The following is a 56,610-nucleotide window of genomic DNA, read 5'->3' on the forward strand; positions in this document are numbered from 1 at the left end:
CTTGAAGTAATTACTGACATTATTGGCGGTGTAACTGGTGGCGTTGACGGTAACCCACTTGAAGTAATTACTGACATTATTGGCGGTGTAACTGGTGGTATCGGTGATGGAACCTCTCCAATCTCTCCAGTGATTGATGTTGTTCAAGGCGGTATTGATATCCTTCAGGGCGTAGAAAGCTTAAAAACTGAAATTATCAACACTGGCATTGATACAGTTGCAGATACAATTATCAGCATTCTTCCACAAGCAGAACATCCTGTTTCTGAACTTGCAGACCTCGGCACATTAACTTTCGAAACTTCTCGTGACACAGTAAATGGCACGCTTGAAGTCATTTCTGATCTAGTGGGTGGAGACATTCAAGGTGCTACTGAATCTGCTACCGGTATTCTCGATACGCTGATTACAAATGGCACAACTGCTACTGGCTTAGTAACAGAAATCATTGGTGGATTGACAGGAACTATTGGTGGGGTTACTGGTGGAGATAGCTCACTAGGCTTAGTCACTGATTTACTTGGCGGTTTAACTGGTAGCGTAGATGGTGATAGTCCTCTTGGCTTAGTGACCGACCTTCTAGGCGGCTTAACTGGTGGCGTTACTGGCGGTACAGACAACCCTATCGGCATCGTAACAGATATCGTGGGTAGCTTAACGGGCGGTGTGACTGGTGAAGGCGGATTAGATGTTATTTCTAATTTACTAGGTGGATTAACTGGTGGTAGCTTACTCGGTGGAGTAACGTCGACAGTATCAAGCGTAACTAATACAACGCATACTATCGTACCTACATCATTACTTACCGATAACTTCTTAGAAAACTCTTTCAATACTGTTTAATATAAGTCATTAAAATAAAGCCACTTATTACAAGTGGCTTTATTTATTAATATATCTTTAAATATTAATTCACTTCTTCCCATCTATAATATTTCTTATGCGCTAGCTCTAACATTGCATAATCATTAGGTGTATCACCATAAGCATAAATTGTAGAATACTGAGTTAAATCATATTTGTTTTTTATTCTATTTACTTTTTCTAAATAACCACAATCACCATTAATAAAATCACCTGTCAAAATACCATCACGTATTTCAAGTTGATTACATATAACTTCTAAATCTAAAGATTGGCACCAGCTTTCTAAATAAATACCTAATGATGCAGATACAACAACAATCCGATCACCTTGTTTTTTATGCCAAAGAATACGTTCCAAAGCATTTTGACGCACACAGGTAGGAAGGATATTTTTAGCAAACTCTTCCCCCATATATTTTAGGGAAGCCGCATCATAGCCCACGTATCCCACCTGACAGAGTTTAGTTCGAATAGTTTTATCGGTTACCCATCCAAGCTTATAACCCGCTATATAAGGTGCAAGTCGAATACCACCTAGTATTTGAGTTTTTTTATTTAAAGAAAATTTAAGGAATAGACTGAATGTATCGTTATGAGTGATCGTGCCATCAAAGTCAAATAAAGCTAAGTTCATTTATGATTATCTCTAATATAATTAAAAAGTTATAAATTTAGATTTTTTTAAAGTACTAAAAAACAGGCACAAAAAAACCGCTATAAAAGCGGTTAATTCTTCAAGTTGGTGCGCTCAGAGAGATTCGAACTCCCGACCCCTTAGTTCGTAGCCAAGTGCTCTATCCAGCTGAGCTATGAGCGCGTAACTTGTGTGCCTTTCAGCGATTCGTTCTATTTTACTTGGTGCGCTCAGAGAGATTCGAACTCCCGACCCCTTAGTTCGTAGCCAAGTGCTCTATCCAGCTGAGCTATGAGCGCGTAACTTGTGTGCCTTTCAGCGATTCGTTCTATTTTACTTGGTGCGCTCAGAGAGATTCGAACTCCCGACCCCTTAGTTCGTAGCCAAGTGCTCTATCCAGCTGAGCTATGAGCGCATTAAGTAAATGGCGGTGAGAGAGGGATTCGAACCCTCGATACCAGTAATAGGTATGCTTCCTTAGCAGGGAAGTGATTTCAGCCACTCACCCCCCTCACCGGAACGAGCCGCCATAATACAAACTAAAACCCTATTGTTCAAGTCATCATAGTGAAATTTTCTTATTTTTTAGTTCAATGAATTATTTTTTAAGCAATTTTCTCATTATTTTCGTCTTTTTCGATCAAACGCTTGTTAAGATAGATATTATTTCTTCATCAAAATACTGTAGTGCATAACACATTATTGCAAACCTAAACGTGCAGTTCGGGTCTGCATGACTTATGCTAAACTTATCTGCCAAGCGTGAAACCAAACGACATGACAAAAAACTGGGCTGACCCCGAAGCGAAAGCTGAAGCTGAACGTTATGACAATCCTATTCCAAGCCGTACTCTTATTTTAGATACATTGGAACAATTGCAGACACCGCAATCTCATGCAGAACTTGTCGATCATTTTAATATTCATGACCAAAAAAGTATTGAAGCACTCAGTCATCGCTTAAGTGCTATGGTTCGTGATGGTCAAATCATGAAAGACGGGTTTAAATTTCAGTTGGTGGCAGATCAACCGACCTATGAAGCAACTGTTTATATCAATAGTAAAGGTTTAGGCACAGCGCATATTGATGGTCAAAGTGACCTTTTACTTCCTGAACGTGAATTACGTTTAGTCTTTAACGGTGACCGAGTTAGAGTGCGACAGACTTCAGTTGATCGTAAAGGCAAACCTTGGGGATTTATCACAGAAGTTTTACAACATCGTGTTAAACAATTAATTGGTAAATTGTCGGTTCACGATGGTGAATATTTTATTCAGCCCAACAATCCAAATCAGCACCAACCTATTCCTTTAGAAAAAGAACTGGTAACGCATGCTGAAGCAAATGTTGGCGATATGCTACGTGTCGCAATAGATAGTTATCCGACTCGTGAAGAATTTGCGACGGCGCATATTATTCAGTCTATGGCCGACAAAGCTGATACAGAAATTATTATTCCGCAGACTATTCTTGAGTTTGGCTTACCTTACGAATTTCCAGATGAAGTTATAAAAGAAGCTGAAAGCTTTAAAGAACCATCTGCTCAAGACCGTGAAGGCCGCATTGATTTACGAGATTTAGCATTAGTTACGATCGATGGTGAAGATGCTCGAGATTTTGATGATGCGGTTTATGCAGAAAAACGTCCAGGTGGCGGTTATCGTGTAGTGGTCGCAATTGCTGATGTTAGCCATTATGTACGCTTAGACTCAGCCCTCAATGAAGAAGCTGAGGAACGTGGTACTTCGGTATACTTCCCGCATTTCGTATTACCGATGCTACCAGAGGCATTGTCAAATGGCTTATGCTCTCTAAACCCTCATGTAGACCGTTTATGTATGGTCTGTGACTTGAAACTCTCTCGTACAGGCCGTGTAACTGGTTACGATTTTTATCCATCAGTGATGCATTCAAAAGCGCGTTTGACCTATACACAGGTAGCACAATATTTTGACGGCGCAACAGATGCAATTCCAAAAGACCGTGATGTTCATAAATCGTTAAATACGCTTTTCCAGCTTTATCAGATTTTGAAAAATTTACGTGCTGATCGTCATGCAATGGAATTTGAAACCATTGAAACTTACATGACTTTTGATGAGCTAGGCGGGATTAAAGAAATTTTGCCACGTACACGTAATGAAGCACATAAACTTATTGAAGAGTGCATGTTACTTGCTAACGTTGCTGCGGCTGAATATGCATTAGAACATGATGTTCCAATGTTGTATCGCGTGCATGAAGCTCCAGAGTTTTCACGTATTCAGAAAGTAAAAGACTTTGTGAAATTACTGGGTCTACCCTTCCCTGACCAACCAACTCAAGCAGACTATCAAAGAGTAATTGAAGCAACTAAAGATCGTATTGATGCTCCTAGTATTCATGCCGTCTTATTACGCTCAATGATGCAAGCTTATTATGGCGCAAAAAATGCAGGGCACTATGGTTTGGCTTATGAAGCTTATACGCATTTCACTTCGCCAATTCGTCGTTACCCAGATTTATTATTACACCGTGCCATTAAAGCACATCTCAAACAAAAGCCTTATCCACTCTCTGGTGCTGCACTAGATGATGCAGGTGAACATTTCTCTCAAACAGAGCGCCGTGCTGATGAAGCTTCTCGTAGCGTAACAACTTGGTTGAAATGTCACTACATGCAGCAGCATCTAGGTGATGAATTCATTGGTATTGTAAGTGCGGTGACCGAATTCGGTTTATTCGTGACACTGAAAGATCTATATGTCGATGGCATGATTCATATTAGCCAACTCGGCGATGACTTCTTTATTTATGACCAAGCGAGCCAAAATCTAGTAGGTCAAAATCGTGGACAAGTCTTTGGTTTGGGCGATGAAGTTAAAATTCAGGTCGCTGGTGTCAATCTGGAAGAACGTAAAATTGACTTCAAGCTCATTAAGCAAGTTACCCATGCAGGCCGAGTAGTTCGTAGCCGTGCGCCGCGTACGACTAAAACTACTACGCAGGCGACTGAAGAAGTTTTCAGTAAACCAACTGTCAGTAGTGATGGTGAGCGACCTGTTCACAAAAAGAAAGAAAAAAGTAAGCCAAGTTCTTACACCAAAAAATCTGGTAAAAAAACCTCAGCAAAAGCCGAGACTAAATCAGAAAAGGTGAAGAAAAAATCTAAGCCTAAAAAGAAAAAGTCGAATGCAAAATCAAAGGCTGAATAGTGAGTAAATAATTATCACGTTTCAAAAATAAGTCTCCAATAGGAGGCTTATTTGTTTTTAAAAGGGGTTATTTTACACATTAAGCTTGATTTCCGACTTGAGAGGACCTACATCTAATACCATGTTTAAAAAATAATGTGGCTATTAGCAATGACTTTACAGCAAGCGACTTTACCAACTCCGCGTTTTGACCAAATTGAATTAGAAAATTTAAAACAAGACATTCAACAAGCGATCCAAGCAGGTCAGGAATTTTTAAATACTCTTACGGCTGCACCTACAGATGCAGCTCAGCAACTTGCCGTACTTGAGCAAGTCGATACGCTTGAAAATAATCTAAGTGAATCATGGGGCGTTTTATCGCATTTAAACGCTGTAATGAGCAATGCAGAAACGAGAGAAGTCTATCAATCTTTATTACCAGCATTAAGTGAATATTACACTCAGCTTGGTCAACACACGGCGCTTTATCAAACCTATCAACACATCCATGATGGTCAAGGTTATAGCTCTCTTAGCCCTGCACAGCAAAGTGCTATCCGTCTAGCTTTACGTGACTTTAAACTTTCAGGTGTAGCCTTAGAGGGTGAAGAGAAAAAACGTTATGCAGAGATTTCTGCGCGTCTTTCACAGCTTTCTTCTGATTTTTCAAACCACGTACTTGATGCAACACAAGCTTACTTTAAACCACTTACCGAAGATCAGCTAAAAGGTCTTCCAGAAAGTAATATTGAGTTATTAAAACAGTACGGCAAACAACGTGAACTTGACCAAGCTGTAGCAACCCTAGATTTCCCAGCATATTTTGCAATCATGACTTATGCAGATGACCGTGCATTGCGTGAAGAGCTTTATAGAGCTTATGTGACTCGCGCATCTGATCAGTCTGAACCAACTGAATTTGATAACAGCAAAATTATGGAAGAAATTTTGAGTCTTCGTCAGGAAATGGCGAAACTACTTGGTTTCAATAACTATGCTGAATATTCTCTTGCAAGCAAAATGGCACCGGACGTAAAAACAGTACATGAGTTTTTGGTTGACCTAGCAGAGCATGCGCGTGCTCCTGCGCTTCAAGAAGTTGCCGAACTTCAAGAAATTGCTAAACAAGATGGTGTTGATGAGCTTAAACCTTGGGATACAACTTACTATTCTGAAAAACTTAAACAACAACAATTCAACTTATCTCAAGAAGCATTAAAACCTTATTTCCCTGCACCTAAAGTTATTCAGGGATTATTCCAGATTGTGCAGCGTCTATACGGCATTAACATTATTGAAAGACAAGCACCTGTCTGGCATCCAGATGCACGTTATTTTGAATTAGAAGACCAAGGTCAAGTGATTGGTGGCTTCTTCTTTGACATCTATGCACGTACAGGCAAACGTGGTGGCGCATGGATGAATGGCTTCCGCTCGCGCATGCAAACACTTCATGGCTTACAAAAACCAATTTGCTATATGGTGTGTAACTTTACTCCTCCAGTAGGTGACCAACCTGCTTTATTGACTCATGACGAAGTGATTACTTTGTTCCATGAGTTCGGACATGGTTTACATCATATGTTGACCGAAGTAGATAATATCTCGGTTGCAGGAACTCATGGTGTTGCTTGGGATGCAGTAGAATTACCAAGCCAGTTTATGGAATTCTGGTCATGGGATAAAGAAAGCCTAGATGTATTAAGTGAACACATCGATAGTAAACAGACTTTGCCACAAGAATTACTAGATGCTTTATTAAATGCTCGATTCTTCCAATCTGGTATGCAAACTTTACGTCAGCTTGAATTTGCATTATTTGACTTGACCATTCACACCAAAACGCCAGCCCTTAACAGTGAGCAAATTCAGCAAACCTTAGACGATATTCGTAAGCAATATGCGGTCGTTCCTACTGTCGACTACAACCGTTTCCAACATAGTTTTAGTCATATTTTTGCTGGCGGTTATGCCGCAGGTTATTACTCTTACAAATGGGCAGAAGTCTTAGCGAGCGATGCATTTGATCGTTTTGAAAATGAAGGCATTTTTAACACTCAAACGGGTAAAGAATTCCGTCAGGCAATTCTAGCTGTGGGTGGAAAAGACACTGCGCTTGAGGCATTTGTGAATTTCCGTGGACGCGAGCCTAAAATTGACGCATTGTTACGTCATCAAGGTTGGACGAATGACAACAAAACCGCTTAAACTATGGGCCTAAATTGATCGTGTGGTTAGGGTGATAAAGATGAAAAAACGTTTCATTGCTGGGGCAAAATGTCCAAAATGTGAAGCCATAGATCGGATTATCATGCTAACCACCGCAGAAGACGAATGGATTGAATGTATCGAATGCGGTTATAGCGAAAATCGTCCGACTCATGTTGATGAGCCTGAAACACCTGCTGAACCGGATGAAATTGGGGTAATACAGTTCAAGCCACGTCGTCCCGACTAAAGGTCTTAAACATGCCACTACAAAGAAAACAAAACTCAAAATTATTATGGATTTTAATTGGGGGCTTAAGCATTCTCGTAGTGCTTTTTTTTGCAGCGCAATGGTTTTTTAAAAAAACCGAGTCGTCAGCACCACTGGTTGATCCACAACCTGTCTCGACTCCTGCTCCTGCTAAACCGAAACCAGCTGAGCCATTACCAAGTTCTGAACCCTTAGCTGAAAATGCAAGCTCTCAGCAACTTGTCAGTGAAAATGTGCTTAAAGAGCCTGTCCCAGCACAAGAGTCTTTAGCAAAAGAAGAAGTATCTAAACTTGAAGATATTCATCGGCAGCTAAAAGATCAGGAAGCCACCTTAAAAGCTCAGCATGCAGATGCGGATCAACTAACTAAACTCAAAGAAGAACAAGTTAAATTGCTTGAAGCTCAGCTTAAACAGCAATAGTTTTTCAATGAACTCTTAAAAAAAGCTAAAGCTGTACATCTTTAGCTTTTTTAGCCGGATTTAAATAATTCTAATCATCTTGTTCTAAATTTACTCAATCTACTTATTAAAAAAGCCCTCCATTTAGGAAGGCTTTTTTGTATAACCAATACTTTGATTTAAGTTATTTATACCAATCGAATAACTTAAATACATATGGCACATAAGTCACTAATACCAATGATGAGAACAAGACAATAATTGGTAGCAACCAGCGCTCATAACGGAAGTAGAAGCTTGTATATTTCTCTTTCGCTTCAGCATCAGCAGCATTCACTTCATCATCTCCGACGGACAACCGCGTAAGTAGATGGTTCAAGGCAACTGGTGGTGTTACGTAACCAAATTCGAATGCAACCAACACAATCATCCAGAAATGAATTGGATGGATACCATTTTCGTATGCTACAGGTGCAATAGTTGCAGCAACTAAAATTACAGCACCAAATGGATCTGTACACATACCAATAATGGCAAGTAATAGCGCAATACATGCAAGTGAAATGTAAATACTGCCCAAATGAGTCGGTAATAATTCGACCACTTCAGAGCGTTCAATTAAACCACCTACACTTGCAGACAATGCCATCAAGATAATTAAAGCACCGATATGACCTACAGTTTCTGAGGTCGCAAATCGAAGTGCTCCACCAAAACCAAGACGGTATTGAGAGCTATGCGGATCATGTGCACGCAAGAATGGTGATTTTTGTTCGTGTTCACGAACAATCGCTTCATGAATATTGATTGCAGGCGCTTCTTTGGTCGCAACCAATTTGTCGTACAAGATCATTGCGATCAGAACTAATGGCAAAATTACTGGTGCAGTAAACTCGTTCATTCCTGTATCTAATGCATATTTATAGATCGCAAGAACAACAGCAGTGATCAGAATGTATGGAATTACAGGTACAAAGGCACGCATCATGCCCGGAATCGCAACTTTTGGTGAATTCACACGGAATTTTTCTTCAGCTAAAAGTAGTGAAACACCCAAGAAAATAAATGCAGTTAACCAAAATACATAAATACCATGCCCAAATAGCTCATCCGACGTAACATGACGGCTATCAAGCATTGCAATTAAAACGACCAGTAGACATGGACGTACAACTACCCCTAAAGAACCTGACATTGCAGACACAGCCAAAGCATATTGACGGCGAGCACCCGCATTCCAGACTTCTTTATAAATAATTGCACCTGCTGCGATAACGAAAATACCTGATGCACCTGTATAAGCTGTTGGTACAGCAGCAGCAATTAGAATTAACCAAGTTAAGGTTTCTGGTGCCAAGTTCCATGGACGAAGCACATTAAGGAACAAGTCCATAACGCGTGTTTGAGTTAAAAGCATACCTGCCCAAATAAACAAGGCAAGGTTTAAGAAGATACCCGAGAACTCAACCAATAAACCAAGGTAAATACCTTGCCCCATTGGGTAATCCATAAAGAACGTAAATACGATGCCTGTAATTAACGCCATGTAAGCATATAGAGGCACCGATAGTAAGGCTAAACCTATATTACCGCCTTCACGTTTTGGTGGAGGTGAAACAAATAATTGATACAAACTAATTAAAGTCAGAACAACAAATAGAATCATCCACATCCAGTAAATCGTTACTGTTTCATAGGTAGGTGTTACCCCAGAATTTATGACGGAACGATACTGACTAATGACAGAGGTACTAAGTAGTGCATTACCAATCAACATAAACAGGGAATATACTTTGTAATCTATTTTTGTTGCCGGATTACGCAAACCAATATGGTGATATTTCAACGATGCAGTAATCGCAGAAATCAAAACCATAAAGACCAGTAAAATGGCACGGTTCTCTGTACCAAATTTAAAAATACCGAAGAAACCTGTCTCGATAGCACGGTAAGTACGTACCCCTGGGTTAGCTTCGATATATTTAATAGTTTTATCATACGCCTGATATTTTTCATCACATTGTTGCTTTGCTGCGAGTAGTGATGCACGGACATCACTTTCCGATGCTGCACCAAAGAAACTCGCGAAATCATCAGACGCGTTCGCTTTCATTTGTTCTTTTACTTGAGCCTCGATATTTGGATGTCGATCACAAGTTGGCTTTTCAGGCTCAGCACGCAAAAAAGAATATTGCATACCTGTAGCAGGGTCGCCATAAAGACGTTCCCCGATACGTAATAATTGTCCGTGGATCATTTCCCCGGTACCAATAATTAGCGTCATTAATAGCAGAATGAGGATGACGAATGTTGAGATCCATTCGTTCCAGATATAACCCAGCAGACCTAATCCAGATCTTTTTTCTTGATGTTCTTGCATAAATATTCCAATTTTGTTCTCTCAAATCCCTAAAAAATAAGGACTTGAGTCATGCAATTTTTCTTGGTCAGGGGTTAAATCCATCCCCCTTCTACCAATCCCTTTATTCAACGATCAAATTTGCATCAAACTTTGTTAATAAAGAATGACTAAAATCTCTTTTTTAACAGTTTGTATTGTCAATGTTTCTTTTTTAATCTCTGGAAAATCCAATAACATCCTCCAAAGATTGCTCCACCAATTGCCCCATATAGATGAGCTTCAGTTAAAACTGGACTCCCTATTAGTTGAGCAGTTCCTGTTTGTCCAAAAGTGTTTTCCCATATGAGTTTGGCAATAATTAACCCTAAAACCAGCAAAGCAAAATTTCGCTCTTTACGATATTGCAGATAGACCAAAGCAACCGCTGTATATAGTCCATGTAAGACACCAGACAGACCTGCGTAAGCTTCGATATAAGGTAAATAAAAGTAGAACACCAAACTAATAAAGGGTGGCAACAGCAAAAGTAGACTTAGAAGATGCCATGCTTTTGTATGTGGAAAAATAAAGGGTAAACAAGCGAATGCCATCATATTTAAAAGGAAATGAACCCATCCAACATGTACCCAATGTGCAGTCCACAAACGCCAGAATTCGCCAAGTAAACTTTCGCGCCAATAAATAAAAGTATCAGGAAACACCTGTAGACATGCAGATATGGAAATGCACACTGCGACCAAAAGCACTTTACTATTCAGTACATGATCCTTCATGGCACACTCCTTGAAATTAAACTTCTTACAATTATTGTAGAACTTAACAATAGACTCGCAAGAAGTTAGTCTTTCAAATATTCTTACTGCGCTGCTGGTGGAGCAGATGAATCCGCAGGAACCTCTGAAGCGGCGCCCCCATCAAACAACTCATCTAGCTCTGCTGCACCTTCATTTTTATCATCCCAGAAATGAGACATACCATCATCTCCGGTACGTACACCAGTATGCTCAGTCCAGTAACGGTCAGAGATACCACGTACAATAAGACCAGCCATACTATCGATTAACTTAAAGTTCGGATTGACAGGTTTGTCATCAGCTTGTGATGCTGCATAGGTTCTTAATGCATCACGGATTTTTGCATCATCGCCGCTTGCTTGAGCAGCTACAGCATATAAGGCATGAGATAGGCGAACACCTTTTTTCTCACCAATCTGAATTGACTGTTTTAAAGTTTGGTACGGATCAGGTTTCCCTTCATCAGCACCTGGCAATAAAGTCCAGATAACAGCACGCGTTGCGTTAGGTGCGCCCCAGAATTTTTCATTATCTAGACAAACCATGCCACGCTCTACAATAGCAGCGATATCTTTAGGAACATTGACTGCACCGCCTGAGTTAATATCGTTGGTCACAGCCTGAAGACCACTGATCATGCCAAGTAAATAAACAGTTTGATCAGTATCATTACGCATCGTTGGGCAAGAGTCACCTAAGTGATATTTATATTTAGATTCCCAACGATCAGCAAATAACTTATAGCCTGTATACTGACGTTCAGCTGCAATTGCTGCCCAACGCTTCTGTGCAATACGTGCATCTTGGGCTTCTGTCACTTGACCTGCTTTTGAAGCACGTAAATAACGCAGTTCTTGTTCTAAAGCTTGATTTTCCGCACATACACCTGATGCTGCATACATTAATACTGCAACACGTGTCGGATCTGCACCCATCCCTTTGGTAGACATGATTGCAGGCGTTAACGCACTACCGGTATTACATACCATTTCAGCATCTTGCATTGCCAAAATAGGTGGAACGACGTGCTTTTCCGTAAAACCTAGAGCAACATTTGCTCCGGTTTTCACGACGTATGAACAACCTGATAAAACTGAAGCTGCAAGAAAACTCACCGCCAAACCTTGGCTTATTTTTTGGACTTTAGACATCTTCCTGTCCTCTATGTAATTTGTTTTTTCCTTTTCAGATGTACATTAGCAGATGCATATCTTGAATAAAAGAGTAATTACTCTAATTGTAGCGCTTATACTTTGACACACTTCACAGCAGATAAAATTGACAGTTTTTCGAGGAAACAGAAATTTTAGGCAAAAAAAAGTAGCATTGCGACGGTTCAGCACATGCTACTTATTAACTGGGATAAGCTTTTAACGGCTTATATTATTTTTGTTCTATATAATCCTTAAGTAAAGTTCCTGCTCTTCCTACTACTACAGCCATAACAACTGCAATTAACAGAAACATCCACATTGAAATCTCCATGAGAGACCTCCTTACTACAATCGCACCCAGTTATAAACTGGACACTTGATGAAATTAATCGATTAACCAACTTTAATAATTGACTGATCGACGACCTTGCATCCTCTGTCTCTTAACCTTGTTAAAACTAACTTTGTTAAGATGTTCCCTGAGTAAAGTTCCTGCTCTTCCTATCACCACTGCCAGAATTATGGCAATGACCAAGAACGACCATGTTGGCATCTCCATTTTGAGACCTCCGACACACTTTACGTTGGTGTTTGTACTTTAACCGATCAAATAGCTACCCATAGGTGAAATTGTCAGACAATTGTCTTTCCTTGGCTTTTTTCTATATTTTAATTAGACAATCCAAAGTTTAATGAAGAAAAAAATTATTAAGTTTTTGTTTTTTATAATTTTTAAATAAATATACAATTGTAGAATTGTCTAACAATTAATAGAGTTTTTCTAAAACTTTTAATCTTTTCCACTGCTGAATAGGAAGCTGATCGAACCAAACAATAGCTATGTTCGTAGGAGTTTCTTCAAGATAAATAACCACAAATAACTGATAATCAATTATTTTAGTAATTTCCCCACGGTAAATTTCTTTTTTCGAAAAATATGCAACCGACCATAATTTTTGATCTAAATATTCAATTTGAGATATTTGAGCTTGCTTTAGAAAGAAAATAAAACCAATAAATAGAAGAATGACAGCACATAGCCACCATATCGGCGTTAATAACTGATAAAGCAAAATTGCTAAACCCAAACCAACAAAAAGCTGAAATATTACCGAGACACGGCTATATTTCAGCTCAAAATTTAATTCTTTTATCAAAACAGTTTAGCCATGCACATACTGTTTTAGTTTATAAATAAATTCACGTAACTCAGTACGTGGAGGTTCAGAAACTTCCATGAACCAATCTAATAAATCTGGATCTTCTTGATCAACCAACTCTGCAAATAATGCTTTTTCAGCCGGATCAGCTTTTAAATAATAATTTTTTACATACGGGTCAAAATAGACGTCAATTTCTTTTAAGCCGCGGCGTGCTCGATAAATTACTTTACGTTCTTCCAAGGTCATTTCGTCAGACATTTACGTCCCCATCTGCGTTGATAGTGCGCCTAGTTTACCTGATCACATCCTAAAGATCGCTAAAAATATCAAATTGACCAAATTTATCATCTCATCTGCATAATTGAGCATTCATCACATTGTTAGGGATGAAATGCTTACGTATGTTTAGGGCATAACATCACACCTGAACCAAGGAAGAAATACAAATGCAATCTGGTGCCATCCGTCCTATTCCAAATATGTTACCAAGACAATTATTCAATGAAGAACACGAAGCCTTCCGTGAGACAGTGCGTAAATTCTATGAAAAGGAAGTCATTCCCAATATAGAGAAATATGAAAAACAGCAACATGTTGACCGAGATCTTTGGAATAAAGCTGGAGAACTAGGTCTTCTTTGCACCACAATGCCAGAGCAATATGGAGGCTCTGGGGTAGATCGCCTATACAGTATGATTCTTATAGAAGAACAAGCGTATGCGATGGACTCAAGTACTGGTTTTTCTCTACATTCCGATATTGTTGCTAATTACATTAATAATTTTGGTAATGAAGAGCAAAAACAAAAATGGTTACCCACAATGGCAACTGGAGAAGTTGTTACTGCTATTGCAATGACGGAACCAGGCACTGGTTCAGATTTACAAGCGGTAAGAACAACCGCCGTACTTGATGGTGATGAATATGTCATTAATGGTTCCAAAATTTTTATTACGAATGGCTACTTATGCGACATGGCCGTAGTCGTTTGTAAGACTGGCAATAGTGATAAAGGTTCGGCGAACTTATCCTTAATTATTGTAGAAGCAAATCGTGCTGGTTTTAGTAAAGGTAAACCTCTAAACAAAATTGGTATGAAAGGCCAAGATACCTGCGAATTATTCTTTGATAACGTTCGTGTTCCTAAAGAAAATCTTTTAGGCATGGAAGGTATGGGCTTTATCATGCTCATGAAAGAATTAGCATGGGAACGAATGTTAGTTGCTATCATTTGTCAGGCCGGTGCTGAAGCAGCATTTGCACATACCGTTCAATATACAAAAGATCGAAAAGCATTTGGTAAACCTATTGGCGCATTTCAGAATACACGCTTTAAACTTGCCGAACTCAGAACAGAAATAGATTTCTGCCGGACATATTTAGATCGTTGTATGGAATTACAACTTGAAGAAAAGTTAAGTGTAGAAGCTGCAGCAGCTGCTAAATATAAAATTTCTGATATGTTCTCAAAGATTGTAGATGAATGTCTTCAATTACATGGTGGTTATGGCTATATGCTTGAATATCCAATTGCACGCGCATACATTGATCATCGAGCAAATCGAATTTATGCAGGTACAAATGAAATCATGAAAGAATTAATTTCAAGAACACTTTAATACCTTCACAAGAAAAGGGGCATTACGCCCCTTTTTTTATTTAACAGGACTTAAGATACTAATTTTGGTTTACGCTCATTCGCTTCAGAACGCTTATGAAAATGAAGAATGCCATCTTCAAATTTTGCATTTTTCAAAGACTTTCTATCTTCTAAATAGTTATTAGTCACCTGCCATGGAGCACGCTTACCTTGTTTAGGAAGTTCATGTGCTGCACGATTAATATAACCTGAAGATAGTTTACCCATTACAGTGTCTTCTTCCATCACAGTCTTATCGCCCGATGGAATCACTTCATCATAACTATTTTTGTCCATATAGTTTAATAAGCGACAAATATATTCGGCAGCGATATCTACTTTGAGTGTCCATGAGGCATTTACATAGCCAATAATCATAGCCATATTCGGTACATCACTTAGCATTATGCCGTTATAAAGCATATGTTCAGATGAGTTGATTGGTTTCCCATCAAGAGTCGCCTGAACTCCGCCCATAATCTGAACTTGTAGTCCTGTTGCAGAAACAACGATATCAGCATCAAGATGTTTGCCAGATTTAAGTAAAATACCTTTTTCAGTAAATTTCTCGATTTGATCAGTTTCTACGCTCGCTTTGCCTTCACGTAAAATCTTAAACAAGTCCCCATCTGGCACTACACATAAACGCTGATCCCAAGGATTGTATGAAGGTGTAAAATGCTTCATATCAACCTTACCTTTAAGCTGCACTTCAATTGCTTTTAAAAGTAAACGACGTACAGTTTTAGGATGTTTCTGAGACAGCGCATAAATAGCGCGCTGCATACCAATGTTGCGAGCTCGAGTAAATTTATAAGCTGCCTCTTCAGACATAAATTTACGCGTTTTTTCATAGATAAAATCGATAGAAGGAACGCTAGCAATATAAGTTGGTGAACGCTGCAACATGGTCACATGACCTGCCCCACCTTTAGCCATTGCTGGTACTAAAGTAATCGCTGTTGCACCACTACCAATAATAACCACCTTTTTACCTGTGTAATCTAAGTTTTCAGGCCAATGCTGTGGGTGAATGAGTTGCCCTTTAAATGCTTCTTGATTTGGGAAAGAAGGCGCATAACCCTGATCATAATTATAGTAACCTGTACAACCGACAACAAAGTTAGCAATCCAAGTCTGCTGTTTTTTATTGCTATCTTCGACTACAACCTGCCATTTTTTTGAAGCCGAATCATAATTAGCAGAAAGTACGCGATGACCAAAATGAATTTTTTCTTTTAATTTAAATTCACTAATTACTTCACCTAAATATCCTTTAATAGAAGCACCATCAGCTAATACATTCGCTTTACACCATGGTTTAAAGTTGAAACCAAAAGTAGACATATCTGAATCTGAACGGATACCAGGATAACGGAAAAGATCCCACGTTCCACCAAAAGACTCACGACGTTCTAAAATCTCGAATTGTCGTTGTGGTGAATTTTTTGACAAATGGGCAGCGATTCCGATTCCTGAAATACCTGCGCCAATGATTAAAATATCAACTTGCTTTTCCATTTTATTTTTATACCCATTGTTGAGAATCTAAGTTTATTAAAACACAATTTTGACAATACACAATGTCAAGTTTGACCGTTTATCTGCTTTTTTATGTCACTTGAGGACATTTTTATAATTTATTTTGTGACTAGAAATAAAAAAGACCGGTATAAAACCGGTCTTTTTTGAATAAAATCAATTATTCAGCTGAAGTGTTTACTTCACGATCTACAAGCTCAACGTAAGCCATCGGTGCTGCATCACCAGCACGGAAGCCCGCTTTAAGAACACGTAGATAACCGCCGTTACGTTCTTTGTAACGAGGGCCGAGTACGGTAAATAATTTACCAACAGTTGCAGCATTACGAGTACGAGCAAATGCTAAACGACGATTTGCTACAGTATCGTTTTTTGCTAGAGTGATTAAAGGCTCAGCAACACGACGTAATTCTTTAGCTTTAGGCACAGTTGTTTTGATCAACTCGTGTTCAAATAAAGAATTAGCCAAGTTTTGGAACATCGCTTTACGATGGCTGCTTGTACGGCCTAATTTCACACCACTATTACGATGACGCATGGTGATAGTCCTACTTAATTAACGGCTACGATAGGCAAAACGGTCGTCCATACGAAGACTAGCTGGTGGCCAGTTTTCAAGACGCATACCGAGTTGTAAGCCTTTCGATGCCAAAACATCTTTGATCTCTGTTAACGATTTTTTACCAAGGTTAGGAGTTTTTAATAACTCAACTTCAGTACGTTGAACAAGATCACCAATGTAGTAAATATTTTCTGCTTTCAAACAGTTAGCAGAACGAACAGTAAGCTCTAGATCATCTACTGGGCGAAGCAAGATTGGGTCAACTTCTTCACGAGGCTCTTGAGCAACTGGAGTTTGGTCTTTCTGAAGATCAACAAAAATTGCAATTTGTTGTTGCAAGATTGTTGCCGCTTTACGGATAGCTTCTTCAGGATCAACCGTTCCATTTGTTTCAAGGTCGATTACCAGTTTATCTAAATCAGTACGTTGTTCTACACGCGCATTTTCAACGGTGTAAGAAACACGTTTAATTGGGCTATAAGAAGCATCTAATTGCAAACGACCAACAGGACGTGTTTCACCTTCGGGGAAACGAGAATCAGATGTTTCATAACCACGACCTTGAGCAACTTTCAAGCGCATTTTTAATGAGCCTGAAGCACTTAAAGTACCGATTAAATGTTCTGGGTTAACCACTTCAACATTATGAGGTAAACGAAGGTCAGCAGCAGTAATATCGCCAGGACCTTGTTTTTCTAATGTTAAATATGCTTCATTTTGATCGAACAGCTTAATAGACAATCCTTTTAGGTTCAGCAAGAGCTCGACGATGTCCTGCTGCAAGCCTTCTAAAGTACTGTACTCGTGCTCGACACCTTCTATTTCTACTTCAACCACAGCAGCGCCAGGTAAAGAAGACAATAGAATGCGACGTAAAGCATTACCTAGAGTGTGGCCAAAACCACGCTCTAAAGGTTCTAGAATCACTTTTGCCGAGGTCCCGCTTACCGCTTCGACCTTGATCGCTTGCGGAGTTAGAAACTCGTTTGCAGTACGCGTCATTATTGCTACCTCAAGGATTATTTAGAATACAATTCTACAATCAAGCTTTCGTTGATTTCAGCAGGTAAATCAGAACGATCTGGTGCAGCTTTAAACGTACCTTCAAGCTTAGAATGATCAACTTCGATCCAAGCTGGAATACCACGTTGTGCAGCTAACTCAATCGCGTTTTTAATACGCAATTGTTGTTTAGCACCTTCGTGAACCGCAATTACATCACCAGCTTTAACTTGAATAGATGCGATGTTTACACGACGACCATTCAAAGTAATGCTACGGTGACTTACTAACTGACGAGCTTCTGCACGTGTAGAACCAAAACCCATGCGATAAACAACGTTATCAAGACGGCTTTCAAGCAATTTCAACAAGTTCTCACCTGTTGCGCCTTTAACACGAGCTGCTTCTTTATAGTAGTTACTAAATTGACGTTCTAACACACCGTAAATACGACGGACTTTTTGTTTTTCACGTAATTGTAGTGAATACTCAGATTGCTTACCACCGCGTGCCTGACCATGTTGACCAGGTGCTTTGTTAGCTTTTTTAGTTTTGACGTCAAATGGTTTAACGCCAGATTTAAGTTGCAGGTCTGTCCCTTCGCGGCGAGAGAGTTTGCATTTTGGACCAATATAACGAGCCATGAATGTTTCTCCTTACACGCGACGTTTTTTAGGTGGACGGCAACCGTTGTGAGGAATTGGAGTCACATCGGTAATGCTGTTAATCTTATAACCCACTGCGCCTAATGCACGAACCGCAGACTCACGACCTGGACCAGGACCTTTTACAAGGACGTCCAGATTTTTCAAACCGTAATCTAAAGCTGCTTTACCAGCAACTTCAGCAGCTACCTGAGCAGCAAACGGAGTTGATTTACGTGAACCACGGAAGCCTTGTCCCCCTGAGGTGGCCCAAGCCAATGCATTACCTTGACGATCAGTAATCGTAACAATGGTGTTATTAAAAGACGCGTGAATGTGTGCAACACCTTCAGAGACGGTACGAGTGACCTTCTTGCGTGTGCGAGTATCTTTAGCCATCTTTTAGCTTCCAGAAATCTTACTTTTTAATCGGTTTGCGCGGACCTTTACGGGTACGTGCGTTAGTTTTGGTGCGTTGACCACGGACAGGCAAGCTGCGACGATGGCGAAGGCCGCGGTAGCAACCCAAATCCATTAAACGTTTAATGTTCATGGAAATTTCGCGACGTAAGTCACCTTCGGTAGGAACCTTAGCAACTTCTGCACGAATCGCATCAAGCTGAGCATCGTCCAACTCACGGATCTTAGTAGTTTCAGTAATACCAACTGTAGCTAAGATATTCTTAGCAGTGTGGCGACCGATACCAAAGATGTAAGTGAGGGAGATAACAGCATGCTTGTTATCCGGAATGTTTACACCGGCAATACGAGCCATTCACTTTCTCCAAAAAGGCAGTAGAGATAATCAACCGCCCCACAAAAATCTTGAGGGGCGGATATTAACCCAATTCGCCTACTGAAATCAACAGGTCTTGATTAGATTAACCTTGACGCTGCTTATGACGAGGTTCTGCGCTACAAATTACGCGAATAACCCCATTACGACGGATAACTTTACAGCTACCACAAATTTTCTTTACAGAAGCTTGTACTTTCATGATGAAACCTCTAAGTGCGCTTATCCCTTAGGATGAGCAGTCGTTTTTCTCATTAATGTTTGATTGTCATATTGATGAGATGTTAAATGCGCTTGTAGCTGAGCCATAAAGTCCATAACCACGACAACTACGATCAATAATGAGGTACCACCCAAATAGAATGGAATCCCAAAAGAGCTTTGTAGAATCATTGGCATTAAACAAATGACCGTAATATAAATCGCACCAATAAACGTCAAACGATTAAGAATATGATCTAAGTAACGAGCAGTTTGCTCACCTGGGCGAATACCAGGCACATAAGCTCCGCTGCGTTTTAGATTTTCTGATACTTCCTTAGGGCTAAATACTAAAGCCGTATAAAAGTAACAGAAAAAGATAATTAACGCACCAAAGAGCACCAAATACAAAGGCTGTCCAGGCGACAATACTAAAGCTAAATCTTGTAAGCTGCTTTTAATAAAACCAGCATTTGGATCTGCACTTCCCACCCATTGACCAAGACTTGCCGGGAACAAAAGTAAAGAACTTGCAAAAATCGCAGGAATAACACCCGCCATATTAATTTTTAATGGCAAATGCGTCTGCTGTGCTGTAAATATACGACGCCCTTGTTGCTTTTGCGCATAGTTTACTGGAATGCGACGTTGTGCTTTTTCAATAAACACAATAGCTGCCAATACACCTAAAGACAAAAGACCAAAGATTACAAGACCAATTAAACTTGTCTGACCATTATCTACAGAAGAAACTGATTGCATAATTAGTTTAGGCAAACCAGCGACAATACCTGCAAAAATAATCATTGAGATACCGTTACCAATACCTCTTTCAGTGATTTGCTCACCTAGCCACATTAAGAACATAGTTCCAGCGACAAGTGAAGTTACTGCTGGGATGTAAAACGCAAGACCAACTGACAGAGTAATACCCTGACCAATCAAACCTGCGCACATACCAACTGCTTGAACCACTGCAAGCAACAATGTGCCCTGACGTGTATACTGATTAATTTTACGCTTACCTTGCTCACCTTCCTTTTTCAAGGCTTCAAGTGATGGAATTACAGTAGACATTAACTGCACAATAATTGACGCAGAAATGTACGGCATAATCCCTAAAGCAAGAATAGACATTCGCTCTAAAGCACCGCCAGAAAACATATTGAATAGCCCAAGAATAGTTCCTTGGTTCGCATGAAATAAATTTTCTAACGCAGCATTATTAATGCCTGGTACTGGAATATGCGCTCCTAGTCGAAAGACCAGCAATGCACCGATTAGAAAACTCATCCGGCGAATAATTTCACGGTATTTCACATGAAATGGCTGACCTTTCATCATGTTGACATGACCTGAAGAACTAGGAGACATAGACACTCGAGATTACTCCTCGACTTTACCGCCAGCTGCTTCAATCGCAGCTTTAGCGCCTTTAGTCAATGCAACACCTTGAACAGTGAATGCACGAGTGATTTCACCAGAAAGTACGATACGAGCACGAATTTGGTCACGACGAACAACATTCGCAGCTTTCAAAGTTTCTAGGCTAACGATGTCGCCTTCAACTTTGCTTAACTCAGATAAACGTACTTCAGCAGTTTTTAAAGCGATTTGGCTAGTGAAACCGAATTTAGGTAAACGACGATAAATCGCAGTTTGACCGCCTTCAAAGCCTGGACGAACGCCACCACTTTTACGTGATTTTTGACCTTTGACACCACGGCCACCAGTCTTACCAACGCCAGAACCGATACCACGGCCTAAACGACGGTGTTCACGTTTTGCACCTTCTGCAGGCGCAAGTTCATTTAAACGCAGAGTCATGGCTTATTCCTCTACACTAACCATATAGTAGACTTTGTTGATCATACCGCGGTTAGAAGGCGTATCTTGCACTTCTACAGTATGACCAATACGACGCAGACCTAAACCTTGTAAGCAAAGCTTGTGATTTTTCAAGCGATGTGAAGAAGATTTAGTCTGGGTAACTTTAATCGTTTTCATGATTGATTACCCTTGAATTTCTTCTACTGATTTACCACGTTTCGCAGCGACTTTCTCAGGAGAAGTCATATCACGCAAACCTTTGAAAGTTGCGTTTACTACGTTTGCAGCATTAGTAGAACCATAACATTTAGCAAGTACGTTATGTACACCTGCAGCTTCTAGAACGGCACGCATAGCGCCACCAGCGATTACGCCAGTACCTTCAGAAGCAGGTTGCATATATACACGGCTTGCACCATGACGAGCATTCACAGGGTGTTGTAAAGTAGTACCTGCAAGGTCTACAGTAATCATGTTGCGACGTGCAGCTTCAAGTGCTTTAGAAATAGCAGCTGGAACTTCACGAGCTTTACCACGACCAAAACCAACACGACCATTACCATCACCCACCACAGTTAATGCTGTGAAAGAGAAGATACGACCACCCTTAACAACTTTGGCTACACGATCAACGGCAACCAGCTTTTCAACAAGACCTTCGTTTTGTTCAACTTTAGCCATGATTAGAACTCCAAGCCGTTTTCACGAGCAGCATCAGCCAAGGCTTTGATACGACCATGATATTTAAAACCAGAACGGTCAAATGCAACTTTAGTTACACCAGCTGCTTTCGCACGCTCTGCGATTAAAGCGCCTACTTTAGTAGCCGCGTCTACATTACCTGTAGTACCGCTACGTAAAGATGCATCCAAAGTTGAAGCTTGTGCTAAAACTTTGCCACCATCTGCTGAAATAACTTGAGCATAGATGTGACGCGGAGTGCGGTTTACACACAAACGAGTCGCACCCAATGCACGAATGTGCAAGCGTGTGCTTTTCGCACGACGCAAACGGGATTGTTTCTTTTCGTTCATAAGAACCTCGCGCCTTATTTCTTCTTAGCTTCTTTACGAAGAATGACTTCATCCGAATAACGAACACCTTTACCTTTATATGGTTCAGGAGAACGATATGCACGGATTTCTGCCGCTACTTGACCTAACAACTGCTTGTTTGCTGATTTCAAAATGATTTCAGTAGCAGTTGGAGTTTCCGCTGTTACACCTTCAGGTAAAGCGTAGTCAATTGGGTGTGAAAAACCAAGGTTAAGGTTTACAACAGTACCTTTAACCGCAGCTTTATAACCAACACCAACTAGCTGCAACTTACGTTCGAAGCCTTCACTAACCCCTTTTACAAGGTTATTCAATACAGCGCGAGCAGTACCAGCTTGCATCCAAGCATCTTTCGATTCTTTAACTGGAGCAAGTTGAAGTTTACCTTCTTCCTGTTTTAGCTCGACCAGCGCATGCAGGTTGAAAGACAATGTACCTTTGCTGCCTTTCACTTCGACCTGCCGGCCGTTCTGAGTAACTGCTACACCATTAGGTACAGTTACTGGGGCTTTAGCCACACGAGACATGAGGAATCACCTATTAAGAAACAAAAGCAATAACTTCACCACCAACGCCCGCAGCACGTGCAGCGCGATCAGTCATGATGCCTTTGCTTGTAGAAACAATTGCAATACCTAAACCTTGCTTAACGCTTGGAAGTTTATCTTTACCACGGTATTGGCGAAGACCTGGACGGCTTACGCGTTTAACCATTTCGATAACTGGTTTGCCTTCGAAATATTTTAAAGTAATTGTCAAAGTAGATTTTGTCTCTTCTTGAGCAACTTCTACATTTGAAATATAACCTTCTTGTTGAAGTACGTTTGCAATTGCAACTTTCAACTTAGAAGAAGGCATAGAAACAGTTTGTTTCTTAGCCATTTGTGCGTTACGAACACGTGTTAGCATGTCGGCAACGGTATCTTGCATACTCATTTAGTCGCTCCTTACCAGCTTGCCTTAACAACGCCTGGTACATCACCCTGCATTACTGTGTCACGTAATTTGTTACGGCTTAAACCGAACTTACGGAAGTAACCATGAGGACGACCAGTTAAACCACAACGGTTACGAAGACGTACCGGAGATGCATTACGTGGCAATGCTTGTAACTTTAACATCGCTTCGAAACGCTCTTCTTCACTTGCATTTACGTTTGCAATCGTAGCTTTTAATTCAGCACGTTTTGCAGCGTATTTAGCAACTGTTTTTTCGCGTTTCAATTCGCGATTAATCATACCTTTCTTAGCCATATCGACCTCTTATTTGAACGGGAAGCCGAATGCACGCATAAGCGCACGGCCTTCGTCATCGGTGCGAGCAGTCGTAGTAATAGTAATATCCATACCACGAATACGATCAATCTTATCGAAATCGATTTCAGGGAAAACGATTTGCTCTTTCAAACCCATTGAGTAGTTACCACGACCATCAAATGATTTCGAAGAGAAACCACGGAAGTCACGGATACGAGGGATTGCGATTGAGATCAAACGGTCCAAGAATTCGTACATTTGGTCGCCACGTAAAGTAACTTTACAACCAATCGGCCAACCATCACGGATTTTGAAACCAGCGATAGATTTACGAGCAAGTGTAATTACTGGTTTTTGACCAGCAATTAATTGCATGTCGACTACAGCGCCATCTAATAATTTCTTATCAGTTGCAGCTGCGCCTACACCCATGTTTAGGGTAATTTTTGTGATGCGTGGAATTTCCATCACGTTCTTAATGCTAAGTTCTTCTTGTAACTTCGCTTTAAGTTCTTCGTTGTAACGTGCTTTAAGTCTGGCCATTGCCTTTTCAACCTATTACTTCGCTACCGCCACTGATTCACCATTTGATTTATAAACGCGAGTTTTCACGCCATCAATCACTTGGTAACCAACACGGTCAGCCTTCTGGGTTGTAGCATTTAAAATTGCCACGTTTGAAATATGAAGCGAAGCTTCTTGAGTAACGATACCGCCTTCAGCGCCAGTTACACGATTCGGCTTTTGATGCTTCTTCACTAAGTTAAGGCCTTCAACCTTAACGCGGTCTTCAGAAACAGACAATACAGTACCCTGTTTGCCTTTTTCTTTACCTGCGATCACGATAACTTGATCGCCTTTTTTAATCTTAGCCATGATTGCCTCTTATAGAACTTCAGGAGCCAATGAAATGATTTTCATGAACTGTTCAGTACGAAGTTCACGAGTCACTGGTCCGAAGATACGAGTAGCAATCGGAGCTTTGTTGTTGTTCAGGATAACTGCAGCATTATCATCAAAACGGATCACAGAACCATCTGGACGACGAATGCCGAATTTAGTACGAACTACAACCGCATTCATCACGTCACCTTTTTTAACACGTGCGCGTGGGATTGCTTCTTTTACAGTAACTTTAATAATGTCGCCAACAGAAGCATAACGACGATGTGAACCACCAAGTACTTTAATACATTGTACGCGGCGAGCACCACTGTTGTCTGCTACGTCGAGCATAGTTTCGGTTTGAATCATTGCCCTACTCCAAAACCGAGCATCACCGGTCACAATTTCGAAAGGCTCAAAGAGTACTCGAAATTGACCGATGATGCAACAAGAACGTCGAATTACTCAGCAGCTGCTTCAACTACTTCCACTAAAGTCCAAGCTTTAGTTTTAGAAATTGGGCGGCTTTCTTTAATGGTCACAACATCGCCAAGTTTAGCAACATTGTTCTCATCATGAGCGTGTAACTTAGTTGAACGGCGAATTGATTTGCCATACAACGGGTGTTGAACGCGGCGTTCGATAAGAACAACAATAGACTTGTCCATTTTGTCGCTTACTACTTTGCCGGTTAACGTGCGGACTGTTTTTTCACTCATTGTCCGTTCCCCTGTTTTTCGGTAAGGAGTGTCTTAATACGAGCAATTGTCTTACGAGCAACTTGCACTTCATGCGATTTACCCAACTGACCAGTTGCTTTCGCCATACGAAGACGGAATTGATTAAGCTGTTGCTCATCAAGCAAAGCTTTCAACTCTTCTACCGATTTTTCACGTAGATCTTTAGTTTTCATTACATTACCGTCCGAGTCACGATAGTGGTTTTAAACGGAAGTTTAGCAGCAGCTAAAGCAAATGCTTCACGCGCCAATTCTTCGTTCACACCTTCAATTTCGTACAGGATCTTACCTGGTTGGATCTGGCAAACCCAGTACTCCACGCTACCCTTACCTTTACCCATACGCACTTCAAGAGGCTTTTGAGTAATTGGTTTATCCGGGAATACGCGAATAAAGATTTTACCACCACGCTTAATACGGCGGCTAATAGTACGACGTGCAGCTTCAATCTGACGAGCAGTCATACGACCACGTTCAGTTGCTTTGATTGCAATCGAACCAAATGATACTGTACTACCACGATGCGCTAGACCAGTATTACGGCCTTTGTGCACCTTACGGAATTTGGTACGTTTAGGTTGCAACATGGATTATTCTCCCTTGTCAGCAGCACGGTCACCGCGACGACCACGACGCTCTTGACCTTCACCACGACCACGACCACGTTTAGCTGGACGATCTTCAGCAGGAGCAGGGTTCATGACTTGTTTCATGCCACCTAAAATCTCGCCGCGGAAAATCCAAACTTTAACACCAATCGTACCGTAAGTTGTTTCTGCACGCATAGTTGCATAGTCAATGTCTGCACGTAGCGTATGTAAAGGTACACGACCTTCACGATACCATTCTGTACGAGCAATCTCTGCACCACCTAAACGGCCAGACACTTCAACTTTGATACCTTTAGCACCAGCACGCATAGTGTTTTGAACCGCACGCTTCATAGCACGACGGAACATTACACGCTTTTCTAATTGAGAAGCGATTGCTTCAGCAACTAAACGCGCATCTAAGTCTGGGCGATCAATTTCGTTGATACTTACTTGCGCTGGAACACCCATAATGCTGGTAAGTTCGCGCTGTAATTTCTCAATATCTTCGCCTTTTTTACCGATTACGATACCAGGACGAGCTGTGCTAATAGTTACTTTAGCAGCGCCTGATGGACGTTCGATAAGAATGTTGCTTACCATCGCATTCTTAAGTTTTTTAGTTAAAAACTCACGAACTTGAAGATCTTTAAGCAAGTATTCAGCGTATTGTTTCGGATTCGCATACCAGTTAGCGTTATGACGTTTCACAACACCTAGGCGGATACCGATTGGATGAACCTTCTGACCCATATCAAACCCCTACCTTAACGGTGATGTGACAAGTACGCTTAGTAATACGATCTGCACGGCCTTTAGCACGTGGCATAATACGTTTAAGGCTCATGCCTTCGTCAACGTAAATCGTAGATACTTTAAGATCGTCAACATCTAAACTGTTATTGTGTTCAGCGTTTGCAATCGCAGATTCCAATGCTTTTTTTACTAAAACAGCAGCTTTTTTATTGCTGAAGTTTAAGATATTTAAAGCATGCGCAACAGATTTGCCGCGAATAAGATCTGCAACCAAACGTGCTTTCTGTGCCGAGATAGCGGCACCGCGTAATTTAGCAGTTACTTCCATCATGACACCTATTAACGTTTAGATTTCTTGTCAACACCGTGACCACGATAGGTACGAGTTGGCGCGAATTCACCGAGTTTATGACCAACCATATGCTCAGTAACAATTACTGGAACGTGGTTACGACCATTATGAACAGAAATTGTTAAACCAACAAAATCTGGAAGGATCATCGAACGACGAGACCAAGTTTTAATCGGCTTGCGAGAGTTACTAGCAACAGCCGCTTCAACCTTAGCGAACAAGTGCGCATCGACGAATGGGCCTTTTTTCAGAGAACGAGGCATTAGTCAGATTCCTTTACTTGACGCGACGGTCGCGAATAATCATCTTAGTCGTACGCTTATTGGTACGTGTCTTGTACCCTTTAGCTTTTTGACCCCATGGGCTTACAGGTTGAATACCTTTGTTACGCCCTTCACCACCACCGTGCGGGTGATCAATCGGGTTCATCGCCATACCACGTACGGTAGGACGAACACCACGCCAGCGCGAAGCACCAGCTTTACCCAATGAACGAAGGTTGTTTTCTTGGTTAGAAACTTCACCAATTACAGCGCGGCATTCAACATGTACTTTACGCATTTCGCCTGAACGAAGACGAATAATTGCGTAAGAACCATCACGACCCAACAACTGAACAGAAGCACCAGCAGAACGCGCTAATTGCGCACCCTTACCAATTTTAAGTTCAACGTTATGAAGTGTAGAACCGATCGGCATATTACGAAGTGGCAAGCAGTTACCTGGACGAATTGGAGCATCGTTACCAGATTGTACTTTATCGCCAGCACGTAAGCCTTTAGGTGCGATGATATAACGACGCTCACCATCAGCATATTTCAACAAAGCAATATGTGCTGTACGGTTTGGATCGTATTCAATACGCTCTACAACAGCTGGGATGCTGTCTTTGTTACGTTTGAAGTCAACGATACGGTAGTGTTGTTTATGACCACCACCAACGTGACGAGTAGTAATGTGACCGTTGTTATTACGACCACCAGTACGTTTTTTAGCTTCAACCAACGGTGCGTAAGGAGCGCCTTTGTGAAGATGGTCATGAACCACTTTCTCTACAAAGCGACGTCCTGGAGACGTTGGCTTACATTTTTGAATCGGCATAATTTTCGTCCTTATTCCGCTGCGCTTTCAGCGGTATCGCCCAAGTCAGCCATTTCAACATCTTGGCCAGCTTTCAGGGTGACGTATGCTTTTTTAACATCAGAACGGCGTCCCAATGTACGACCAAAGCGCTTAGTCTTACCTTTAGTAATAGTTGTGTTAACTTTAACAACTTCTACACCAAAAAGTTTTTCAACTGCTTTTTTGATTTCAAGTTTAGTAGCATTGATGTCTACTTTAAATACTTGAACACCAACAGTATCACCTAATACTTGTGCCTTTTCTGAGAAGACTGGTCCTTTTAGGACTTGATAGATACGTTCGTTGTTCATCCGAGTTCTACCTCAATTTTCTTAGCAGCAGCTACAGACATCACAACTTTATCAAACGCGATCAAGCTTACAGGATCGATTGCAGTTGCATCTACCACATCTACATGCGGAAGGTTGCGTGCTGCAAGATATAAGTTCTCATCTACAGCGTCAGTAACGATTAATGCACGAGCAGCATTTAAGTCGTTAAGCTTTGCAAGCAATTCTTTAGTTTTTGGAGCTGCAACTGCAAACTCTTCAACTAATACAAGACGATCTTGGCGAACAAGTTCAGCTAAGATACATTGCATTGCACCGCGGTACATCTTACGGTTTACTTTTTGAGACCAATCTTGTGGACGAGCAGCAAAAGTTTTACCACCGCCAACCCAGATAGGGCTACGAATAGAACCCGCACGAGCACGACCAGTACCTTTTTGACGGAATGGCTTTTTACCACCGCCAGAAACGTCTGCACGTGATTTTTGAGCACGAGTACCTTGACGACCACCTGCTAAGTAAGCAGTAACAACTTGGTGTACAAGAGCTTCGTTAAATTCACGTCCGAAAGCAACTTCAGACAATTCAACAGCAGAGCCGGAAACAGTTTTCAAATTCACGGTATTTCCCCTCAGGCCTTGATGGTAGGACGTACAATCACGTCACCGCCAGTTGCACCAGGAATTGCACCTTTAACAACTAAAACAGAACGTTCAGCGTCAATAGATACGATTTCAAGACCTTGTACTGTTACGCGTTCATCACCTAAGTGACCAGCCATTTTCTTGCCTTTGAACACGCGCCCAGGAGTCTGGTTTTGACCTGTAGAACCTAATACACGGTGAGAAACTGAGTTACCGTGAGTAGCGTCTTGGGTACGGAAGTTCCAACGTTTAACACCACCTTGGAAACCTTTACCTTTTGATTGACCAGTTACGTCAACTACTTGACCAACTGTGAACAAATCAACGCCAATAGTACCGCCAACTTCACGGCCTTCAAGCTCAGCTTCAGTAACACGGAACTCTTTAACTAAACGACCAGCAGCAACACCAGCTTTCGCGAAGTGACCTTTCTGAGCGTTAGTTACGCGAGATTCGCGACGTTCACCAGTAGTTACTTGAACAGCTTGATAACCATCAGTTTCAAGTGTTTTGATTTGCGTAATGCGGTTTGGATCGACTTCGATGACTGTAACAGGTACAGAAACACCTGCATCTGTAAAGATGCGAGTCATACCACATTTGCGACCGACTAAACCAATAGCCATGTGCATAAACCTCTAAAAAAGCGGCCTAATTAACTTAGAAGTTAATCAACCGAAAGCCTTAACCCAAAGCGATCTGAACATCAACCCCAGCCGCAAGATCTAATTTCATCAATGCATCAACAGTTTTATCTGTAGGTTGAACGATATCGATCAAACGTTTGTAGGTGCGGATTTCGTACTGGTCACGCGCATCTTTGTTAACGTGCGGTGAAGTAAGAACGTTGAAGCGTTCGATGCGAGTAGGCATCGGAATTGGACCACAAACTTGTGCGCCAGTACGCTTAGCGGTTTCTACGATCTCTTGAGCAGATTGATCAATCAGACGATGATCAAAAGACTTCAAACGGATACGAATTCTCTGGTTAGACATACCAGTAAACTCCAAGCCAAACATATAAAGAATCACCCTTGACGCATCTCACCTATTGGTAAGTGTCAAAGGCAGTGAAAATCACTAAGGTCATGATCGATGCCACGACTGTAATGCACATTTACTACTTTCTTCGCAGTAAATGCCCCTCCTTTTGAGGGTCGCCCATTATAACGATTGTTTAAGTCTTATGCAATTCTCTTTTTCTATTTTTTGTTCAAAACGCACTTTAACCTAGTATTCTCAACTCACTCTAGGCATTTATGACAAATTCAATCGCTTTATTTAAGAGTTGATTACCTTGTTCAAATTTTTGTGCTTCTGAATATTGCAGTTCACTCACAGGCTGAACATATTCCCCATTAAAAATAGATAGCTCTTCTTCATTTTCAAGCAAGAGTTCTAACGTTGCTGGCGTCATTTCTGGATGAAATTGAAAACCAAGCACATTTTTTCCAATTTGATACATCTGATTACGACAAGCTATATTCTCGGCTAAGTGTATAGCACCTTTGGGTATTTCAAATGTCTCGCTATGCCACTGCATCACCTTTATCTTTTCAGGCAATGGAAAGCTGTCTTGAGGTAAATTTGCTACCCTTTGAACTGTCGACCAGCCAAGTTCCTGATAGCGGTTTCGACTGACTGCAGCGCCTAGTGCATTAGCAATTAGCTGCCCACCCAAACAGAGACCTATAGCAGGCTTTCCTGCTGCTAAATAACGACGCAACCATCTTTTCTCTATCTTAAGCCATGGATAATTCGCCTCATCATTTACACTCATGGTGCCACCCATGACTAATAATAAGTCAACCTCATCAATTTGTGGTAAAGCTTCTATTTCAAGTGACCGATCAACCGGAAGTGCAAAAAACTCCGTAGAACTAATAGTCGCGTGGTGAGCTTTTAAAAATGAATAACAACTCCCAAAACCCTCACCCGCGATATGTTGAAAATAATGAACTCTTAAATGCGACTTCATGCGCTTAAACCTATTGTTGTTAGAATGTTGTAGTGGTCTTTGCAAAAATAAAGCCAAGTTTTTGTTTTATAGGTCTACTGTAACGAAACGTCTTACAAAACTTTATAAATCTAGCGAAGAATTTAAATTTCTCTTAATCTAACTTTATCATTTAAAACATAACGCACTATGAAAAAGCATAACGATTTCCAGACTCGTCTCATTCATGCCCCAAGAAAGGCTCCGCAATTCATTGAAACAGTGCAACCTCCCTTATTTCGCGCATCAACTATTATTTTCAAATCAACTTCGCACCTTTTTGATCGTCACTGGACGGATAAGTATGACTATAGCTATGGAACACATGGCACCCCTACTACATTCACCTTAGGCGACAATATTGCGCAAATTGAAGGTGGTTTGCATTGTTTGCTTGCACCAAGTGGCCTATCCGCAATTAATATTGTGAACTCAGCATTTTTAAGCACTAATGATGAAGTATGGGTTCCAGACAATATTTACGGGCCAAATCTAGAACATTTAACTTATCTACAAAGTCAATATGGCATTATTGTTAAAGTATATAACCCCATTGACGCTGCAAGTTTTCAACCCACCGAAAAAAGTAAACTATTATGGTTAGAAGCTGCAGGTTCGGTTACTTTAGAATTCCCTGATCTTAAAAATTTAGTCAAGAAAGCTAAAAAGCATGGTGTATTGACAGCTCTAGATAATACTTGGGGAGCTGGGCTTGCGTTTAATGCTTTCAATTTTTCTGATGAACATCTATCTGTCGATTTAACCGTTCACGCACTAACAAAATATCCAAGTGGTGGTGGTGACATCTTAATGGGTAGCATTGTAACTCGTGATGAGAAACTTCATCACCGCTTATTCCGTACGCATGCTATTTTGGGCATCGCAATCTCTGGAGATGATGCAGCTCAAGTTCAACGCAGCCTTGCTCATATGTCTTTACGCTATGAACAACAGTCAGCTAATGCTCACAATCTACTTAAATGGCTAAAGAACCAGCCTCAATTTGCACAAGTTCTACACCCAAGTGATGAATCCTCACCAGGCCATCAATATTGGCAAGAAATCTGCATAGACGGTCAAAGTGCTGGCTTAGTGAGTGTTATTTTTAAACCTGAATATGACATTACAGCAGTACGTCGTTTCTGCGATGCATTAGAGTTATTTAAGCTCGGTTTTAGCTGGGGTGGACCCGTTAGCCTGATTATGCTTTATGATTTAAAAATGATGAGAAAACTTGAGAATACACATTTACAACAAGGATTATTGGTTCGATTCTGTATAGGACTAGAAGATCCGCAAGATTTGATACAAGATATCGAAAATGCACTGAAACAACTGTAAAACGACAAGATTATAGTGACTCAAACCATAGGATAAAAATATATGGGTACACCGATTGTTATTGCTAAAAATATTAAGGACACATCAAAAGAAATTGTTTTACTTCCCCAGTTTGCTAACCGTCATGGACTTATTGCAGGCGCCACAGGTACAGGTAAAACAGTTACGTTAAAAGTTCTAGCAGAGAGTTTCTCTCGAATCGGTGTGCCAGTATTTCTTGCCGATGCTAAAGGCGATGTTTCGAGTCTTGCAAAAGCTGGTGAAGCTTCCGATAAATTTAATGAACGCTTAAAACTTTTACAAATTGATAGTGTTCCATTCGCAGCGAACCCAGTTGTTTTTTGGGATTTATTTGGTCAGCAAGGCCATCCTATCCGAACCACTATTTCTGAAATTGGGCCAATTTTATTGGCTCGCCTGCTCAATTTAAATGATACCCAAGAAGGGGTGTTATCTGCTGTATTCCGCATTGCAGATGACCAAGGTCTACTATTAGTCGATTTTAAAGATTTAAAAGCCATGATCACTTTTGTGAGTGAACATGCAGCTGAGTTTAAAGCCGAGTATGGTAATTTATCTCCAGCCAGCCTAGGTGCCATTCAGCGCAACTTACTCGCTCTTGCCGACCAAGGTGGAGAACAGTTCTTTGGGGAACCAGCTTTAAATATTCTGGATTTTATCCAAACCGATGCAAACGGACACGGTTATATCAATATTCTTGCTGCTGACAAGCTCATGAATACACCTAAGTTATATGCCACTTTCCTCTTATGGATGCTTTCAGAGTTATTTGAACAGCTACCAGAAGTGGGTGATATGGATAAGCCTAAACTCGTGTTTTTCTTTGATGAAGCTCACTTGTTATTTGATAATGCCAGCCAAGCTCTACAAGACAAAATTGAACAAGTGGTACGTTTAATCCGCTCCAAAGGGGTGGGTATCTACTTTATTACTCAAAACCCCCTCGATTTACCCGAAAGCGTTCTTGGTCAACTTGGTAATCGCGTTCAACATGCATTACGTGCATTCACCCCTAAAGATCAAAAAGCTGTAAAAACCGCAGCAGACACTTTCCGTGCTAATCCCGAGTTTAAAGTTGATGAAGCTATTACCCAACTTGGTGTTGGTGAGGCACTCATTAGCTGTCTAGATGAGCAAGGTACACCACAGATTGTAGAACGTGGTTGGGTTATGCCTCCGTACTCTGCATTTACACCGATCACTCCAGAAGAGCGTCAGACTTTAATCTCGCAAAGTATTATTGCTGGGGTTTATGAACAAGCTGTAGATCGTGATAGTGCCTATGAAATGCTACAGAATAAAGTTGCTGAACGCGAACAACAGCAGCAAGACGCCGAACTTGCAAAACAACAAGCTAAAGAACAAGAAACTTTAGCAAAACAGCAAGCTAAAGAGCAGGAACGTTTGGCACGTGAGCAATTAAAAGAGGAAGAAAGAGCAGCCCGTGAACGAGCTAAACTCACACAAGACATTGTGGGAACTTTTGCCAAAAGTGCTGCACGCAGTTTAGGAGGAAGTACCGGCCAAAAACTCGTAAGGGGCTTGCTCGGCTCTTTATTTGGTAAATAAAAATATTAAAAAAATTGCGTTAATTTTAGGGGATTTTATATCCCCTAATTTTTTTATGGTTTTTTATAAAAAAGTTATTGCCATTAATTTTTTAAAGATGTATTTTAAATACATCTTATATAGCCAGATAAATAAGGTCTAGCCATGACTCCACAACAAATTGAACTTGTTAAATCTACTGTACCGGTTTTACGTGAACACGGCGTTACGCTGACTACATACTTTTATAAGCGCATGCTTAATAACAATCCCGAATTAAAAAATGTTTTTAATTTAGATGACCAAACCAGCTTACGTCAGCCACGTGCTCTTGCAGCTGCTGTACTTGCTTATGCAGAAAATATTGAGAACCCTACCGTGCTCGCTAAAGCGGTAGAACGCATGACTACTAAACACGTGAGCTTAGATATTCAACCAGACCAATATGCAATTGTTGGGGACAACTTGCTTCATTCAATTAGTGAAGTACTCAACGTGCCATTCGAATCAGAGCTTATTGAAGCGTGGAAACAAGCATACTTACAGTTGGCTGATATCTTGATTGGTGTTGAAAAACAAAAATATGAACAACTTGAAAGCTTAAAAGGTGGATGGGCTGGCTGGCGTTCATTTGAAATTACTCAAATTGATCCTTTGGAATCTGGCAAACGCTTCACTTTAAAAGCAACTGACCATGAAGACGTACTGACTAGCCCAGCAAATGCCTTTATTTCAGTTAAAGTACAAGTTCCCGAGCAACAACTTGAACAACCGAAAGCTTTTAAATTTACTGAAGCTCAAGAAGATAACTCGTATCACTTTGAAGTGCAGCCTGAAGAAAATCATACTGAGTTTTCAGTTGCTAATATTCTACTTGAGCATTATAGAGTTGGTGATCAAGTACAGGTTTCAGCCCCTTTAACGCTGTAATGTAAAAACCTCTTGCCTGAAAGTTTTCTTATTTAGACTTTCAGGCTAAGATGATCATCCTTTTAATCTCTTCCATTTTTGGTGATCATGCAGCTTAATAAATTTACCGATTATGCATTACGACTCTTAATGTATGTTGCACGCCCAAGTGATGCACCCTACACGATTGCAGAAATCGCGAAAGATTTGCATGTTTCACAAAACCATCTAGTTAAAGTTGTTCACTTCATGGGCAAGCAGGAATGGATTATTACCATTCGTGGAAAAGGCGGAGGAATTCGCTTAAATCCAGATGCACTTAACTCAAATTTAGGTTCAATCGTTCGAATATTACAGGGCGACAATCAAATCGTTGAATGTAATACACCACCTTGTGTATTACGCAGTCACTGTGGTTTAAAAGGTATTTTAGATCAGGCTTTAGAAAGCTTTTATCAAAGTCTAGACCAATACACACTCGGAGAAGTTTTGCAGCAATCAAAATCTGCTCCTGCCAACTCCCCTATTGCATTTTTACAAATCTAAGCTCTACTGATTTTGATAAGTCGACTTATTGAAAATTAGCAAGAATACCCAAGCTCCTTTATACTAGGCGCGAGCCCTCTCATTTAAAAAGTTATTTTTTATGCGTCGTAGTGAAAAATCGAAAGACACCAAAGCCAGACTCGCACCCAAGCAAAAGATCAGCTATGAAAAGAAACCAGATCCAGCGATCACGGCATATGCTGTGCAATCACTCAACTGGTTACGCCAAGCTGAGTTTCTAATGAGTGCACCTAAATTGGCACTTTGTGTTGAAGATAGTGGCTACGAGATCGCTTTTGCAGGACGCTCAAATGCCGGTAAGTCCAGTGCTATCAATGCACTAACCAACAAAAAACAGCTAGCACGCGCCTCTAAAAAACCTGGCCGTACTCAGATGATTAACTTCTTTAGTCTAGGCAACCCCGATCAACGTTTAGTCGATCTTCCTGGCTATGGCTATGCAGCCGTACCTGAAGATATGAAACGAGTATGGCAAAAAGAATTAGAGAACTATTTAATCCATCGTAAAAGCTTACAAGGCTTAGTATTACTTATGGATATTCGCCATCCTCTACAGCATTTCGACATGATGATGCTAGAGTGGGCTTATTCACGTCATCTCTTTGTTCATATTCTCTTAACGAAAGCAGACAAACTTAATCGTGGCCCTGCAAACAAAGTGCTATTAGAAGTTAAGCAACAACTGAAAAAAATGAAGCTTGATTTCTCGATTCAACTTTTCTCCTCACTTAATAAGTTAGGTTTAGAAGAGCTAGCAAGTGTTATGGCTGGACGCCTGCATTTTACGCTTGATCAAGAGCCGGAATTTGACGTTGACGCGATCCCTGAAGCATCAGATGAGGATACTGAAGAGTAAATCGTCAAAACAGATACAATTTCCTTATTAAATTTATTTTCAAATTGGCCCCTATTGCTAAACACAAATGTAGGGGCTTTTTTTATACTCGTTATAACTTCATCGAGTTAAAAATCAGGACTAAATGATGAAATTGTTATCTTTTTTGAAGAACAAGGCTTTAGGTTCTTCTATTGACTATAAAATTCTTCCACGTAAAGTAAAATTTGACTGGAAAGATACCCCTGTTGACTGGATTCCAAATCAGCCTTTCGCAAGTTATTTTATTAATGAAATTAATAACATCTTGCCTGCCGGAGAATTCTGGTTTTGCCGTTTGTACAATAAAGTTTTACCACAAATTAAAGATGAAAAACTTAAACAGGATGTGCAAGCATTTATCCGCCAAGAAGCTATGCATGCCAATGCGCATACTTCTGCCAATAAAGAATATTTAAGCGCACGTAATATTGATATCCAGCGAAATCTGGACATTATGAATTATCTATTTACCACTGCCTTAGCAGATAAACCATTCGACAAAGAAGTCCCTCAATTTCTACAAGGGCAATGGGACCTTTTCCGTTTAGGCGTTATTGCAACTGTTGAGCATATGACCTGTGTATTAGGGAAATATGCACTCTATAACGAGCGTTGGGAAGAATTAGGCGCTGACCCTGAAATGGTTGATCTGGTTAAATGGCATGGTTCAGAAGAAATTGAACACCGTACCGTTGCTTTTGATTTATATCGCCATTTGGGTGGTGGATATATTCCACGCTACTATTTAAGCCTTGCAGTGATTGTACTGGTGCTTGGATTATGGGTAGATGGCGCTGCACATATTATGAAACAAGATCCACGTTTTGCTGATGCTGCTAAATCTAGATTTTTCCCAGTATGGGTTGCTGTAGAATGGTTTAAGATTAGTCGCAAAGATAACCAAGTGCTACCAAATCCATTTTGGCTGATTGCCCAACAAATTGATTACCTCATGCCTTGGTATGATCCAGTTAAAGAAGGCAGCACTGAAGATGCGGTAAGTTATTTATCGCAATCTCCAGCAGCAAAAAGAGCCGAGTTACAAGCGGCTTAAAAATAAAAAAGCAGGATTTAAAATCCTGCTTTTTTATTTAGGAGATTAGACACTGATATCTTTATCTTTTGTATAACGGTCAACAACCACGCTAATCATCATATCACCCTGCACATTTACCACTGTTCTTACCGTATCCAATAGGCGATCAATCGGAAGTAAAATTGCAATTGCTTCAGCCGGTAAACCTACAGACTGTAAAACCATAATCATGGTAACCATACCTGCACTTGGAATGCCAGGGGCCCCTAGTGATGCAATCATTGCTGTTAAACACACAATAATTTGTTGTGTCAGGTTTAAGTCTAGCCCCACCAAATTTGCGACAAACAATGCAGCAGCTGCTTCATATAGTGCTGTGCCATCCATATTAAGCTGTGTACCTAAAGGAATTACAAAACCAGCTGTTTGCGGACGAACCCCTAAGTTTTCCTGTGCGCATTTCATACTAAGGGGCATTGTGGCAGAACTAGAGCTGGTTGCAAATGCTGTAATTAGCGCTGTACGTGTTCCTTTGAAAAAAGCCCAAGGACTCATGCGGCCAAAAATCCAAAGTAGTAACGGTAAAACAACAGCGCCATGAAAAATGGTAGTCCCTGTCACTACAACAGCAAACTCAGCCAAACGACTGAGTACCGAAATATCTTCCGTTGCCATTAACTTTGCTAATAAAGCAAAAATACCCAAAGGTGCTAGCTTCATTACCCAGCCGACTAGCATCATCATCATTTCAAAAAATTGATGACTTAATAAGCGAATACTTTTAAAACGCTCACCGCCATGGACTAAAGCAACACCAATAAATAGCGCAAACACCACAACCGCTAAAACGTTACCATCGCTAAACGCTTTAAATGGGTTGATTAATGTATTTTGAATAAAATTAGTGAAAAAACTTGCAGGATTTAAACTATCTGGTGCCTGATAGTTTTGCATAGACGTTTGGAAAATAGAGATATCTATACCGCGCCCTACTTCAAATAGATGAGCACAACTTATACCTAAAATTAAAGCTAATGTTGTTGTAGTAAAACAACAAAAAAAGGTAATTTCCCAGACTGGACCTAACTGCCCTCCCGCCTGCAAATTAGATACACCCACAACAATCGAGCTAAAAATCAAAGGCACCAACAACATTTTAAGCAGCCCAATAAAGACACTACTTAATATGCCTAACCCATATAAACTATGTTTTACAAACGCAGTATCGGGATACAACGTTAATATAAAACCAAAGGTTAAGCCTAAAATGGCAGCAATAAGAATTTGTGTGTTTAAGTTCATATCAGCATTATTTTTTTCAGTTGGCAATCCTTTTGCAAATATGACATGAGCTTGCTTTTCATACGAGCAATTTTTTGTCACATCGTTTCAATTAAAAATAAAAAAGCCATCTAATCAGATGGCTTTATAAATAAGCTTATTGTGTTTCAATTTCCCGCAAACGAATTAAACCCTCTTGCACGGTACTGCATACAAGTTGGCCATTTTGCCACATACGGCCAAAGTTCAAGCCGCGAGAGGCTGCGCTAACGGTTGCTTCCATATCGTAAAGCATCCATTCATCAGCACGCAGCGGGCGGTGAAAATAGATGGCATGATCAATACTCGCACACTGTAAACTTGGAGAAATATAGCTGAGCCCATGCGGTCTCAAAGCAGTTGTCATTAAGGTAAAGTCTGAATAAAACGCAACAATCGCTTGATGGAGGGCAATATCATCTAATTGTTTTGGAATACGGTCATGTGTGCGGATATAGTGCGCATTATAAGGAGCTTCAGGTTGCGGTTGAAACGGATTTACCGGATCAATTGGGCGAATTTCCACATGGCGCTCACGCATGAAACTAGCACGAACATTTTCAGGTACGAAATTTAAAATACCTTCTTTGAGTTCATTTTCAGATTTAAGAGTCTCTGGTGCAGGATACTCTGGTTCTTGATGTTGATAGTTCAAGCCTTCTTCGGGGTTAGCAAAAGAAACCATCGCCGAGAATACAACTCGTCCATGCTGAATTGCACGAACCTGACGACTTACGAAACTCTTTCCATCACGTAAACGGTCTACTTCATAGATAATTGGAGCATTAATATCACCGCCATACAAAAAATATGCATGCAAAGAATGCGCTGGACGATCGGTTGTATAAGATGCCGCACGTAAAGCCTGACCCAAAACCTGTCCACCAAAGACACGTTTACCGACAAGATTACGGCTTATGCCACGGTAAATATTTTCTTCTAACTTTTCTAAAGTGAGAAGATCGACTAGTTCTTGGGTTAACGCATTCATGAGAGATACCTTCATATTTCAGGTAAAAAATCGTATTAAAGTACAGATGTGTAGAATCTATTGTGCCATAAAAAACTATTTGAACATGGAACAATCAGTCAACTTCTGACGAACATTGCTCATATAACAGCTAAAAATACGATTTTTAACGATAAAATATGCCAAAAGCATTATAATTTATAAGAAAGTAGCATATTGTTTTTTTAATAAATGCCGCAAAATAATTACCCTCTGCATTTGGTGCTGGGATTTGTCTTTAAGAAGTAGGAGTTCTTATGTCCAAGAGTGGGTTTGGTCAAATGTATCGTCGGCTTTCGAGTAAACTACTTGACCTCGTGGTAACACCACATGTTCTTGGGGAAGTTCCTACTGAACCAGTATCAGAAACAACAGAAACAGAAGCAAAAACTGACCGCCAAAAAGTGGTTTGTTACGTCTTACAAAACCACTCTCGAAGCAATGCTCTGGTGGTTGATGGAGAAACGCGTCGTTTAAATTTAAAACCTGCGTTAGATCCATTAGTTGTTGGCACTCATCAGGAAAAAGCATCAGTTTTATTTTTACAGCACAATGATGAAAATAATTTACTGAATCCGCCTCCTCATGCTTTTCCACCGCGTTTAATAAAACTGATTGAAGTTTTACAAGAAAACCCTGAACTTGATATAGAGCTTGTTCCGGTTACAGTTTTATGGGGCCGTTCGCCAGATAAAGAAGATTCTTGGTTTAAATTATTATTTTCAGACACATGGGCAACACCAAGCACAGTTAAGCAGCTGGTTAATATTGGTTTGCATGGCCGTCAGTCTTATTTAGAATTTCATGAACCACAATCGCTACGTGAATTGGTTGAATATGCACAGCAGCATTATCCAAATCTTTCACCAGCAACTTATATTGTAAGTACGTTAAATGATTATTTAGACCGTCAGCGTGAAGTCGTGTTAGGCCCCGATTTGTCGGATCGCCGCAATGTCATGCAATCGGTTGTTAAATCTCGTGATGTGCAAGAAGCAATCCGCCGTGAAAGTATTCGCGGAAAAGTGAGCATGCTTGAAGCTGAACGCCGTGCGATTGGCTATGTGAATGAAATCGTATCGGATTATTCACACTCAGCAGTGCGCTTTGCCGATCTTGCCTTAACACGCCTATGGACCCAGCTTTATGACGGCGTAGAAGTACATAACTTTAGTACCGTTCGTGAACTAGCGAAAGACTATGAAGTTGTCTATACACCGTGCCACCGCAGTCACATTGACTATTTACTATTGTCATATGTCATCTATAAACGTGGCTTAATGGTTCCATATATTGCTGCGGGCGATAACTTAAACTTACCTTTTGTTGGACAGCTTCTACGTGGTGGCGGTGCATTCTTCATTCGCCGCTCTTTCCGTGGAAATGGACTCTACACTACTGTATTTAAAGAATATCTATATAGTATTTTGTCACGCAACACGCCTCTTGAATACTTTATTGAAGGTGGACGTTCACGTACTGGACGTTTATTACCGCCTAAAACCGGTATGCTTGCCATGACAGTTCACAGCCATTTACGTGGCCGTGCTAAACCGATCGTTTTCTTACCAACTTATATTGGTTATGAACGACTCATGGAAGGCTCAACTTACGTAGGCGAAATGCAAGGTAAGCCAAAAGAAGCCGAATCTATTTTTGGTATTGTGAAAACCTTACGAAAAATTGAACGTATTTTTGGTAAAGTCCACGTGAACTTTGGTGAACCTGTTTTCCTTGATGATCTGCTTAAGCAACATAATGCAGAAAACGTTTATATCGAGAAAAATGACGACCCAATTCCTCAAGCTGTTTCAGATGCAGTAAATAGCTCTGCACATGCAATTTTAGAAAACATTAACCGAGCTGTGGTGATTAACCCCGTCTCTTTACTTTCTATTATTTTGCTTGCAACTCCAAAGCATACACTTGATGAAGAGATCTGTATTAAGCAGCTTGAAGCTTACCGCAACTTGGCATCAAACTTCCCATATGACCAACGTATGGAAGTAACACCACTTTCTGGTAAAGAAATTATTGCGTATGGTTTAAAGCTTAAACTCATTAAACGTGTTCAGCATGCACTTGGTGATATTATTGCAATTGAAGATAACCAAGCGGTTCTTCTGACTTACTTCCGTAATAACATCTTGCACGCCTTTGTTTTACCTTCTCTAGTAGCATCACTTGTTGAACATAATGGAAAAATCAGTCGTTCAGATTTAACTAATGTCATCTATACGCTCTATCCATTCTTGAAAGCTGAGTTATTCCTTAAATGGAAGAGCAGCGAGCTTAAGGCACAAGTTGAGCAATATGCAGATGCTCTAGTTCAATCTAACCTTATTCAACAAGACGATGAAGGTAATTTGATTAGCTCTGCGCCAAATACTGAAGAGCATAATCAGCTTGTTGTTTTAGCAACGCCAGTTAAGCAAAGTCTTGAGCGTTACTACATGACACTTGCGCTCATTACTCAACGTGGTTCAGGTAATATCTCTGCTAAACAAGTTGAAGAGTTAAGTCATTTATTAGGACAACGTTTATCAGTTCTATATGAATTTAATTCGCCAGAGTTCTTCGACAAAGCTTTATTCCAAAGCTTCTTAAAAGTACTTACTCAGCAAAATTACATTCGTACCAATGACCAAGGCCAAATTGAGTTTGATGACAACTTCCGTCAAATGGCTGCTGGCGCACAGTTGGTGCTTGATGAAGTAACCTTGCAAATGTTGCAGCATATCACCACCTTTACTGACGAAGAATTGAAAGATGCTCTTGAAGCAATGGCATCTCAACAAGCTAAACGCCGTTTAAAACGCAAAAAAGCTTAATGTCTTCAGTCAAAATAAAAGGCAACTTCGGTTGCCTTTTATTTTATTAGCGAATTGGACATTCAAAATAACGTGGATCATCCATACAACGTAAGCGCTTCATAAGCTGAACGAAATAAGCATCGTAATAACCTGAAAGAACGTACTGATTACGTATTTTGGCAACCATTACGTCATAACTTTGCTTCTCATAAAAAGAGACATCTACCCAATAATAAGCAGGTAAATGATTTTCCCATTGTGTCGCACGATTCGTCAGCAATTGGCTATTTTGAACGAACCATCCTCGAATTTTCCGGCCAAAATTAGTAGGATAAGCTTGCGGCTTAATAATTAAATTGACACCAAAATATGCCAAAGGAAAATTAATGACTTGAGTATCTGGTCCAAATTCTTTTTGTAAGTTATACGGCAATAATCCATACACTGGGGCAGCAATAATATCGATTTTATTTTGCTTAAACTGCGCAATCGCGTTAGATAAATCGACATAAACTGGCTGAGCACCTACACTTCGTACCAGTGCTTGTTGTGGTGGATTGTTGGGTAGCACCCCAATACGCTGATTTCTTAATTGAGCGACTCTAGAGAGGTTCTTATTTTTTAGAACCATGTAAGCAGTTCCAATTGGAATCATTCCTATAGCTTCATAATTCTTAGAAACTAACCTTTTCTCGATTGTAGGATGATTTAAAAGCTGCAAAAAGCTTTTGGCCGTACGGTTATTAGGAATAAGTCCTATACCCGCGGTACTTCCCATAAATTGGTTATAACGATAAGTATTGAAATTGGATGCAGCTAAACCCGAACATTTCCCATCATCAAAAGCTTGTATAGCCTGCTGTTCTTTTTGATAGGTAACTACTTTAAATTTGACTTGATATTGCTGGGCATATAGCCGAATGTCATTTAAACGGCGAGTAATATCCCCTTGGGACCCGATAGGATCATAGGCACACCACACCTGATCCTCAGCCCAACTCGCAACAGCTGTTATGCTCAAGATAAGAGCTAAACAAATTTTTTTCACTTTCAACCTTTTTATCTTTATCGGCAATTTGACTGCCTCATCAGGTATTTATGTTCTTATTTAAAGTTTAATCAAAATTTCATTTAGTGCTATGAACATTTAAACATAATAAATAGTCATTAAAGCAAATCGGATGCTCTAATTGAAAACCCGTTGCTGGCAAATGTTTTGCATAAATTCTTTTACCTGAAATTTGGTTTGATTCTAAAGTTAATTCTGGCAATCCCAATTGTTTTTGAAACCACACAATAATTTCATGCAAAGGCAATGGTTGATTATTAGTCACAATATAGCTTGCTTGATGACTTTCGTAATCAGCCATAAAAGCTAAAAATCTTGCTAAATCATCAATATGTATTCGATTGCTATAATGTATATTTGGATAACTTTGATGATTTTCAGCCATTTTTTTTAAACGGGCAATGGAAGTTCCATAAATACCTGTAGGGCGAACAATTACAGATTGAGTTGGATAATATTTTTGCCAGAGTAACTCCATATTAAGCAATATATGGCCTTGAGCATCATTTGGATGAATTTCACTAAAATCATCAATAATCTCTCCTGCATTTTCACCATATACCCGCGTAGAGGAGACAACGATTATTTTTTTCACTGGATGTATTTTTAATGCTTCTCGAATCGGTTCAACACTATCAACATAAGTTTGCTGATAGCCCTCAACCGTACTCTCATTTGGAGAAAGTAAAATATATACGACATCTACAGGTTCAATTTTACTTAAATCGAGCGTAAAAATATCCTGAACAAGATGCGTTGCGTAACTATCCGTTTTTACACTACGGCTGATTGTGGTAATTTGATGTTCTTTCTCAAATAGTTGTTTAGCAACACGCTGAGATGTTTTACCATAACCGATAAATAATATATGCATAGAAAACTCGTTGAGGGGACATGACTTCAGTCCATCAGTTACAAGGCGTTGGATCGGCTTCAGCAGCCCTGCTCGAAAAACTAAATATTTTTACCACAGATGATTTACTGTTTCATCTGCCACGTGATTATGAAGACCGCAGTACGATTATTCCAATGAATCAACTTGTGGTTGGGCGGAGCTATTTACTCGAAGGAGAAGTCAAATCAATTGATTTCCCCCCGGGAAAAAGAAAATCTATGGCAGCCTTGGTGCAAGATGAATTCGGTAAAGTCACCTTACGCTTTTATCATATTTATAAGAACCTGACTGATAAAATAAAACCCGGTCATCGCTTACGCATTTTTGGTGAAGTCCGTGTAGGTGCTCGCGGCCTTGAGATGTATCATCCTGAAATTCAGCTCATTCATGAACATACACCTCTACCAAAAACTCAGCTTACAGCAATTTATCCAAGTACGGATGGGTTAACTCAACCTAAATTACGCGAATACGTTAAACAAGCTTTAAAGCATCATAGTGACGCCTTACCAGAGCTACTCCCAAAACAATATACCAATGGCTATGCGCTTAAAGAGGCTTTATATTATATTCATGAGCCTCCCGTTGATGCCAATATGCTCCAATTGGCTCAAGGCTCGCATCCTGCTCAGCAACGGCTTATTTTTGAAGAGTTGGTTGCGCACCAAATTAGTTTACTTAACCGCCGTGCTTATATTCGACAAATTGCGTCACCTGCTTTTTCAAGCAGTAAAGTATTAGCTAAAAAACTATTAGAAGCTTTACCATTTCAAATGACCAATGCACAAAAACGTGTATCTAAAGAAATTTTAAATGACTTAAAACAACACCAACCTATGCTACGTCTAGTACAAGGCGACGTAGGGGCTGGAAAGACCCTAGTTGCAGCTGTAGCCGCTTGCCATGCTTTAGAAGCAGATTGGCAGGTTGCATTAATGGCTCCAACTGAAATTCTTGCAGAACAGCATTATTTAAACTTTAAACGTTGGTTTGAACCATTAGGTGTAACCGTGGCATGGTTATCTGGCAAACAAAAAGGTAAAGCCCGTGCCCAAGCAGAACAACAGATTAAAGAAGGCCACGCGGAACTTATTGTCGGTACCCATGCCTTATTTCAAGATAATGTTGGCTTCGCTAAATTAGGGCTAGTAATTATTGATGAACAACATCGTTTTGGTGTAGATCAACGCTTAGCTTTACGCAATAAAGGTGCTGAGCAGTTCACCCCACATCAACTCGTGATGACGGCAACCCCCATTCCAAGAACTCTAGCAATGAGTGCTTATGGCGACTTGGACACATCCATAATTGATGAATTACCACCAGGCCGTACCCCAATTCAAACAGTTACGATTCCTCTTGATCGTCGCGAAGAAGTACTTCAACGAATTGCTTCGAATTGTAGAGATGGGAAACAGGCCTATTGGGTATGTACACTGGTTGAACAATCTGAAACTTTAGATGCTCAAGCCGCCGAAGCAACTTACCAAGAGATGAAAGAACGTTTTCCTGAGCTCAACATTGGCTTGGTGCATGGCAAAATGAAAGCTGATGAAAAGCAAGCCGTCATGCAAGCATTTAAAAATAATGAATTACAACTTCTTATCGCAACGACAGTGATTGAAGTTGGAGTAGACGTTCCTAACTCTTCCATTATGGTGATTGAAAATGCCGAGCGTTTAGGGCTTTCTCAGCTACACCAATTACGAGGTCGCGTAGGTCGAGGTGCTCAAGCTAGTTTTTGCGTACTTTTATATAAAACACCTCTCTCTCAAAATGGACAAGAGAGACTTTCTATTTTAAGAGAAAGTAATGATGGCTTCGTGATTGCAGAAAAAGATCTGGAATTACGTGGACCGGGTGAATTATTAGGGACTAAACAAACTGGGGATATGGGATTTAGAGTGGCTCCCTTTGAGCGAGATGATCACCTACTGAGTCAAACCCACTATGTGGCACAGCAAGTTTTAAAAGATTATCCAGAACAGGCAGATGCTCTATTAAAGCGTTGGCTTCCTGAGGCGCCTCGCTACGCGTATGTTTAGTTTTTTAAACTTCCAACCTCTTATTCAGTTATTTTCACCTTGCTCACTGTGCGAGTTAGGTGCGCGAGAAAAATATTCACTTTGTAAAGACTGTTGGGAACAGCTGCCTTGGCTTAAACAAACGATTCAACGTAATAATCACTCTGTTCTTGTGGCCTGTAATTATGCTTATCCAGTTAACCGGATTATTCAGCAGTTTAAATATGAACAAAAGTTACATTATCAAATCTTATTAGGTGAAATTTTAAAACAATTAAAATTTCCCAAGGTACAAGCTATTGTACCCATGCCTATTTCCAATCAGCGTTTAATCGAGCGTGGTTTCAATCAATCATTACTACTCGCCAATATATTAAGCAAACACTTAAAAATACCTGTTTGGCAACCAATTCAACGCTTAAATGAACACTCTCAAAAAGGACTTTCTCGGCTAGAACGCTTTGAAAATATCGAACAACAATTTTTACCTCATCATCAAGAGAAACGACGTTATCGCCGCGTTCTCATTATTGATGACGTGATAACCACGGGAAGCTCTGTTCATGCGCTCAGTCAGGCACTTAAACAATTAGGCTGCACATCCATTCATACCGTGTGCCTAGCAGCGACGCCGAAGAGTTAGGCTATTGCACCGTAGATAAATACTCTTCACACCAAGGAATGACAATTTCTCGGGTCAATGGTGCAAGTTGAGTTTCCGAATCATTTAACTCTATCCACTTCATTTCTGCAATTTCGGCTGCAATTTTAGGTGCTTGGTCGAGCTGAACAAGGTATAAATGACTCACCAAAATATGATCTGGCTCATTGGCAGCTGCTGTTTCGAAATGACCAATAAATTGCTCAATCACACAAGAGCTTCCGACTTCTTCTAAAATTTCTCGCTGCATGGTGATCTCTGGTGCCTCATTAGGTTCCAGCTTGCCACCCACTTGCATAAAAGCGTGTGTATTACGCTTTCTTACAAGCAACAACTGATTTTGCTCATTTAAGATCACTGCGGCAGCGACCGTAATTGTTTTCACCTATTTAACCTCGTTTATGGTTGGACATCTGCATTTGTCCATTTTGGAGCAGGAGCCTGATATTGCTCAAATTGTTGAAGAATATCTTCAATTTTGTCTGATGCGATCAATTTATCAACGAACCGTGCTTGGCTGAATCCATTATCCACCGTTCCTTGAATCATTTTAAGTAAATCTTCATAAAAGCCCGCTACATTTAAGAAAGCACAAGGCTTTTGATGAATCCCTAATTGCGCCCACGTCCATTGTTCAAAGATTTCTTCCAATGTACCAGCGCCACCCGGCAAAGCAATAAAGCCATCTGAAAGATCCGCCATCTTGGTTTTACGCTCATGCATATTTTCAACCACATATAATCTGGTTAGACCCGGATGAGCTAACTCACGATCAACTAAAGCACGAGGGATCACGCCAATGACTTGTCCACCTGCTTGTAAGGCGCTATCGGCCACCACACCCATTAGGCCTGAGCGACCACCACCATAAACCAAGGTCTTCCCTTGTTTTGCAATAGCCTCGCCTGTAGCTTGGGCAATTTGTTGGAAAATTGGATTTGAACCAAGAGATGAACCACAGAAAATACAAATTGATTTCATAGTGTAAAAAACCGTTTTATTGAACTGTCATGCTGACAAACTAAACTATTGATAGAGTTTTTTTTTGCAAAATAGCGTATTGGCAAGTGTTTTTCGGCAAATCCTTGTCTAAAATACACCCATCCATTTCCATCAGACTGCGTGAGGAAAAAAGACACATGCTTGAAGCCTTTTATGCCACAGAACGCGGAAGTCTGGAAGATGCCACCATCAATGGTGGATTTGATCTACATCCCGAATTAGTCTGGCTTGATCTTATTGCACCCTCGCAAGAAGAGCAACAATGGGTATTAGATGCCTATGACCAAAATTTACCAACACTAAAGTCGCTTGAAGACATTTCATCTTCTGCACGATTTTACCGTGATGATGACGGTATTTTGCACATCAGTACTTATTTTTTAACGAAAAATAAAAATTATCAGGTGGATGGCGACGCTGAAGAGTCATCACATATGCTTGCCATGGTGCAAACCGTAGCTTTCATTTTACATAAAGACCGCCTCTTTACGATGCGTGGAGAAAAACTAGTTGCGTTTCGTGCCTTTCGTGCCCGTGCTCGCCGAAATGACTATGACATGGACTATAAAGATCCTACCTGGATCTTATTAGGCCTTCTTGAAGCAAAACTCGATGAGCTTGCGGATATCTTAGAAGATATCCACAAAGATTTAGAAAAATACTCCACCGAGGTTCTTAATAACCACCAACGTGAAAAAATTCTAGATCTCGATGACATGATTACACGCCTAGCTCAACAAGAAGACATGCTAGGAAAAGCACAGCTTTGTCTCATTGATTTACGACGTGTACTTACTTTCTTATCGCGTCCACGTGCATTAGGCAGTCATATTTATGATGCAGACATTCGAGAGCTCAGTGAAGATGTACGCTCACTGGTAGAACATGATGCGTTCTTATTCCAAAAAGTACGATTCTTACTTGATACGACGTCTGGATTCATTAACACAGAACAGAATGATACGATTCGTCGATTCTCGATCTTACCAAGTATGTTAGCTCCTCCGATGCTTATTGCCAGTATTTACGGTATGAACACAGACGTATTACCTTTTGCACATGGTACGACCAGTTTCTTCGTTGTTTTGCTGATTATTATGGGTTTCTTTATTGGGCCGATCATTTATTTCCGCTGGAAAAAATGGATCTAAGCTTTGTAATAAAATGCTAATTTCGAGCATAAAAAAGCACCTAAATATAGGTGCTTTTTTACATCAACAACATCAGATCATTTGCAGATCATCCTGCAAATGACAGGCTTGAATGATCTTCAGCATTTTTTCAGGGACATTTTTAAAATGCAAACCAGTATTTTTTGGAGTCTCTCGTAACCATTGAACTAAAACAGCCAAGGCCAAGGTACTACCATGCTCAAGCTCAGTTAAATCCACCACAAGTGGGAAGCTTTGTTGCTTCTTTATGATAGCTAAACCTGCTTGATACTGTTGTTCCGCATTTTCAAAATCAATTTTTCCCGAAACAACCAATTGTTGGTTGAGATACTGAACCACACGTCACCTACTTATTTCTTTTTGTTTTGATTAACAGCTGCGTCTGCATCAGGTTGGAACGTAGCAATTGCTTTATTTAAATCACCGCCATTGCGTTTCACTGTTGCAGCAAACTGATTACGGAACTGTAATCCTAGATCAATACCAGAAACATTGATATTACGGATTTTCCATTGAGTACCTTTGTCAGCCAACTGGAAAGAAACAGGAATTTTTTCACCATTGTGATTAAAGTCCAATGTCACTACAGGGTTTTTACCCGCAGTTGCCTTGTAAGGACGCATGGTATAGCTTTGATTTGTATATTTAGCAAATGCGCTACCGTAATTTTCAATTAATGTATTACGGAAGTTTGTTTCAAACTGAGCACGCTGTGCAGCTGTACTATACTGATTCGTCGCATAAGTACCCATCACAATACGAGTGAACGCTTGTGAATCAACATATGGGTCTAAGTTCTGACGTACAATTGATTTTACTAAAGCAGGATTGTTCTGCAACTTAGCATGATCTGCTTTTAAACGAGCGATCAAGCCATCAGCAACGCGCTTAATAAAATCAGGCGGTGCTTCTGAAGGTGCAGCAAAAGCTGTACCTGCAATCATAGTAGACAAAAGACTTGCTGTCAGGGTTTGTTTAAACAACGTATTCACCTGGAACCACTCCTTCAAATAAACTCTTACTCAACAAATGACGGCTGTGCACTGCTGTCGGTACTTGCAGGAGCTTTTTCTTCTGCTGAGGATGAACCAGCGGCAACTTTACCTGCGCCACCACCAGTAATAAATTTACTAATTAAATCTTCTAAATCCATGGTTCCTTGGGTATTTGAAATTGTATCGCCACGTTTAAGATAGTTTAAACCACCACCTGGAACGACTTTCAAATATTTCTCACCCAACAAACCATTGGTTGCAACCATTATATAAGCATCTTCATCAATACTGGTGATGGAGGACATGTTACTGATCAGTTGCTGTTCCATTGCTTTTTGTTGCTCTGGAGAAGCCTGCGTATAATCAGAACTATAACGTAGTTCATCTAAAGCATTTTTTTGAACTTCTTTTAGCTGCTCAGCATTAAAGCTTGTCAATTTTCCATCTAAACCAAAGGTTACCGTAGCCAAACGCGTAACTGGATCAAGGGTAATTGAATCAACACGACCAATTGTGACACCGCTCATCGTTACTTTAGCACGAGGCTTTAAACCATTGACGTTATCAAACTGAGCCTTCATGGTATAACTATCATTTAAATTAGTACCAACAAGGCCACTAACTTTCATGGCTAAAAAGAACAAGGCAATACCGAAGATAATAACAAAGATACCTACGGCCAGCTCACTACTACGTGATTTCATTAAATCCCTCCGAACATGACCGCAGTCAACACGAAATCAAAACCTAAAACACATAATGAAGAATATACAACTGTTCTCGTCATTGCAGTTGCGATTCCTTCTGGAGTTGGATCACATGCATATCCTTGATATACCGCAATCCATGTACATAACAAAGCAAACACAATACTTTTGATAATGCCATTTACGACATCATGCCCAAATTGCACGTTGTTTTGCATTCCGCTCCAGAATGAGCCTTCATCGACGCCAAGAAAATCGACACCTACCATTTTACCGCCCACAATACCAATCGCAGCAAAAATGACAGTTAGCATCGGTAAACTGACCACTCCCGCCCAAAGACGCGGTGATACGATTTGTTTCAATGGGTCAACCCCGATCATTTCCATGCTGGCAAGTTGCTCACTTTGCTTCATTGAACCAATTTCTGCTGTTAATGCAGAACCTGCTCGGCCAGCAAATAATAAAGCAGCAACCACAGGTGCCAATTCACGCAGCAATGTTAAAGACACCATGGTGCCTAGCATTGATTCACTGCCGACGTTCACTAAAATTGAGTATCCTTGTAAACCCAGTACCAAACCAATAAATAGGCCCGACACAGTGATAATTAACAAAGACATCACTCCTACCCGATGCATTTGGTAAATAAATCGTCCAAAACCACCAGATGAAGGAAAAGAAAAAACAATTTGTAAGAGCATTAGTGCCGCAACACCAATCCCTCGAATCCGCTCAATAACGAGTCTACCTAACCAGGCAATCGTATTCATGGACGAACCTCGTTATCTAAATAGGCTTGATGACTAAATTGGTATTCAACTGGTCCTTCTGCCGAACCTGTTAAGAATTGGCGCACAAATGGAGAAGCATATGCCTGTAATTCTTCTGGTGTTCCTTCTCCCTGAATTTTTCCTTCTGCTACAACATAAATGTAGTCAGCAATAGAAAGGGTTTCGGGAACGTCATGCGAAACAATAATTGTGGTTAAATCTAAAGCTTCTCGCAATGAACGGATTAAACGTGTCAAAACACCTTTTACAATAGGGTCTTGCCCTGCAAACGGTTCATCGTACATGATTAAATCGGGGTCAAGCGCGATCGCACGTGCCAAAGCGACACGACGGTTCATACCACCTGAGAGTTCTGTAGGCATTAATTGCTCAGAACCACGTAAGCCTACTGATTCAAGTTTTAATGCAACCAGTTCAGCAATTAGATTTTCAGGAAGTTTGGTATGTGCTCGAATTGGAAATGCTACATTTTCATAGACAGACATATCCGTAAATAAAGCACCGCTCTGAAATAACATTCCCATACGTGCACGGGCTGAAAAAAGTTCCTGACGAGACATTTTTGCAATATCTTTACCGTCGAGCAAAACTTCGCCCTGATCAGGAACTAACTGTCCACCGATCAGACGTAATAATGTTGTTTTACCTGTACCAGAAGGTCCCATAATAGCCGTAATCTGGCCACGACGTATATTTAAACTAATATTGTCATAAATGACGCGTTCCCCTCGATTAAAACTCAAATTTTTCACTTCAATAAGTGGTTGAGTCGAGAGAGGAGTTTTATTATTCATAATGGCAATCGTTCCTGCACTTTTATGCACGCATACTATAACACTGAAAATTGGCAAACTTGTTGTTATTTTGACAAAAGCAAAGCTAACTTAGTTGGTAGAAATAGAAGAGGTATGTTCGTAAAAAGAGGTTAATTCAGAAATTTGAAACTGCTCAATAGAACTTCCAGTTATAAAAGCATAGGCAAAATAAACCCCATTACACAAAACAAGTGCAATAAAAAGATAAGGCAAGCCGTGCTGAACTAATAAGTTCTTCAACTGTGCCATTATTGTTTGTTTTCGTTTACTTCTACTCATTATTTAATAAAAAATTGAACCAATTCACACTTTGTTATTTTATAACAAAACTGAAAAATAAGAAAGGCCAGTATTTCTACTGGCCTTTCTTTAAACAAACTATTGATTAACGGTCGAATTTACGACGCGGTTTGTCATCAAAGCTACGACGCGGACGATCTTCACCACCGAAGCTACGCTTTGGACGATCTTCGCCACCAAACGCTGGACGCTCACCACGTGGTTTATCATCAAAGCTACGACGCGGTTTATCGTTGAAACCACCTTCGCGGCGTGGACGATCTGAGTTGAACTCACGACGTGGACGATCTTCGCCACCAAATGATGGACGTTCACCACGTGGTTTGTCATCAAAGCTACGACGCGGACGATCTTCACCACCGAAAGTACGTTTTGGACGGTCACCAAAACCATTTTCACGACGTGGTTTGTAATCTACACGGTTACCACGGTTGTCATCATTTGAGTCAAAACGCGGTTTATCGTTGAAACCACCTTCACGACGCGGACGATCTGAGTTGAACTCACGGCGTGGACGATCTTCAAAACCACCTTCACGACGTGGGCGATCTGAATTGAACTCGCGACGTGGACGATCTTCACCACCGAATGGACGTTCACCACGTGGTTTGTCATCAAAGCTACGACGTGGACGGTCATCACGACCACCTTCACGGCGTTTGAAGTTGCTTTCGCCTTCAAAACGACGACCACCGCCAAAACCGCCACCACGACGACCATCACGACCCCCGTTGCCGCCACGACCACGACCACCGCCATCACGACCTGAACGAGCAGGAGGTGGAGATGGCTCTAAGCCTTCAATTTCAGAAACACTTAAACGTGCATCTAAATAGTCTTCAAGCGCACGGATTTTACCGCGTTCACGATAAGTCGCTAAAGTAATTGCTTGACCTGTACGACCAGCACGACCTGTACGACCAATACGGTGTACATAGTCTTCATGTTTCATTGGTAAACCGAAGTTAATTACGTGAGAAATTGTCGGTACATCAAGACCACGTGCAGCAACGTCTGTCGCTACCAAGATTTTTGCACGACCTTCACGGATACTACGTAAACGACGGTTACGAACTGTTTGTGGCATTGCACCGTGAAGTGCAACTACAGAGTGACCTGCTTCTGCAAGTTCTTCAGCCAACATATCTGTATCTTCTTGAGTGCTCGCGAATACAACCGCTTGATCAAGAGTTTCATCAGCCAACCAGTGAGTCAGAAGTTTCTTCTTGTGTTCGAAACCATCTGTCCAGTGTAAAGTTTGGGTGATGTCAGTGTTTGTACTGTGACCTGTTTCAATTGCAATACGCTCAGGTTCATTCATCATGCGTTCAGCAAGACGAATAATACGATCAGCGAAAGTTGCAGAGAACATTAATGTTTGACGACGGTTACCAGCTAAATCGCTGATCGCTTCTAAATCTTCAGAGAAGCCGAGGTCTAACATGCGGTCAGCTTCGTCAACGATTAAAGCTTCAACTTTATCTAACTTTAATTGACGACGGTTTACTAAATCTAATAAACGACCTGGAGTCGCAACAATAACTTGCGCGCCTTTAAGCTGTTGGATTTGCTTACCAAAAGGCATACCACCCATGATTGCAGCAATACGAACACCTTTCATGTGACGTACGAAAGCAATCGCATCTTGGCTAACTTGTTGAGCCAATTCACGTGTTGGGCATAAAACTAAAATGTTAGGTTGGGTCACAGCTTTCATACGTTCTTTGAACGGAACAAAAGTTTCTTGACCAGCTAAATTATGTAATGTTGGTAATAAAAATGCCGCAGTTTTACCAGAACCAGTCTGGCTAGATACTAGAAGGTCTTTTCCTTCTAAAGCTGCAGGAATAGATTGTTCTTGCACAGGAGTCGGGGTAGTAAAACCTAAACCTTCAAGCGCTTGTTGTAAGGTTTCATGCAAAGAAAATTCGGCAAAAGTTTTGCTCATAGAGAGTTTCACCCTAGTGGGTGCTCCATTTTTAATAAATACAAAATAGACATCGGCACAAAGCGGCAAAGCAAAGTTAGCTGAAACGTTTTTTCAGCAGCAATCCGAGTAACGACGATGTGGACTAAACGCACGCTTGATTACGGCCGAACCTGAAGAATCGCTGAGCGATCGGGGCGCAAGAAATGGTCCTCTCTATGGACAGCGTGCGCTTACAATGAATAGAACAGAATGTTCAGGTAATGAACGGAAATTTAAGTGCGTGGGCGGATTATAGCAGAAAGAAATTAAAAGTCATGTGTTTTAATCAACTTTCTTCATATTTATTGAACTAACTAAAATTTACCAATTACTTAAAAAATAAAACCCTCTGATAATAGAGGGTTTTATTTATAAATAATTAAATTATTTTGCAGCTTGACCCCAAGCTGGAACTACAGTTTGCATTAAAGGTTTTAGCATTTTGAGTGAACTTGCAAGCACTTGACCGTTTTCAAGAGACTCATTACCACCACGTGCGTCAACCACTACACCGCCTGCTTCTTTAATAATAAGCTCACCGGCAGCGATATCCCATGGTTTTAAACCAAGCTCAAAGAAACCATCAAAACGGCCAGCAGCAACATATGCTAAATCTAGAGCAGCTGAACCACCACGACGAATTTGTGCGCCTGCTTGAGTCACAGCTAATAATGAAGCAAAGTGTTGTTCTGCATAAGACACGATCTCACCAGCACGTTTAGCACGGTAAGGATGGCCTACTGCCAAGAATGTATTTTCTAAAGTATCTTTTACATTTACACGGATACGGCGTTGGTTCATAACTGCACCGCGACCGCGACTTGCAGAGAATAATTCGTCACGTACTGGGTCGTAGATTACGCCGTGTTGAGTAACGCCTTTATGCTGAACTGCAATAGAAATACAGAAATGAGGGAAACCATTAATAAAGTTTTGCGTGCCATCAAGCGGGTCGATTACCCAGCACCAGTCTGCATCGTGGCCTTTGCCTTCTTGCAAACCGAACTCTTCACCTAAGAAACTATGGTTTTTATAACTTTTACGTAATGTATCAATCGTCAATTGTTCCAAATAACGATCTACACGTGTTACCGGGCCATCAATGCCTTTCTCTTCAACTTGCAAATCGAGTTTATGACGATTTTGATGCGCTTTTAAAAGCTCTTGACCAACTGTTTGAGCCGCACGCGCAGCCATAACCACCATAGGTTCCATTGAACACCCACTACAATACAAATTTGAAGATTTTGACAAAGAATAATGCATAAAAGCGCATACATTTTAGCAAATGAATGCGCTTTAGGGGAAAAAATGTTTCAAAAATTTTATTAAAGGCTTAAACCACCTGATTTAGCTTAAGCCAAGCTCGTTCAATTGAGTTCAAAATACCTTTAGCATCTAAGCCACAATCTTGTAGCATTTGTCCATGTGACGCTTGCTGCAAGAACAAATCTGGCAGACCTAAATTAATGATAGGTTTAACAATTTGTTCTTGTGCCATAAACTCATTTACTGCACTGCCTGCACCACCCATAATCGCGTGTTCTTCAACAGTTACAAATAATTGTGTATGTTCAGCTAAATCACGAATAATTTTTTCATCAAGTGGTTTCACAAAACGCATATTTACAACACGCACACCAACATCATGTTTTTGTGAAAATTGCTCAGCAGCTTCTATGGCAACCATAACGCGACTACCAAACGCTAAAATCGTAATCTGCTCATCACAAACAGGTTTAATTTCAGCAACGACTTCTGCCTTACCTAATTCAATAGCAGTTAGCTCTTGCTGAATTTCAACGCCTACCCCAGCACCACGAGGATAACGTAC

At 40.5% G+C, this 56,610-nt stretch carries 66 protein-coding genes, 4 tRNA genes and 2 pseudogenes (1 of these 72 only partly in view); 17 read left to right on the forward strand and 55 right to left on the reverse strand.

The annotated features are described in order from the left end of the window. Window positions 1–843 (forward strand): annotated as a pseudogene (locus tag J655_RS15000) (hypothetical protein); the annotation flags it as partial. Between the two features lie 64 nt (window positions 844–907). Here the strand turns inward: J655_RS15000 and J655_RS15005 are convergent. From J655_RS15005 to J655_RS15025, 5 genes are all read right to left on the reverse strand, one after another. Next, window positions 908–1,501 carry an HAD-IB family hydrolase gene (locus J655_RS15005; protein ID WP_032052620.1) on the reverse strand — a complete coding sequence of 198 codons (594 nt, stop codon included), beginning with the start codon at window positions 1,499–1,501 and terminating at the stop codon, window positions 908–910. A 106-nt stretch (window positions 1,502–1,607) separates the two neighbouring features. Then, window positions 1,608–1,684 (reverse strand) — tRNA-Arg (locus J655_RS15010). A gap of 39 nt (window positions 1,685–1,723) precedes the next feature. Next, window positions 1,724–1,800: transfer RNA gene (locus tag J655_RS15015), tRNA-Arg, on the reverse strand. 39 nt (window positions 1,801–1,839) lie between these two features. Continuing rightward, window positions 1,840–1,916: transfer RNA gene (locus tag J655_RS15020), tRNA-Arg, on the reverse strand. A gap of 10 nt (window positions 1,917–1,926) precedes the next feature. After that, window positions 1,927–2,017 (reverse strand) — tRNA-Ser (locus tag J655_RS15025). Window positions 2,018–2,278: 261 nt separating this feature from the next. On the opposite strand from J655_RS15025, the gene rnr reads away from it, so the two are divergent. The 4 genes from rnr to J655_RS15045 all read left to right on the forward strand — a co-directional run bounded on the left by rnr (window position 2,279) and on the right by J655_RS15045 (window position 7,579). Next, entirely contained in the window at window positions 2,279–4,696 is a 2,418-nt protein-coding gene (rnr, locus tag J655_RS15030; protein ID WP_017481664.1) for a ribonuclease R, read from the forward strand. Window positions 4,697–4,831: 135 nt separating this feature from the next. Further along, window positions 4,832–6,886, forward strand: coding sequence for a M3 family metallopeptidase (locus tag J655_RS15035; RefSeq protein WP_032006492.1), 2,055 nt, complete (start codon window positions 4,832–4,834; stop codon window positions 6,884–6,886). A 40-nt stretch (window positions 6,887–6,926) separates the two neighbouring features. After that, the gene (locus J655_RS15040; RefSeq protein WP_005067296.1) at window positions 6,927–7,136 is read left to right on the forward strand and encodes a YheV family putative zinc ribbon protein; all 210 of its coding nucleotides are present in this window, start codon (window positions 6,927–6,929) and stop codon (window positions 7,134–7,136) included. An 11-nt stretch (window positions 7,137–7,147) separates the two neighbouring features. Next, window positions 7,148–7,579: a hypothetical protein gene (locus tag J655_RS15045; protein WP_005067294.1), complete on the forward strand. Its 432-nt coding sequence runs from the start codon at window positions 7,148–7,150 to the stop codon at window positions 7,577–7,579. A gap of 163 nt (window positions 7,580–7,742) precedes the next feature. On the opposite strand, the gene J655_RS15050 is transcribed toward J655_RS15045, so the two are convergent. From J655_RS15050 to J655_RS15070, 5 genes are all read right to left on the reverse strand, one after another. After that, window positions 7,743–9,938 carry a TRAP transporter large permease subunit gene (locus J655_RS15050; RefSeq protein WP_005067292.1) on the reverse strand — a complete coding sequence of 732 codons (2,196 nt, stop codon included), beginning with the start codon at window positions 9,936–9,938 and terminating at the stop codon, window positions 7,743–7,745. Between the two features lie 179 nt (window positions 9,939–10,117). Next, the gene (gene rrtA, locus J655_RS15055; protein ID WP_005067290.1) at window positions 10,118–10,693 is read right to left on the reverse strand and encodes a rhombosortase; all 576 of its coding nucleotides are present in this window, start codon (window positions 10,691–10,693) and stop codon (window positions 10,118–10,120) included. An 83-nt stretch (window positions 10,694–10,776) separates the two neighbouring features. Next, entirely contained in the window at window positions 10,777–11,865 is a 1,089-nt protein-coding gene (locus J655_RS15060) for a hypothetical protein (RefSeq protein WP_005067288.1), read from the reverse strand. A 770-nt stretch (window positions 11,866–12,635) separates the two neighbouring features. After that, the gene (locus tag J655_RS15065; RefSeq protein WP_005067287.1) at window positions 12,636–13,025 is read right to left on the reverse strand and encodes a hypothetical protein; all 390 of its coding nucleotides are present in this window, start codon (window positions 13,023–13,025) and stop codon (window positions 12,636–12,638) included. Between the two features lie 6 nt (window positions 13,026–13,031). Then, the gene (locus J655_RS15070) at window positions 13,032–13,289 is read right to left on the reverse strand and encodes a succinate dehydrogenase assembly factor 2 (protein ID WP_002117064.1); all 258 of its coding nucleotides are present in this window, start codon (window positions 13,287–13,289) and stop codon (window positions 13,032–13,034) included. A gap of 188 nt (window positions 13,290–13,477) precedes the next feature. On the opposite strand from J655_RS15070, the gene J655_RS15075 reads away from it, so the two are divergent. After that, complete coding sequence (locus J655_RS15075) at window positions 13,478–14,650, forward strand: acyl-CoA dehydrogenase family protein (RefSeq protein WP_032006490.1); 1,173 nt, start codon at window positions 13,478–13,480, stop codon at window positions 14,648–14,650. A gap of 50 nt (window positions 14,651–14,700) precedes the next feature. On the opposite strand, the gene J655_RS15080 is transcribed toward J655_RS15075, so the two are convergent. The 30 genes and pseudogenes from J655_RS15080 to J655_RS15225 form a co-directional block, all read right to left on the reverse strand. After that, complete coding sequence (locus J655_RS15080) at window positions 14,701–16,191, reverse strand: flavin-containing monooxygenase (protein ID WP_032006489.1); 1,491 nt, start codon at window positions 16,189–16,191, stop codon at window positions 14,701–14,703. A 181-nt stretch (window positions 16,192–16,372) separates the two neighbouring features. Continuing rightward, a complete protein-coding gene (rplQ, locus tag J655_RS15085) occupies window positions 16,373–16,750 on the reverse strand; it encodes a 50S ribosomal protein L17 (protein ID WP_002049717.1) in 378 nt (125 codons plus the stop codon). Between the two features lie 18 nt (window positions 16,751–16,768). Continuing rightward, the gene (locus J655_RS15090) at window positions 16,769–17,776 is read right to left on the reverse strand and encodes a DNA-directed RNA polymerase subunit alpha (protein WP_002116730.1); all 1,008 of its coding nucleotides are present in this window, start codon (window positions 17,774–17,776) and stop codon (window positions 16,769–16,771) included. Window positions 17,777–17,793: 17 nt separating this feature from the next. Next, on the reverse strand, window positions 17,794–18,420 hold the full coding sequence (rpsD, locus tag J655_RS15095; protein ID WP_000135204.1) for a 30S ribosomal protein S4: 627 nt from the start codon (window positions 18,418–18,420) through the stop codon (window positions 17,794–17,796). A 12-nt stretch (window positions 18,421–18,432) separates the two neighbouring features. Next, window positions 18,433–18,819, reverse strand: coding sequence for a 30S ribosomal protein S11 (rpsK, locus tag J655_RS15100; RefSeq protein ID WP_001040166.1), 387 nt, complete (start codon window positions 18,817–18,819; stop codon window positions 18,433–18,435). 19 nt (window positions 18,820–18,838) lie between these two features. Continuing rightward, on the reverse strand, window positions 18,839–19,195 hold the full coding sequence (rpsM, locus tag J655_RS15105; RefSeq protein ID WP_000090816.1) for a 30S ribosomal protein S13: 357 nt from the start codon (window positions 19,193–19,195) through the stop codon (window positions 18,839–18,841). A gap of 106 nt (window positions 19,196–19,301) precedes the next feature. Continuing rightward, on the reverse strand, window positions 19,302–19,418 hold the full coding sequence (rpmJ, locus tag J655_RS15110; protein ID WP_000867907.1) for a 50S ribosomal protein L36: 117 nt from the start codon (window positions 19,416–19,418) through the stop codon (window positions 19,302–19,304). Window positions 19,419–19,438: 20 nt separating this feature from the next. Beyond that, window positions 19,439–20,758 (reverse strand): preprotein translocase subunit SecY, encoded by a 1,320-nt coding sequence (gene secY / locus J655_RS15115; RefSeq protein ID WP_014207743.1) that lies wholly within the window; start codon window positions 20,756–20,758, stop codon window positions 19,439–19,441. Between the two features lie 45 nt (window positions 20,759–20,803). Beyond that, on the reverse strand, window positions 20,804–21,244 hold the full coding sequence (gene rplO / locus J655_RS15120) for a 50S ribosomal protein L15 (RefSeq protein WP_002116985.1): 441 nt from the start codon (window positions 21,242–21,244) through the stop codon (window positions 20,804–20,806). A gap of 3 nt (window positions 21,245–21,247) precedes the next feature. Further along, window positions 21,248–21,424 carry a 50S ribosomal protein L30 gene (gene rpmD, locus J655_RS15125; RefSeq protein ID WP_000849088.1) on the reverse strand — a complete coding sequence of 59 codons (177 nt, stop codon included), beginning with the start codon at window positions 21,422–21,424 and terminating at the stop codon, window positions 21,248–21,250. A gap of 6 nt (window positions 21,425–21,430) precedes the next feature. Next, window positions 21,431–21,928: a 30S ribosomal protein S5 gene (gene rpsE / locus J655_RS15130; RefSeq protein WP_001141025.1), complete on the reverse strand. Its 498-nt coding sequence runs from the start codon at window positions 21,926–21,928 to the stop codon at window positions 21,431–21,433. Window positions 21,929–21,930: 2 nt separating this feature from the next. After that, window positions 21,931–22,281, reverse strand: coding sequence for a 50S ribosomal protein L18 (rplR, locus tag J655_RS15135; protein WP_002049741.1), 351 nt, complete (start codon window positions 22,279–22,281; stop codon window positions 21,931–21,933). A gap of 14 nt (window positions 22,282–22,295) precedes the next feature. Then, window positions 22,296–22,829, reverse strand: a complete 534-nt coding sequence (gene rplF, locus J655_RS15140) for a 50S ribosomal protein L6 (RefSeq protein WP_002116801.1) — start codon at window positions 22,827–22,829, stop codon at window positions 22,296–22,298. Window positions 22,830–22,842: 13 nt separating this feature from the next. Next, the gene (gene rpsH / locus J655_RS15145) at window positions 22,843–23,238 is read right to left on the reverse strand and encodes a 30S ribosomal protein S8 (protein WP_002049732.1); all 396 of its coding nucleotides are present in this window, start codon (window positions 23,236–23,238) and stop codon (window positions 22,843–22,845) included. Window positions 23,239–23,249: 11 nt separating this feature from the next. Next, entirely contained in the window at window positions 23,250–23,555 is a 306-nt protein-coding gene (gene rpsN, locus J655_RS15150; protein ID WP_002049689.1) for a 30S ribosomal protein S14, read from the reverse strand. Between the two features lie 9 nt (window positions 23,556–23,564). Continuing rightward, window positions 23,565–24,101 carry a 50S ribosomal protein L5 gene (gene rplE / locus J655_RS15155; protein ID WP_002116961.1) on the reverse strand — a complete coding sequence of 179 codons (537 nt, stop codon included), beginning with the start codon at window positions 24,099–24,101 and terminating at the stop codon, window positions 23,565–23,567. Between the two features lie 15 nt (window positions 24,102–24,116). Beyond that, window positions 24,117–24,434 (reverse strand): 50S ribosomal protein L24, encoded by a 318-nt coding sequence (gene rplX, locus J655_RS15160; protein WP_002116820.1) that lies wholly within the window; start codon window positions 24,432–24,434, stop codon window positions 24,117–24,119. Window positions 24,435–24,443: 9 nt separating this feature from the next. Continuing rightward, window positions 24,444–24,812 (reverse strand): 50S ribosomal protein L14, encoded by a 369-nt coding sequence (gene rplN / locus J655_RS15165; protein ID WP_001982634.1) that lies wholly within the window; start codon window positions 24,810–24,812, stop codon window positions 24,444–24,446. Between the two features lie 92 nt (window positions 24,813–24,904). Next, window positions 24,905–25,162, reverse strand: coding sequence for a 30S ribosomal protein S17 (gene rpsQ, locus J655_RS15170; protein ID WP_002116661.1), 258 nt, complete (start codon window positions 25,160–25,162; stop codon window positions 24,905–24,907). Further along, complete coding sequence (rpmC, locus tag J655_RS15175) at window positions 25,159–25,356, reverse strand: 50S ribosomal protein L29 (RefSeq protein WP_000849928.1); 198 nt, start codon at window positions 25,354–25,356, stop codon at window positions 25,159–25,161. Before rpmC ends, rpsQ begins: the two co-directional genes overlap by 4 nt. Beyond that, a complete protein-coding gene (gene rplP, locus J655_RS15180; protein WP_002049688.1) occupies window positions 25,356–25,769 on the reverse strand; it encodes a 50S ribosomal protein L16 in 414 nt (137 codons plus the stop codon). Before rplP ends, rpmC begins: the two co-directional genes overlap by 1 nt. After that, window positions 25,709–26,525 (reverse strand): annotated as a pseudogene (rpsC, locus tag J655_RS15185) (30S ribosomal protein S3). The gene rplP and the pseudogene rpsC overlap by 61 nt, the downstream one beginning before the upstream one ends. Window position 26,526: 1 nt before the next feature. After that, window positions 26,527–26,856, reverse strand: coding sequence for a 50S ribosomal protein L22 (rplV, locus tag J655_RS15190; RefSeq protein ID WP_001982638.1), 330 nt, complete (start codon window positions 26,854–26,856; stop codon window positions 26,527–26,529). Between the two features lie 11 nt (window positions 26,857–26,867). Further along, the gene (gene rpsS, locus J655_RS15195) at window positions 26,868–27,143 is read right to left on the reverse strand and encodes a 30S ribosomal protein S19 (RefSeq protein WP_001138119.1); all 276 of its coding nucleotides are present in this window, start codon (window positions 27,141–27,143) and stop codon (window positions 26,868–26,870) included. Window positions 27,144–27,156: 13 nt separating this feature from the next. Continuing rightward, entirely contained in the window at window positions 27,157–27,981 is an 825-nt protein-coding gene (gene rplB / locus J655_RS15200; protein ID WP_002049686.1) for a 50S ribosomal protein L2, read from the reverse strand. Between the two features lie 11 nt (window positions 27,982–27,992). Then, window positions 27,993–28,313, reverse strand: coding sequence for a 50S ribosomal protein L23 (rplW, locus tag J655_RS15205; protein WP_002049693.1), 321 nt, complete (start codon window positions 28,311–28,313; stop codon window positions 27,993–27,995). Then, the gene (gene rplD / locus J655_RS15210) at window positions 28,310–28,912 is read right to left on the reverse strand and encodes a 50S ribosomal protein L4 (protein ID WP_002049755.1); all 603 of its coding nucleotides are present in this window, start codon (window positions 28,910–28,912) and stop codon (window positions 28,310–28,312) included. Before rplD ends, rplW begins: the two co-directional genes overlap by 4 nt. Window positions 28,913–28,923: 11 nt before the next feature. Beyond that, window positions 28,924–29,562: a 50S ribosomal protein L3 gene (gene rplC, locus J655_RS15215; RefSeq protein ID WP_002117051.1), complete on the reverse strand. Its 639-nt coding sequence runs from the start codon at window positions 29,560–29,562 to the stop codon at window positions 28,924–28,926. A gap of 58 nt (window positions 29,563–29,620) precedes the next feature. Next, the gene (gene rpsJ / locus J655_RS15220) at window positions 29,621–29,932 is read right to left on the reverse strand and encodes a 30S ribosomal protein S10 (RefSeq protein WP_000070912.1); all 312 of its coding nucleotides are present in this window, start codon (window positions 29,930–29,932) and stop codon (window positions 29,621–29,623) included. A 253-nt stretch (window positions 29,933–30,185) separates the two neighbouring features. After that, window positions 30,186–30,914: a type 1 glutamine amidotransferase gene (locus J655_RS15225; protein ID WP_002116949.1), complete on the reverse strand. Its 729-nt coding sequence runs from the start codon at window positions 30,912–30,914 to the stop codon at window positions 30,186–30,188. 168 nt (window positions 30,915–31,082) lie between these two features. Between J655_RS15225 and J655_RS15230 the strand changes: the two genes are divergently transcribed. The 7 genes from J655_RS15230 (at window position 31,083) to J655_RS15255 (ending at window position 37,249) form a co-directional block, all read left to right on the forward strand. Continuing rightward, a complete protein-coding gene (locus tag J655_RS15230) occupies window positions 31,083–32,273 on the forward strand; it encodes a PLP-dependent transferase (RefSeq protein ID WP_032052622.1) in 1,191 nt (396 codons plus the stop codon). Between the two features lie 42 nt (window positions 32,274–32,315). Beyond that, window positions 32,316–33,863 (forward strand): helicase HerA-like domain-containing protein, encoded by a 1,548-nt coding sequence (locus J655_RS15235; protein ID WP_032052623.1) that lies wholly within the window; start codon window positions 32,316–32,318, stop codon window positions 33,861–33,863. After that, window positions 33,853–34,005: a hypothetical protein gene (locus J655_RS25165; protein WP_014207750.1), complete on the forward strand. Its 153-nt coding sequence runs from the start codon at window positions 33,853–33,855 to the stop codon at window positions 34,003–34,005. Before J655_RS15235 ends, J655_RS25165 begins: the two co-directional genes overlap by 11 nt. A gap of 2 nt (window positions 34,006–34,007) precedes the next feature. Further along, the gene (locus tag J655_RS15240; RefSeq protein ID WP_032052624.1) at window positions 34,008–34,772 is read left to right on the forward strand and encodes a globin domain-containing protein; all 765 of its coding nucleotides are present in this window, start codon (window positions 34,008–34,010) and stop codon (window positions 34,770–34,772) included. 87 nt (window positions 34,773–34,859) lie between these two features. Then, window positions 34,860–35,297, forward strand: a complete 438-nt coding sequence (locus J655_RS15245; protein WP_002116968.1) for an RrF2 family transcriptional regulator — start codon at window positions 34,860–34,862, stop codon at window positions 35,295–35,297. Between the two features lie 100 nt (window positions 35,298–35,397). Beyond that, window positions 35,398–36,174 (forward strand): ribosome biogenesis GTP-binding protein YihA/YsxC, encoded by a 777-nt coding sequence (gene yihA / locus J655_RS15250; protein ID WP_002116788.1) that lies wholly within the window; start codon window positions 35,398–35,400, stop codon window positions 36,172–36,174. A gap of 124 nt (window positions 36,175–36,298) precedes the next feature. After that, entirely contained in the window at window positions 36,299–37,249 is a 951-nt protein-coding gene (locus J655_RS15255; protein WP_080973545.1) for a metal-dependent hydrolase, read from the forward strand. Window positions 37,250–37,294: 45 nt separating this feature from the next. On the opposite strand, the gene J655_RS15260 is transcribed toward J655_RS15255, so the two are convergent. Both J655_RS15260 and J655_RS15265 read right to left on the reverse strand, forming a co-directional pair. Continuing rightward, window positions 37,295–38,560, reverse strand: coding sequence for a dicarboxylate/amino acid:cation symporter (locus tag J655_RS15260; protein ID WP_032052625.1), 1,266 nt, complete (start codon window positions 38,558–38,560; stop codon window positions 37,295–37,297). 109 nt (window positions 38,561–38,669) lie between these two features. Continuing rightward, on the reverse strand, window positions 38,670–39,542 hold the full coding sequence (locus tag J655_RS15265; RefSeq protein WP_032052626.1) for an acyl-CoA thioesterase: 873 nt from the start codon (window positions 39,540–39,542) through the stop codon (window positions 38,670–38,672). 275 nt (window positions 39,543–39,817) lie between these two features. On the opposite strand from J655_RS15265, the gene plsB reads away from it, so the two are divergent. After that, window positions 39,818–42,391 (forward strand): glycerol-3-phosphate 1-O-acyltransferase PlsB, encoded by a 2,574-nt coding sequence (gene plsB / locus J655_RS15270; protein WP_032004809.1) that lies wholly within the window; start codon window positions 39,818–39,820, stop codon window positions 42,389–42,391. A gap of 46 nt (window positions 42,392–42,437) precedes the next feature. Here plsB and J655_RS15275 read toward each other — a convergent pair whose 3' ends face one another. Next, window positions 42,438–43,421 (reverse strand): putative solute-binding protein, encoded by a 984-nt coding sequence (locus tag J655_RS15275; RefSeq protein WP_032006482.1) that lies wholly within the window; start codon window positions 43,419–43,421, stop codon window positions 42,438–42,440. A 79-nt stretch (window positions 43,422–43,500) separates the two neighbouring features. Continuing rightward, complete coding sequence (locus tag J655_RS15280; protein WP_032006481.1) at window positions 43,501–44,316, reverse strand: NAD-dependent epimerase/dehydratase family protein; 816 nt, start codon at window positions 44,314–44,316, stop codon at window positions 43,501–43,503. Between the two features lie 20 nt (window positions 44,317–44,336). Between J655_RS15280 and recG the strand changes: the two genes are divergently transcribed. Then, window positions 44,337–46,382 (forward strand): ATP-dependent DNA helicase RecG, encoded by a 2,046-nt coding sequence (recG, locus tag J655_RS15285; RefSeq protein WP_032052627.1) that lies wholly within the window; start codon window positions 44,337–44,339, stop codon window positions 46,380–46,382. Continuing rightward, window positions 46,375–47,004 (forward strand): ComF family protein, encoded by a 630-nt coding sequence (locus J655_RS15290; protein WP_032006478.1) that lies wholly within the window; start codon window positions 46,375–46,377, stop codon window positions 47,002–47,004. The genes recG and J655_RS15290 overlap by 8 nt, the downstream gene beginning before the upstream one ends. A gap of 1 nt (window position 47,005) precedes the next feature. Here the strand turns inward: J655_RS15290 and J655_RS15295 are convergent, their stop codons facing one another. Together J655_RS15295 and J655_RS15300 are read right to left on the reverse strand one after the other, a co-directional pair. After that, entirely contained in the window at window positions 47,006–47,407 is a 402-nt protein-coding gene (locus J655_RS15295; RefSeq protein WP_032006477.1) for an NUDIX hydrolase, read from the reverse strand. Between the two features lie 14 nt (window positions 47,408–47,421). Then, the gene (locus J655_RS15300) at window positions 47,422–48,003 is read right to left on the reverse strand and encodes a TIGR00730 family Rossman fold protein (RefSeq protein WP_005804599.1); all 582 of its coding nucleotides are present in this window, start codon (window positions 48,001–48,003) and stop codon (window positions 47,422–47,424) included. 158 nt (window positions 48,004–48,161) lie between these two features. Between J655_RS15300 and J655_RS15305 the strand changes: the two genes are divergently transcribed. Then, a complete protein-coding gene (locus tag J655_RS15305) occupies window positions 48,162–49,175 on the forward strand; it encodes a magnesium and cobalt transport protein CorA (RefSeq protein WP_002116978.1) in 1,014 nt (337 codons plus the stop codon). Window positions 49,176–49,247: 72 nt separating this feature from the next. Here the strand turns inward: J655_RS15305 and J655_RS15310 are convergent, their stop codons facing one another. The 9 genes from J655_RS15310 to dxs form a co-directional block, all read right to left on the reverse strand. Further along, on the reverse strand, window positions 49,248–49,535 hold the full coding sequence (locus J655_RS15310; RefSeq protein ID WP_005078357.1) for an STAS domain-containing protein: 288 nt from the start codon (window positions 49,533–49,535) through the stop codon (window positions 49,248–49,250). Window positions 49,536–49,546: 11 nt separating this feature from the next. Further along, window positions 49,547–50,188, reverse strand: coding sequence for an MlaC/ttg2D family ABC transporter substrate-binding protein (locus J655_RS15315; RefSeq protein ID WP_002116826.1), 642 nt, complete (start codon window positions 50,186–50,188; stop codon window positions 49,547–49,549). 26 nt (window positions 50,189–50,214) lie between these two features. After that, on the reverse strand, window positions 50,215–50,895 hold the full coding sequence (locus tag J655_RS15320) for an outer membrane lipid asymmetry maintenance protein MlaD (RefSeq protein ID WP_005067241.1): 681 nt from the start codon (window positions 50,893–50,895) through the stop codon (window positions 50,215–50,217). Then, window positions 50,895–51,671: a lipid asymmetry maintenance ABC transporter permease subunit MlaE gene (gene mlaE, locus J655_RS15325; RefSeq protein WP_002117010.1), complete on the reverse strand. Its 777-nt coding sequence runs from the start codon at window positions 51,669–51,671 to the stop codon at window positions 50,895–50,897. Before mlaE ends, J655_RS15320 begins: the two co-directional genes overlap by 1 nt. After that, entirely contained in the window at window positions 51,668–52,486 is an 819-nt protein-coding gene (locus tag J655_RS15330; protein ID WP_002116999.1) for an ABC transporter ATP-binding protein, read from the reverse strand. The genes mlaE and J655_RS15330 overlap by 4 nt, the downstream gene beginning before the upstream one ends. 90 nt (window positions 52,487–52,576) lie before the next feature. Continuing rightward, a complete protein-coding gene (locus tag J655_RS15335; RefSeq protein ID WP_080973546.1) occupies window positions 52,577–52,786 on the reverse strand; it encodes a hypothetical protein in 210 nt (69 codons plus the stop codon). 106 nt (window positions 52,787–52,892) lie between these two features. Next, a complete protein-coding gene (locus tag J655_RS15340; RefSeq protein ID WP_002116866.1) occupies window positions 52,893–54,755 on the reverse strand; it encodes a DEAD/DEAH box helicase in 1,863 nt (620 codons plus the stop codon). A 405-nt stretch (window positions 54,756–55,160) separates the two neighbouring features. Beyond that, window positions 55,161–55,991 (reverse strand): inositol monophosphatase family protein, encoded by an 831-nt coding sequence (locus tag J655_RS15345; RefSeq protein WP_002117045.1) that lies wholly within the window; start codon window positions 55,989–55,991, stop codon window positions 55,161–55,163. 121 nt (window positions 55,992–56,112) lie between these two features. Continuing rightward, window positions 56,113–56,610, reverse strand: the end of a protein-coding gene (gene dxs, locus J655_RS15350; protein WP_032006476.1) for a 1-deoxy-D-xylulose-5-phosphate synthase. Its footprint extends 1,407 nt past the window's final position; 498 of the gene's 1,905 nt are visible here — the last part of the coding sequence; its start codon lies beyond the right edge, outside the window; its stop codon occupies window positions 56,113–56,115.

This window comes from Acinetobacter sp. 1294243 (genome assembly GCF_000588015.1).
In the GTDB taxonomy this organism is placed as follows: Bacteria; Pseudomonadota; Gammaproteobacteria; order Pseudomonadales; family Moraxellaceae; genus Acinetobacter; species Acinetobacter pittii.

Bases quoted from the DNA above. Each gene is read 5' to 3' on its own strand.
- J655_RS15005 (WP_032052620.1), bottom strand. From the start codon at position 1,501: ATGAACTTAGCTTTATTTGACTTTGATGGCACGATCACTCATAACGAT.
- rnr (WP_017481664.1), top strand. From the start codon at position 2,279: ATGACAAAAAACTGGGCTGACCCCGAAGCGAAAGCTGAAGCTGAACGT.
- J655_RS15035 (WP_032006492.1), top strand. From the start codon at position 4,832: ATGTGGCTATTAGCAATGACTTTACAGCAAGCGACTTTACCAACTCCG.
- J655_RS15040 (WP_005067296.1), top strand. From the start codon at position 6,927: ATGAAAAAACGTTTCATTGCTGGGGCAAAATGTCCAAAATGTGAAGCC.
- J655_RS15045 (WP_005067294.1), top strand. From the start codon at position 7,148: ATGCCACTACAAAGAAAACAAAACTCAAAATTATTATGGATTTTAATT.
- J655_RS15050 (WP_005067292.1), bottom strand. From the start codon at position 9,938: ATGCAAGAACATCAAGAAAAAAGATCTGGATTAGGTCTGCTGGGTTAT.
- rrtA (WP_005067290.1), bottom strand. From the start codon at position 10,693: ATGAAGGATCATGTACTGAATAGTAAAGTGCTTTTGGTCGCAGTGTGC.
- J655_RS15060 (WP_005067288.1), bottom strand. From the start codon at position 11,865: ATGTCTAAAGTCCAAAAAATAAGCCAAGGTTTGGCGGTGAGTTTTCTT.
- J655_RS15070 (WP_002117064.1), bottom strand. From the start codon at position 13,289: ATGTCTGACGAAATGACCTTGGAAGAACGTAAAGTAATTTATCGAGCA.
- J655_RS15075 (WP_032006490.1), top strand. From the start codon at position 13,478: ATGCAATCTGGTGCCATCCGTCCTATTCCAAATATGTTACCAAGACAA.
- J655_RS15080 (WP_032006489.1), bottom strand. From the start codon at position 16,191: ATGGAAAAGCAAGTTGATATTTTAATCATTGGCGCAGGTATTTCAGGA.
- rplQ (WP_002049717.1), bottom strand. From the start codon at position 16,750: ATGCGTCATCGTAATAGTGGTGTGAAATTAGGCCGTACAAGCAGCCAT.
- J655_RS15090 (WP_002116730.1), bottom strand. From the start codon at position 17,776: ATGACGCGTACTGCAAACGAGTTTCTAACTCCGCAAGCGATCAAGGTC.
- rpsD (WP_000135204.1), bottom strand. From the start codon at position 18,420: ATGGCTCGTTATATTGGTCCAAAATGCAAACTCTCTCGCCGCGAAGGG.
- rpsK (WP_001040166.1), bottom strand. From the start codon at position 18,819: ATGGCTAAAGATACTCGCACACGCAAGAAGGTCACTCGTACCGTCTCT.
- rpsM (WP_000090816.1), bottom strand. From the start codon at position 19,195: ATGGCTCGTATTGCCGGTGTAAACATTCCGGATAACAAGCATGCTGTT.
- rpmJ (WP_000867907.1), bottom strand. From the start codon at position 19,418: ATGAAAGTACAAGCTTCTGTAAAGAAAATTTGTGGTAGCTGTAAAGTT.
- secY (WP_014207743.1), bottom strand. From the start codon at position 20,758: ATGAAAGGTCAGCCATTTCATGTGAAATACCGTGAAATTATTCGCCGG.
- rplO (WP_002116985.1), bottom strand. From the start codon at position 21,244: ATGACTCTGCGTTTAAATGAACTTGCGCCTGCAGAAGGTGCAAAACGT.
- rpmD (WP_000849088.1), bottom strand. From the start codon at position 21,424: ATGAAAACGATTAAAGTTACCCAGACTAAATCTTCTTCACATCGCTTG.
- rpsE (WP_001141025.1), bottom strand. From the start codon at position 21,928: ATGGCTAAAGTTGAACAAAACGAAGGTCTTGTTGAAAAGCTGGTTGCC.
- rplR (WP_002049741.1), bottom strand. From the start codon at position 22,281: ATGAACGAAAAGAAACAATCCCGTTTGCGTCGTGCGAAAAGCACACGC.
- rplF (WP_002116801.1), bottom strand. From the start codon at position 22,829: ATGTCTCGTGTGGCTAAAGCCCCAGTAACTGTACCTAATGGTGTAGCA.
- rpsH (WP_002049732.1), bottom strand. From the start codon at position 23,238: ATGAGTATGCAAGATACCGTTGCCGACATGCTAACACGTGTTCGTAAC.
- rpsN (WP_002049689.1), bottom strand. From the start codon at position 23,555: ATGGCTAAGAAAGGTATGATTAATCGCGAATTGAAACGCGAAAAAACA.
- rplE (WP_002116961.1), bottom strand. From the start codon at position 24,101: ATGGCCAGACTTAAAGCACGTTACAACGAAGAACTTAAAGCGAAGTTA.
- rplX (WP_002116820.1), bottom strand. From the start codon at position 24,434: ATGGCTAAGATTAAAAAAGGCGATCAAGTTATCGTGATCGCAGGTAAA.
- rplN (WP_001982634.1), bottom strand. From the start codon at position 24,812: ATGATTCAAACCGAAACTATGCTCGACGTAGCAGACAACAGTGGTGCT.
- rpsQ (WP_002116661.1), bottom strand. From the start codon at position 25,162: ATGAGTGAAAAAACAGTCCGCACGTTAACCGGCAAAGTAGTAAGCGAC.
- rpmC (WP_000849928.1), bottom strand. From the start codon at position 25,356: ATGAAAACTAAAGATCTACGTGAAAAATCGGTAGAAGAGTTGAAAGCT.
- rplP (WP_002049688.1), bottom strand. From the start codon at position 25,769: ATGTTGCAACCTAAACGTACCAAATTCCGTAAGGTGCACAAAGGCCGT.
- rplV (WP_001982638.1), bottom strand. From the start codon at position 26,856: ATGGAAGTAACTGCTAAATTACGCGGTGCCGCTATCTCGGCACAGAAA.
- rpsS (WP_001138119.1), bottom strand. From the start codon at position 27,143: ATGCCTCGTTCTCTGAAAAAAGGCCCATTCGTCGATGCGCACTTGTTC.
- rplB (WP_002049686.1), bottom strand. From the start codon at position 27,981: ATGCCGATTCAAAAATGTAAGCCAACGTCTCCAGGACGTCGCTTTGTA.
- rplW (WP_002049693.1), bottom strand. From the start codon at position 28,313: ATGAACAACGAACGTATCTATCAAGTCCTAAAAGGACCAGTCTTCTCA.
- rplC (WP_002117051.1), bottom strand. From the start codon at position 29,562: ATGGCTATTGGTTTAGTCGGTCGCAAATGTGGTATGACTCGCATCTTT.
- rpsJ (WP_000070912.1), bottom strand. From the start codon at position 29,932: ATGTCTAACCAGAGAATTCGTATCCGTTTGAAGTCTTTTGATCATCGT.
- J655_RS15225 (WP_002116949.1), bottom strand. From the start codon at position 30,914: ATGAAGTCGCATTTAAGAGTTCATTATTTTCAACATATCGCGGGTGAG.
- J655_RS15230 (WP_032052622.1), top strand. From the start codon at position 31,083: ATGAAAAAGCATAACGATTTCCAGACTCGTCTCATTCATGCCCCAAGA.
- J655_RS15235 (WP_032052623.1), top strand. From the start codon at position 32,316: ATGGGTACACCGATTGTTATTGCTAAAAATATTAAGGACACATCAAAA.
- J655_RS15240 (WP_032052624.1), top strand. From the start codon at position 34,008: ATGACTCCACAACAAATTGAACTTGTTAAATCTACTGTACCGGTTTTA.
- J655_RS15245 (WP_002116968.1), top strand. From the start codon at position 34,860: ATGCAGCTTAATAAATTTACCGATTATGCATTACGACTCTTAATGTAT.
- yihA (WP_002116788.1), top strand. From the start codon at position 35,398: ATGCGTCGTAGTGAAAAATCGAAAGACACCAAAGCCAGACTCGCACCC.
- J655_RS15255 (WP_080973545.1), top strand. From the start codon at position 36,299: ATGATGAAATTGTTATCTTTTTTGAAGAACAAGGCTTTAGGTTCTTCT.
- J655_RS15265 (WP_032052626.1), bottom strand. From the start codon at position 39,542: ATGAATGCGTTAACCCAAGAACTAGTCGATCTTCTCACTTTAGAAAAG.
- plsB (WP_032004809.1), top strand. From the start codon at position 39,818: ATGTCCAAGAGTGGGTTTGGTCAAATGTATCGTCGGCTTTCGAGTAAA.
- J655_RS15280 (WP_032006481.1), bottom strand. From the start codon at position 44,316: ATGCATATATTATTTATCGGTTATGGTAAAACATCTCAGCGTGTTGCT.
- recG (WP_032052627.1), top strand. From the start codon at position 44,337: ATGACTTCAGTCCATCAGTTACAAGGCGTTGGATCGGCTTCAGCAGCC.
- J655_RS15290 (WP_032006478.1), top strand. From the start codon at position 46,375: ATGTTTAGTTTTTTAAACTTCCAACCTCTTATTCAGTTATTTTCACCT.
- J655_RS15300 (WP_005804599.1), bottom strand. From the start codon at position 48,003: ATGAAATCAATTTGTATTTTCTGTGGTTCATCTCTTGGTTCAAATCCA.
- J655_RS15305 (WP_002116978.1), top strand. From the start codon at position 48,162: ATGCTTGAAGCCTTTTATGCCACAGAACGCGGAAGTCTGGAAGATGCC.
- J655_RS15320 (WP_005067241.1), bottom strand. From the start codon at position 50,895: ATGAAATCACGTAGTAGTGAGCTGGCCGTAGGTATCTTTGTTATTATC.
- mlaE (WP_002117010.1), bottom strand. From the start codon at position 51,671: ATGAATACGATTGCCTGGTTAGGTAGACTCGTTATTGAGCGGATTCGA.
- J655_RS15330 (WP_002116999.1), bottom strand. From the start codon at position 52,486: ATGAATAATAAAACTCCTCTCTCGACTCAACCACTTATTGAAGTGAAA.
- J655_RS15335 (WP_080973546.1), bottom strand. From the start codon at position 52,786: ATGAGTAGAAGTAAACGAAAACAAACAATAATGGCACAGTTGAAGAAC.
- J655_RS15340 (WP_002116866.1), bottom strand. From the start codon at position 54,755: ATGAGCAAAACTTTTGCCGAATTTTCTTTGCATGAAACCTTACAACAA.
- J655_RS15345 (WP_002117045.1), bottom strand. From the start codon at position 55,991: ATGGAACCTATGGTGGTTATGGCTGCGCGTGCGGCTCAAACAGTTGGT.